Here is a 57,671-nt window from a genome sequence, read left to right as displayed (position 1 = left end):
TTGTTGAGTCTGCTTTTGGGTCACATCCATGAATCATACCTTTTAATTTGTAATAGTATGCCAATGCTGCAGCAGTATTTTGTGTGGTTGTAGATTTACCAATACCTCCTTTTCCGTAGATAGCCACTTTTTTTGCGTTTGGAGCAATTTCATCAAAACTCATAGTATCACCTCACCATACGGAAACCTTATTCCGTGTTGACATCTGATAATATTACGTTCTAATATATAAACTTTTCGGTAGCAAGAATCATACTTCCTTATTAAATCATAAAATTTGACATAAATAGTAATGATATATTTAAATACGATGATGTTTCTATTGATAAGTTTCAATATCAACAAACAAAATTGCAAAAATTTTCGAAAATATACAAAATTGGATTGTAAATATCATTTTAATAAAATTATTTTATAGTCGTTCTACAATCAAATGGCATTATCTAACTTCAAATTTAATTGAATGTTTATGAAACATTGATTATATTGAAAATTTACACTATGAGTACTTATAACAACCATTCGCAGAATGATATGGTTCTTATTGCATCACCATAACCAACATAAATAAAAATTATATAGAAGTTTTATGTCAATAATTAACGGCAAAATAAATGCTAAGGTGAAATGATGGAAAGTTACATACAAAACCTTTTTGCGGAGAGGATTGGTGGGAAAAAGTTCGGGAAGGAAGATGTTATTTATAAGTTCGAGAAAATTAAAAGAGCAAAGCAAGAAGCGATGAAAAGACATCCAGACATGGAATTAATAGATATGGGAGTTGGGGAACCAGATGAGATGGCAGATCCAGAAGTTATAAAAGTTTTATGTGAGGAGGCAAAGAAATGGGAAAATAGAGGTTATGCTGACAACGGAATCCAAGAGCTTAAAGATGCTGTTCCTCCTTACATGGAAAAGGTTTATGGAGTTAAAGATATAGACCCAGTAAATGAGGTTATCCACTCAATGGGTTCAAAGCCAGCATTAGCATATATAACAAGTGCATTCATCAACCCTGGAGATGTTACATTAATGACCGTTCCAGGTTATCCAGTCACAGCAACACACACAAAGTGGTATGGTGGAGAAGTTTACAACCTCCCGTTGTTAGAAGAGAACGACTTTTTACCTGATTTAGAAAGTATTCCAGAAGATATTAAGAAGAGGGCAAAAATATTATATCTCAACTACCCAAACAACCCAACTGGTGCTCAAGCAACAAAGAAATTCTACAAAGAAGTTGTTGATTTCGCATTTGAAAATGAAGTTATTGTTGTTCAAGATGCTGCTTATGGGGCTTTGGTTTATGATGGAAAGCCATTATCTTTCTTATCAGTTAAAGATGCAAAGGAAGTTGGTGTTGAAATTCACAGTTTCTCAAAAGCATACAACATGACTGGTTGGAGATTGGCATTCTTGGTTGGAAACGAGTTAATTATCAAAGCATTTGCAACAGTTAAGGACAACTTTGACAGCGGACAGTTCATCCCAATCCAAAAGGCAGGAATTTACTGTCTCCAACACCCAGAAATAACTGAAAGAGTTAGGCAAAAATATGAAAGAAGATTGAGAAAGATGGTTAAGATATTAAATGAAGTTGGATTCAAAGCAAGAATGCCAGGAGGAACATTCTACTTATATGTTAAATCACCAAGAAGAGCAAACGGCATTGAATTTGAGACAGCTGAGGACTTCTCCCAATACTTAATAAAAGAAAAACTCATCTCAACAGTTCCATGGGATGACGCTGGACATTATTTAAGATTAGCTGCATGCTTTGTTGCTAAAGATGAGAACGGAAACCCAACAACAGAAGAGAAATATGAAGACATGGTATTGGAGGAGTTCAAGAGAAGATTAGAAGGAATGGAATTTGAGTTTGAATAATCAAAAAATAGTATTATAATATAGTATTGTAATTTTGATATTTTCGCATGGTTTTTATTACATATAATTTTTTAAAAAAATTTTTTTGAATTTTAGTAAATCCTAATTCCCATTACGTATTTAAATATTTATGAATGTTAATTAATTTTTCATTTTTTAATGGTATTGTGATTGTTATAATAAAGTTTAAAGATATAAAGAATAACATTAAGTAATAATATTTTAGCCTTTACTTCATATTTAGATATTTGGCATTATAGTCGTGTGTGTTAGAAAGGTTTTTTGGCAAAATCCAAGGGATTTTGCCGTATATCTTTTGGCAAAATCTAAATGATTTTGCCGTATAATTTGAGGTATGGCATTAGTAAATTTTTAATGATTGATATTATTCTAAATTTTAATGAATGATAACGATTATTTGAAATTTTATTGATTTATAAAATAACTTTAAAAATTAATGGCAAAACCTAAAGGTTTTGCCGTATATCATTTCCGCACACGACTACAATTAACTTCATCACCCTCTTAATATTGTAAAACAATTAAAAAACACGAAACCTACAACATTTAAAGAATTTTGATATAATTAAATTTTGAATTATGCGGAATTAAGTTTATTTTTTAAAAATGACACATAACCAACAAATGCTCCACTTGATATTGTATCCCCTAAACCAACTGTGCTTTTAGGATTCTTAACCAATCTTGAAGGCACTAAGAGCATTCTATAATCCTTATTTTCTGGTTTTTTACTAAGTTCTGCTACTATTGAAGCCAATAAATCCCTATATTCGTTATATGGAACTTCAAGACCAACCTTCAAATCATCAACATCTCCTATATTTCCAAGTGCTGCCTTAGTAGATGCAAGTATGGTGGCAAATTCGAGAGTTTTTTTAAGTTCTTCATTAGTCAATGGATTGTCTTCCCTACAAAGATACATTATATAGTACATCGTATGAACTTGCACTATTTCCAAATCATACTCCTCCAACAGAATCTTTGAACCCTCAACGACATCTTCAACCCAACTTTTCTTAAGTATTTCATTACTTAACTTATCGTAACCTATCACGTTAAGAACATTTGCCAATTCTGTTTCATCCATCCCTACGCAATCAACATTTGGAAGTAAATTATCAGCAATTTTTTTCCTAATGGCCCTATTTGGAATTGAAGCAAATTCTAAATGCACCTTTAAGTTTTTGTTATTTTTTTTAAGTAATTTTATATCTTCTTTTGCCTTTTTTAAATAATAATCCCCTGTCTTGCCATCCTTATATTCTTCTTTAATAGCTTGATATCCTGAGAGTATTGCACAATCAACCATATCTCCAATTTTTGGTAGTTTTTCTCTTAGTTCATCCCTTATCTCTATTCTAAGATTTTCCGGTCTTGATGCCACTATAAACCTATTTGCCTGTGGAGTCGTTATCTCTTCATCTCCCAACCTAAATTTAACTCCTTTCTTATACTCAAATATCCTATTAATCTTTAGGGGATCATCTTCTCTATATGATTCAATTGGCTTTTTTAAAATTAAATTTCCATCTACAACCGAAGGATATAGCAAATTGTCTTTATTAACGAACATCTCTGCCTGCTTCTTTGATAATATTGGGGTATATGCAATGACTTTTTTTAACCCTAAGATTGAAAGAAGGTTTGAGATTATGCCTACTTGTCCCCCCATTCTTTCCTCATCATACTTAAATCGATTAAACCATTTATTAATCTCCTCATCATCATAAAGTGGAACCTCAGCAGGTTTTCCAGTTTTCATAGAATGTATAAGCCTCGCAACAAAATCTAAAGGACTCTTTATTATCCTTGGATACTCCTCAATCTTCTTTATTATTTCATTTACATCAAACAAATCGATAAGTTCTTGAACATCCTTATCATTGAGGTATTTTATGGTATCGACATTTGCATTGTATGCTAAAAAAATACTCAAATTTGAAAGATTATTTAGATATTCTTTTATTTCCATAATTTCCTTCCTCCAACAATCTCCACGTTAATTTTTTCTCCTCTTCAACTGCGGGTTGGTCAAAGGAATTAACGCCAAATAGTTCCCCAGAAAACGCCGTTTGCATTTCATACATGTAGAGAAGCATGCCAAGGGTCGTTTCGTTTAGTTCTTCAAGAATTATCTTAACATTGGGCACTTTATGATTGGTTAATGACATCTCCGTAGCCAACTGCTCAGAATTTATTATTTCAGATAAATTATGCATATTCAAATTACCTTCACCATACTCGGTTTTTATGTCTTCACTAAATGTATTCACACGTATGAACGTCACAATCTTATCCTTTGGACCATCCATGTAAAGTTGAAGCAAAGAATGTTGGTCTTTTGCTCCCAATGATACCAGTGGAGTTTGTCCTATTCCATCTTTACCCAAACTCTCAGCCCAAAGTTGCCTATACCACATACCAAATTTGTAAAGTCTTTCAGCATATGGCATGATGACAGAGATGTTTTTTCTCTTTTTATACATTAAGTAGTGGATCGTGGCACTCATTAAAGCAGGATTTTCAAATACATCTTCTTTTTTACACAATTTATCCATGATTTTAGCCCCAGAAATTAATTCTTTGATATTTATTCCAAGGCATGATAGTGGAGCTAAACCAACATCTGAGAATACAGAATATCTCCCTGAAACATTTTCTGGAATATTAAAAAGGATATATCCTCCTTTTTCCGCAAGTTTTTTCAAATATCCTCCATTAGTTATGGCTATAATATTTTTTTCGTAGTTTTTCACTTTCTTCTCTAATATATTTTTAATAATCGAGAAATTAGCCAGTGTTTCTAAGGTATTCCCTGATTTACTCACGACAAAAATTAATGTTTTTTCTAAATCTATTAAATTCAGGACTCTACATGTTTTTTCAGGGTCAGAATTATCCAAAAAATAAACCTTAGGAAATCCATGCTCATTATAGTATAGCCCATTAATCCCTTCGTGGATTGCCTCTGTGCCTAATATAGAACCTCCCATTCCTATTATCAAAATATAATCAAACTCTTCCATGTATTTCTTTATCTCATCATAGTTCCCCAAATCCACATTAAGCAAATTTGTGAACCCGATTTCCCCATTCTTAATTTTCTCCATAAAACCCATACGGGCATTTTCTATTTCATTCCCCATATTTTCTATATCCTTGGTTGAAACTCCCTCTGCACCCAAAACATCGGTCCATTGCATTATCATATTCAAATAAAAAACAATTTTTCATATTAAACCTCTCCAATGTTTGATAATTAAATGTAATGATTGTAGATAGCCCCTCCAAAGAGAGCCTTATATTTATTCACACTTGCGTTATTTTGCCAGCTTAAGTTTTTAACTGTGTGGTGATAACAGTTTTTCATCATCATAGAAAGTGGAGCTTGTTTATCATAAGGACTTTCAGGACAGTTTATCTGTTTATACCTCATAAAAAGACATATATCTCTTAGTTTGTAAAAACTCCAGTTTAAAGCATGCCCAATCCCCCATTTTAGACCATATTTATCATAATGTTTGAAGAGAACACCCGTGGCCACGTCAAAATTTGGATTGTTGTATGGATCGTAGTGTAGTGGAATTATAGTATCCTTTAGGCCCCCCACTTCCCTTGCTATAACTGGTGTGCAGTATGCCATAGATTCCATTTGAACTAAACCACATGGCTCCCAAACTGATGGAACCACTGTCCAATCACTGCCAGCAAATATTAAAGATGCCAAGGGTGGACAATATCCAATCAAGGACATAACTTTTCCAGAATAACTTTCTGCCAAATCTTTCATACCTTCTTCAATATCTTTCTCTCCCGTTGATAACATAACAAATCTTATATCATGCTCTTCAAGAATTTCAGGAAATGCCTCAAACATTATACTAAAACCTTTTTGGTATGTCCCCCTCCCAACGAATCCTATTAATGGGGTCTCAATATTCCCCTTCAAATCTCCATAAATTTCTACGTCAGTTCCAGATATTGAACTTTTGTCCATATTATTCCAACTTTCAACATAATTTTTTAGATTTTTAGAATTGTAAAACCAAGAGAACTTTATTTTTGGTTTTACTGCGTGTGCATCCTCTGCAGAATAGCCACATATAAACCCATAAGCTCTTGGATCTAACTTTCCATCAGTCAATTTCAACATCTTGTCAACGATATGGATTGGATCGTAGAGATCCAAATCTATACCATTAATAATTCCATGAAATGGTTTTATTTTACTTTGTTCTCTTATAAAATCTATTGATTTTATTTCTTCTGCATGGGTAGGGCTAACTGTATTAAATGCATCACTAAAATAAATTCCCAACTCCAAAAATGTCATTACACACCCCTTATATTCAACAACAGGCCCCTTAAATGCTTCATTGTGTATCGTCATTGTAGTTGGTAAGTCAAGTTTCTCATGGCATTTAGCTATTGCCAACCCACAAGGCCAATCATGACCAGAAACGCAGTCAATATTATCAAATTCGCTCAAGTAATCTACAACCAAATCAGCAAAAACCTCATATTTAATAGGATCCCATATATCCAATTGATTAAATTCTTTATTACTAAATACAACTATCTTCACACCAGTAAATGGATGTTTTGTTTCTATTACATCAAATTCTATTTTAGTGCCTTGATATTTAATTCCCAAAGTTTTCTTTTTTTCGTGGGGTAAATAAGATATTTTATTCTTGTGGTTAAATGTTATTGTTATCACTTCATTCCCTACAGATTCTAAAAATTTTGGTAAATCTTGCATCACATCCCCTAAACCACCCACAGACGTTAATGGGGCTACAGTAGGGGCCAAAATAGCAATTTTCATAAAACCACCTTCTATAATACTCTAAAACATAAACAACAAATTTGCATATATTAAAAAAAATATATATAAAAAATCTGCATATATATAATTTTTGATGGATAGTTAACATATGGTATTATATTTTGGGCAATAATATCCATCTAAATACAAAAAATACAAAAACAAAAACTTAGCGAGAGCGTTGAGAGTATGAGAATTGCTATGATTACATGGGAATATCCTCCTGTAATAGTGGGGGGGTTATCGATACATTGTAAAGGCCTTGCAGAAGCTTTAGTTAGGCAAGGACACCATGTTGATGTTATAACTGTAGGTTATGACTTACCCGACTATGAAAATATCAATGGTGTTAATGTGCATAGAGTTAAACCAATTAAGCACAGTTATTTTTTAATATGGGCTACAATTATGGCAAATTTCATGGAAAAAAAATTAGGCATCTTAGGAATTGACAACTATGATGTAATCCATTGTCATGACTGGATGACAGCATTTGTAGGTATAAATGCAAAACATGTAGCAAACAAACCTTACGTGCAATCTATTCATAGCACAGAGAGGGGGAGATGTGGAGGAATTCATTCTGAAGATTCAAGAACTATCAACGACATAGAATGGTGGAGCACTTACGAATCTCACGCTATAATAACAGTTAGCAATTCAATAAAAAATGAAATATGTAGCATCTTTAACACTCCACACGATAAAGTTAATGTGATATACAATGGAATAAATCCTTGGGAATTTGACATTCAAATGGATGAAGACGAGATAAATAACTTCAGAATGCATATTGGGGTTCAGCCACACGAAAACATGATACTTTATGTTGGGAGGTTAGTTTATCAAAAGGGGGTTGAATATCTGATAAGGGCATTCCCAAAAATACTGAGCAAATATCCAAACTCAAAGTTAGTAATTGCTGGATCTGGGGATATGAGAGAGTATTTGGAAAATTTGGCATTTCAATTAGGTTGTAGAGATAGAGTGATTTTTTTAGGGTTTATAAATGGAAATACGCTGAAAAAACTCTATAAGTCATCTGATGTATGTGTTATTCCCTCTGTTTATGAACCGTTTGGAATCGTAGCACTTGAAGCAATGGCTGCAGGAACTCCAGTAGTTGTAAGTAGCGTGGGGGGACTAAGCGAAATAGTCCAGCATGATTACAATGGTGTTTGGACATATCCCCAAAATCCTGATTCAATTGCATGGGGGGTCGATAGAGTTCTCTCAGATTGGGAGTTTAGAGAATACATAACAAAGAATGCAAAACGTGATGTATATGCAAAATACAGTTGGGATGTCATTGCAAAAGAGACTGTTAATGTATACAAAAAGGTAATAGAGATGACAGAATAATATAATAAAAAGAAGATAAAAATTTAAATACAAAAATTTAAAAGTATAGGAAACATTAAATATTTGGAACATTAGATAGATTTATTAGCTTTTAAAATTCTGTATAAAATTGTGGTGATAAGTATGGAAGACATGTGGGCCAAAATAGGAGAAACTGCTGGAAGAGTATATCATCTCTTAGAGGAGGGGGAGAAGAACCTCAGCAGCTTAACGAAGATTCTGAGGAGGGAGGGGCATAATACAAACTTAGTTATTATGGCTATTGGATGGTTGGCTAGAGAGGACAAAATCAATGTAATAAAAGATCATGGAAAATGGATTATACGCTTAAAATAGGGATGATATTATGGCAGGGATTATTGGAAATGGAAACCTACTGGCAAAAATTGATGACTTGGGGTCTATAGAATATATATTTTTCCCACATTTGGGTTACGAAACACATATTCTCGATACATCATTTGCTATATACTACAACAACAAAATAAAATGGCATTGGGATCATAGTTGGGACGTTAGTCAGAACTATCTCAAAGATTCCAACATATTAAAAACAACTTATGAAAATGATGACTTCTTAATATATTCTAAGGATTGTGTATCCATATCTCACAACCTTATTGTTAAACAACTTTCTATAATAAACAAGACCAATTCAGAAAAGGACATAAAATTATTTTTTTATGAAAATTTGAGAATAGGTGAAACGCCGAGTAAAAGCACTGTAAAATTTGTTAAAGAAAAAAACTGCCTAATTAAACATGACAAAAATTATATTTTCTGTATTGGCAGTAATAAAAAAGTATCCTCTTACCAATGTGGGATTAAATACTCTGAGAGTAGTGCTTTAAGGGACATTGAAAATGGAGTACTGAAAGAGCAGAGTTCCGCCACAGGATTAATCACAGACAGTGCCCTTTGCTGGGAATTCAAAATCAAACCTAACCAAAAATACACTCTTTCAATACTCATACTTCCTGAAAAGTATGATGGTGATTATAATAAAACCCTAAACTTAATGGATACTCTACACATGGTAAAAGACAACCTCAAAGACCTATATAACCTCACAAGAAATTTCTGGAAAAGTAGAGTAGATAGCATGGTAAATAAGTGGGGAATCTTAAAGTTGGAAGAATATAAAGAATGCATAGATATATGCAAAAGATCTCTACTAACCCTATTACTTCTCTGCGATTATAAGGGGGGAATAATTGCTTCTCCTTCTTTACATCCAGATTATAGGTATGTCTGGTGTAGGGATGCAGGGTATATGGCAGTTGCGTTGGATTTGTGTGGGCAGCATGAAATGAGTGAGAAATACTTTGAGTGGTGCAAGACAACACAAAACAGTGACGGTTCTTGGGTTCAAAATTACTATGTGGAGGGGTATCCAAGATTCACAGCCATCCAAATAGATCAGGTGGGTACTACCATTTGGGCACTTCTTGTGCACTATAGAATAACTGGAGACAAACATTTTTTAAAAAGAAATTGGGAAATGGTCAAAAAAGCAGGGGACTATTTGAGCAGAGCTGCTGACCAATTAATACCCTGCTATGACTTATGGGAAGAAAAGTTTGGGGTCTTTGCATATACCCTCGGAGCAATATATGGGGGGTTGAAATCAGGTTATTTAATTGGAAAAGAACTTGACAAAGAAGAAGAAATACAGCATTGGAAAAAAAGCATGAACTTCCTTAAAAATGAAGTGGTAAATAGACTCTACTTAAAAAATGAGAAGAGGTTTGCAAAATCATTAAAACCATTAGATAAAACCATAGATACGAGTATTTTAGGGTTAAGTTTCCCCTATGGACTTGTGTCAGTCGATGACCCAAGAATAATATCAACTGCAAATCAGATTGAAAAAGCCTTCAACTACAAAGTTGGTGGTGTTGGTAGATATCCAGAGGACATATACTTTGGAGGAAATCCTTGGATAATAACAACCCTATGGCTCTATATGTATTATAAAAAGTTAGTTGATACATTATCAAAAAAAGGAAAATTCCAAGAGTCCATAATTGATAATTACAATAAAAAATGTTACAACTTGCTTAAATGGATTCTAAAACATCAATTCAATGGTATGTTTCCAGAACAAGTCCATAAAGATTTGGGAATTCCAATATCTGCAATTCCCCTTGGCTGGTCACATGCCATGGTTATAATCGCTATTCATGGTGATTACGACATCCTAATACCCTAAATTAAACAAAAAGTGATACCATGCTAATTTCTTTTAACTTTGAAGTCCATCAACCTCGCAGGTTAAGAAAATATATAAAAAAAGATAGCGAAAATTTGTGGGAGAGATATGTTGATGATGAATTAAACAGAGAGATCTTCAATAGAGTTGCTAATAAATGCTACATACCAGCAAATAGAATAATATTGGATTTGATAGACAATTATGACTTCAAGATATCATACAGCATAACTGGTGTGTTTTTAGAGCAGGCTATGGCATTTAATGATGATGTTTTAGACCTTTTCAAAGATTTGGTAAAAACGGGAAATGTAGAACTGATATGTGAGACGTATTACCACTCTCTCTCAAGTCTTTTTGAAAACCATGAAGAATTTGTAGAAGAGATAAAACTACACCAAAAAATCATTAAAGAAGTTTTTGGATACAAGCCAAAGGTATTTAGGAACACAGAGCTAATCTATCATAACAAAATAGCAGAAACCATCAAAAAATTGGGTTTTGAAGGTATATTCACAGAAGGTACTGAGAAAGTTCTTGAGTGGAGGTCGCCAAATTATGTTTATGAGGCCCTTTGTGGGCTAAAAGTCCTACTAAGAAATTATAGGTTAAGTGACGATATTGGATTTAGATTTTCTTGTCAAAATTGGGAAGAATATCCACTAACAGCAGATAAATATGCGTTATGGCTTTCAAAAACTCCAGGAGATTGTATAAACATTTACATGGACTATGAGACCTTTGGAGAACACCAATGGAGAGAAACAGGTATATTTGAATTTCTAAAACATCTTCCCCAAGAAATTGAGAAGTATGAGCATTTGCAGTTTGCAACGCCATCAGAAATACTAAAAAAATGTAAGACAAGGGGAAAAATTGATGTTTTTGAGTTTTCAACAATTTCTTGGGCAGATACTGAAAGGAATGTAAGTGCATGGCTTGGAAATAGAATGCAGAAGATTTCATTTGAAAAATTAAAAGAAATTGGAAAATACATAAAAGAACATAAAGAATCCATAAAAAACTACGAAGATGTATACAAAATATACAAAATTCTACAAACCAGTGACAATTTCTACTACATGTGCACAAAAGGTCTCAGTGATATGGATGTGCATTCCTACTTTAGCCACTTTGAGACCCCATTTGATGCATATGCATCCTATCTAAATATCCTATATGATTTTGAAAGTTATATCGTTACAAATCAAAAATTGAACGGCTATACTTTTCTTCCTTAATGCGGGAGGGGGCATTATGAACGTTTTAATAGATGCATCCAACAAAAAATACAAGATTATTGAAAAAGAGTTCCTACCATTAAATTGGGGAATATATTGGCATAAAAAGTTTGAGACATGGAAATATGATGTATATGATGAGAGAAATGTATTCTGCTTTGGTAGAGGAGTGTTGCCAATTGTTGGGGGGTATAGGTTAATATTTTCATTTAGATCCCCACTTTGGGATGGGTTCCACTTCTCTGCCATGGGAGGAGCAGGATACGTTTTTAAGAATACCGGCTTAAAGAACGTTGCTATAATAGGAAGATGTGAAAATCCAAGTTTGTTGATATTGGATGGAGAAGAAGATTCCTTAAAAGTAGATTTTTTAGAAGTTAAGGAAAATTTCAATAGAGTATATGAATTAAGTGGGTACGTATTGGAGTTATTCAATGAAAAGAATTTTAGGGCATTTGTTGTAGGCCCTGCAGCCATTAAAACAAATATGGGGGCAATATTCTCCCAAACTGTAAGAAATGGTAAATTCGTAGAGGGTTCAGAGGATTGGGCAGCGAGAGGAGGGGGAGGTTCCGTTCTTTATAGGGCACATAATATATTGGGTGTTGTATTCTATGGAAAAACAAAAAAAGAGAAATGTTTAAAGCACATTGTTGAGGAACACTACAAAAAACCATATTCAAAAGTTATACTTGAAAATACAAAAAAATACAGATATCATGAAGAAACAAAAACAGGGGGAACACTTGGAAACAACTACTATATAATAAGGGACTTAGTGCCGATATTCAATTGGAGAACACCATATATAAGCAGAGAAGATAGGGTTATGTTCCTTAGAAAAATACTGGAATTCATCGTAAATAGATTCAACAAAGAATCGATAGAACCAAGGAAATGGACTAATTGTGGAGAACCATGTCCAGTCCTATGCAAAAAGTATAGAAGGGGTTTAAAGGCGGATTATGAACCTTATGAGTCTAATGGGCCTTTGATTGGAGTATTTGACATCTATGCTGCAGATAAGGTTGTTCATACAGTGGACTCCTTAGGATTTGACGCCATAGAGTTTGGAAATCTTTGCTCATGGGCCTTTGAACTTTTAGATGTTGGTTTGTTAAAACCAGAGGAGGTTGGTATAGAAAAGCCAATTTTTGATATAAATAAGTTTAAAGATGATGAGGAAATATTAAAAAACTCAAATCATAATGCAGAGCAGGCTGTAAAATTAGCTAATATCGTAGCATATAATAAAAACGAGATTGGAAAAATTTTATCTCTTGGAAAAAGAAAGGCATCTAAAATATTTAATGAGAAATTTAAGGATAGGATAAAGGACAAAAAATTCAACGATTATGCTGTTTATGTCCCATTTGGAGAAAATGGGGAAATATCCCCAACCATGTACTGGGCAATTGGAAACTTTATGCCATATCTTATACAGGGCAAGTATCTAACTTATTACGAGTCAGGAATATTCTTAGAACCAGAAGAGCTTGCTGAGCGTAGTGTTGAGAGGATTTTTGAGGAAATTGCCCTGGAAAACCTTGGGATTTGCAGATTCCAAAGAAGATGGGTAGCTCCAATTCTTGAAAAACTTTTAAAAGAGGTCAGTAACATTGATTTGAAATCTGCAATTGATGAATTAATTAAAGATATTTGTGAATATGACAAAAAATTGGGTTATCCTACACTTGTGGAAAATGAGAGAGTCAAAGACCTAATAGTTATTGGAGCCCATGAGTTTGAAAATGAAAAATGGGCAAAAGAATTCGAAAAAGATAGGGAGGGAAAACTTAACGAGTATATAAAAAGAGTATTAGACAAATATAGCGAACTTCTTGGAATAGATTGGAGAATAAAAAGTTAACTGGTTTATTTTGCAAAACTATTAAATTATTTATTCGCCTTTAATTTTCTCATTTCTTTTATTTTCTTTGCCAATAGTTCTTCTGTTCCTATCTGCTCTTCAATTTTTTCTTCTTTTTTAATTGGTTCCTCCTCTTCCCAAGGTTTCCCAGTGTATCTCTTTGCTACAACATAAACTTCTGAGCTCTCCTTTCTTGAGGCTCTTGGCTTAGTTGGATATACCTTTTCAAAATACTTCTCCACAAGGGACACGTAATCCATAAACATGTCTCCTTGGAACACTTTAACAACAAAGTTGCCTCTCTCTTTTAGCAGTTGGGTTGCTATTTTTAATGCTATTGTTGTTAATTCAATAGACCTTGCATGGTCAACATCCCAAACTCCACTTATGTTTGGGGATGCGTCACTTATAACAACAGTTGGCTTTGCTGGATAGAGGATTTCTCTTATTTTTTGTATTGTTTCTTCTTTTGTCATGTCCCCTTTTATTGTTTTTACATTATCATACGGAAGAGGTTTAACACTCTGCAAATCAACACCAACTACAAAACCTCTATCCCCAACAATCTCCCTTGCTGCCTGTAACCAACCTCCAGGGGCGCATCCTAAGTCCACAACAATGTCTCCTTCTTTCATAAATCTAAATTTCTCATTTAATTGAAACAACTTAAATGTTGCTCTTGAACGATATTTTTGCTTTTTTGCTAAATTGTAATAAAAGTCCTTTTTTCTTTGTAAAATCCATCTTTTATCCTTTCTTCCCATAATTATCACAAACAATTTTTTATATATAAATTGAATAAAGAAGTTTAAAAACCTTTGGTTAACATTATAGTCGTTTGCAGAATTTTGTCACTCATCCAACCACAACAAATTTTGGAAGAGGCCACAATTTTAGTTAAAATTCTAAATAAAATTCTAAATATTCTAAATAAGGTGTAATTCTCTTTAATTTATAGTATTTATAATTTTAACGCAAATAGTTGTTTACAATTAAGCATTAACATTAAAAAATTTTATATGCTAAATGTCCATTATTAAAACTTCAAATCGAAAATCTCTTAGATTTATTAACTAATAGCAAATTCGCAAAAAACTATATGCGGCAAAACCTATTGGGTTTTGCTATTATTTTATTATTTGGTGGGACGATGGGGTTAAAAAAGGACAGTTTTTATATGCTGTTGGCCAATATTTATTCAAAAGGTTGTGCTTATGTGTTTTTCTTTTTAATGGCGTATTTGTTGGGAACAGAAGATTTTGGAGTTTTGAGAGGAATATTACCAATAATGGACACATTAACAATATTTTTTTGTTCTGGCATTCCTCCTGCAATGGCAAAATTTATTGCGGAAGATAGTTATTTCTCACTCTCCAAGTACATCCCAACACTAAAAATTATGCTGTTGTTTTCTTTATTTGGGGGAGTTTTTATTTTGTTTTTGAGGTATATTTTGGGGGGAGGTTATGCAAATATTCCCACTCATGTGTATTATGCGTTATCACTGACATTACCTTTTACTGCGTTTATCTCATGGTCGAGAGGAATTTTGCAGGGTACCATGCACATAAAAGAGCTGTCATTAACATGGGTTTTTGAACATACATCAAAGATAATATTTTCAGTAGTTTTTGCTATAATATTTGGTGTTTTTGGGGCTATATTGTCTATATCTACTGCTTATTTCATTGGTGGAATTGCTGGAATGTATTTTATAAACAAGTCAGTTGAAAGATTAGCGTTTAAAGGTACCTTTGATAAAAATTTTCAATTAAAAATCATCTCATACGCAGTGCCAATAGCATTAAGCACAGCATCGTATAGGTTAATGGGGGATATTGATAGTATTGTAATTATGTCATTGTTAGGAGCATATTCCAATGGTATTTATGGCTATGCCGCTTTGCTGTCAAGAGGCGTCTTTTTATTTGCATCTTCTATAGCAATTCCTTTACTTCCTCGAATTGCCAAGACAAGGAATATAAACTACATAAAAAAGGCAATTTTACTCAACTTAATATTTTCTTTACCTTTTGTTGCTTTGTGCTTTGCATTTCCAAATGAACTTTTGCATCTCTTTTTCCATGTTAAGAATCCAGAGGCATCAATATGTTTAAAAATCCTCTCAGTTTCTGCAGTATTTATGAGCATCTACACAATCTCATCCTCAGCATTGCAAGGGTTGGGATATGCTAAGATATCTTTGTATATTATCTTATTTGGGATAGTTTTGAACCTTTTGCTCAATTACATCTTAGTTGGGGAGATTGGTGTTGTTGGGGGGGCAATCTCAACGCTAATAACATCCTTTGTTATTTTAGCAATAACTATAAAAGCAATTCTTTCGGTAAAGAGATGAGCAAATTTAGTCATGAAACCTCTAAAAGAAACCTTTAAAAGAAACTTTTAAAAAGTTTCATCAAAAGGGATGCATTGCTTCGCTTCGCTCAGCAATGCCTCTATTAAAAAATAAAATTTCCATCCCTAAGGGCTGATTCTACCAGATGGATTAAAAAAAACTTATAGAAATTGAAAAAGGATTTCTATTCCCCTAAGGGTCTGATTTTAACCAGAAATATATAAAAGAAGTAATTTAATTGTAACTGAATTTCCATCCCCCTAAGGGTCTGATTTTAACTTGATTAACAAATTGAGGCATGGGGAGTCAATTTGCCCGCGTTTCCATCCCCCTAAGGGTCTGATTTTAACTAGAGTTTTTCATTTTAGCACTTACGTAAAGCTCATACAATCTAGTTTCCATCCCCCTAAGGGTCTGATTTTAACGGAGTGAAATTAAAAAGATATATATTATTTGATAAGATCCTTGTTTCCATCCCCCTAAGGGTCTGATTTTAACACTAAGATGTGAGGTGATGTGATGAGAGCATTAGAGATGTTTCCATCCCCCTAAGGGTCTGATTTTAACTTTTCAAAAGTATATATAATAGCAGGTTTGAGTAGAGAGTTTCCATCCCCCTAAGGGTCTGATTTTAACTAAAAACATATCACATAAACAACATCGATGATTTAGAGTTTCCATCCCCCTAAGGGTCTGATTTTAACTTAATTGGTGTATTGAACATAATGTGGGTAAAATTGTAATGTTTCCATCCCCCTAAGGGTCTGATTTTAACAGGGCAATATTTTGCTCTTTTTCCTATATAAAGTTTTCTATTTGCTTCTTTTTAAAGCATTAGTTTTCGAAGGGGTATTAACAGTGTTCATTTATATACCTCTGCACTTCCCTAAAAATCGTTTAAATTCGAAATAATTTTTTAAAATCGATTTAAATCGTTAAATAAACTCTATCAATCGGGGAAAATTTGAAATATGATCTATTAGGTTTTTAAATCAAAAAATCTCAATAAATCCATAAAATTAAAGATTTAAATTCTTCAAAATAAAGCACCCTCCGAAATTTGATAAAAATCCTTAAAATTAAAAAATAATCCCTAAAAATCAATTAAATTAAAAAATAAAAATTTTCAGCGAGGGAAGGGTATAAAAGACATCTTCACTCTTTACTCATATTGCACATCTTTGCCAACAACGCACATAACTGAATCCTTTCGTTTGCCCCCTCCACGATTCTGTAATCACACTCTCCCAATGCCTCAACTAACTCAACCTTTTTCCTCTCATCTATGTTTAAACTTGGGATTTCCCTAAATATCTGTAATATCACATCCTCCCCACTCATTCCCCAATCAATCATTAACTTATAGAGCAACTCTCTCGCCTCAATAAATTTACCTTCTAACGCCAATTCAATCATTTTCTTAATCTCCTCTGGTCTTGCCCTTGAAGAGACTTTATAAACAACTTCATCATTAATTTCCTTTGAGACACTTGCCGCTGTTTGAAGAACATTTATTGCCTTTCTCATATCTCCTTCAGAGACGTAAATAATCGCCTCAATTCCTTCAGGAGTTAATGTCAAACCTTCTTTTTCGGCAATTTCTTTCAACTTCTTAACGACATCTTCTTTTTTCAATGGAGAAAACCTAAATATTGCACATCTTGATTGAATTGGAGGAATAATTTTGCTTGGGTAGTTACAGGACAATATGAATCTACAAACATCAGAATACTTCTCCATCGTCCTTCTCAATGCGTTTTGTGCATCACTTGTTAGAGCATCACTCTCATCTAAGAATATAATCTTAAATGGTGCATCTCCAATTGGCTTTGTCCTTGCGAAATCCTTAACTTTTGTCCTAATAACATCTATCCCTCGTTCATCAGAGTTGTGTAGTAGTATTGGTGTTTCTCCAGCAAAGAACATTTCATTGTTTGGAACTGAAATGTCATAGACGTAGTCATTGTAGTCCAATAATTTTATTTCTTTTATCCTAACAACATGTAAATCTGATGATGCAATATTTCTTAGGTTTTCATAAATTTTTCTTTCATCTTCTGTTAGTTTATCAACTTCTATGTTATTTAGAATAGTCATAACTTTATTTTTTGATACTCTATTTTTATTTTCATAGAGTTGATGCCTTAATATGTATCTCCAATTTATTTTTATTCTATCACTTATTTTCTCAAAGAATTTAATAAACATCTTGGCTGGTAATAAGTCAGACTTTTTATATTTCATTGAACCATTCCATATTAATCTAACTTCATCTTTAAATATTGAACTTTCTATTCCTGATATTCTTGATAGCCAGACTATATCCACTAATAAATCCTCAGAAACTGATGAGATTCTAACAACTTCCCCCCAACTTCCACAACCATCTCCATCTGCTAAACCTTTTAAGTATGCTAATCTTGAAGTAATTTGTGATTCATAAATAAATTCTGGAATTCTCTTATTTCTTGCTATTTTTCTTCCATTTTTATAGAAATACCTTGAAAACTCTCTTGCAAGTTTTGTTGTTAATAACCTTATTTGTATTGCTGAGTATCTATTTCTATTAAATCCTGAAGATGTGAGATTTATGTAATATGGCATATTAACATTTTTAGCCCAGGATTTTACAGTATTTAATAAGTATTTTTCTTTTGGATATCCAAATGTAAATATTATTTGCCCGGATGTGTTATTTTTAAATCCTAATGCTCCTTCAGCAGTATATAGTCCCAATACATATGAAGTTAGTTCATCCATTTCTAATTTTTCAATCTTTACAGTTCTTTTTGTATTTACTATCTTAGAGTTTAATTCTAATTCATTTCTTTTACCTTCCAATGTACTTACAAATGATATAATATAATCTCCAACCTTAAGGTCTTTTGCATGCTTTGTTGTTAATTCCCCATTCTCGTTAAACACCATCACAGAATGGTTTCCAGTTAGTTTTATTTTTCCTCCTTCAAATCTAACCTCTAAGATTTTATCCACTTTATGCCTTATTAAGTATTTAACTGGTTTCCAAACAACTTTATTATTTTCCACTGTTAAAACTTCTAAGTTCTTGGTTTCTACATATTCTCCATCAAACAGTTTTTCAATATTTCCATTATTGAAGTATAGTTTATCCAGTTCTTCAAATGTTGTTCTTTTTATAACCCCATCAATTTTAACCAATATTGGTGTATCCTTTGCCACTGATGCATTCAACTCTAAGAAATTATCCCTCCAGTTTTCTCCAAATAGGTCTCTTGCCAAACAAAGTGCTGCTGTTGTCTTCCCAACACCAGGAGGTCCACTGAATAACAAATGTGGCATGGATTTTTTTTCTACGTATTTTTTAAGTCTCTTTACAATTTCTTCATGCCCAACGATCTCATCCAAGGTTTTTGGCCTGTATTTTTCAACCCATGGTTTTTCCATAAATCTCACCACTTATTATTTTTTATTATTTATTTTCCAAATGCATATCTCAAAATTTCTCAGAAACATGGGGCTACCGCCCTATTGATATATCCGGGATGTATTGCCTTGCTAACGCTTGGCAATGGCCTCTTAATTTATTTTAGTGCATATTCCAGAATTTCTCCAAATCTTGATTTAACAACCTCTCTCTTTCCTAAAACCTTCGCATGTGCATCTAACTCAATAACAGCATAATCATAATATTCCTTAATTGGATAATACAATCTTGGCCCATCACTAACGCCAATAGTTATACAATCGACTTCTTCTTTTAACTCCTCAATAGGCAATGCATGGGGAACTCCAGAAACTACAACAATATCTGGCTTTATCTCCTTTAATATCTCAACTGCTTTTTCCCCAGTTACTGGATACTCATCCAAACCTCCCGTTATATAATCAACTTTAAATTCCCTTAAAATATTTTTTGCATCTTCTCTAATCTTTTTTAACCCAATGTTTTCGTCTAAATTTCCTATATTTATGCAGTTATTAAATATTTCATTTATCTTAATTAGCGGATGTGCGAATAAATAGGCGGTTTCTTTTTTTGCATTTAATACACATGCAACTTTTGGGTTTTTATTCATGTTGTTTTTAAATAATTCAATGACATCCTTTAAATCATCCTCATAAGTTGGTTTTATATATTTGCTCTTTGCCATACCTCTCTTTTTTTCTATTTCTGTTGCTTTTTTAAGCATATATTTTTGCCTTTCAAACTCCTTTTCATCAATCAAACCTAATTTTAAACAACTTTCCATAGCATTTATTGCCCCAATGGTGTTGTCGTTTAATCCACTATGAACTTCAACTGGAATTAGGGTTGCATCATATTCATCAACAACACTCCATATATCCTCTCCAATAATCATACTTGCACATGTCCCAACTATACCAATCATATAATTACCGTCATTTTTATGTTCCTTTAAATATTCTATGACCTCCTCAATAGTTCTTCTTAATTTATCCATTGCCCCAAAAATAAAGTCATTCTCATCCATTGCACTTGTGAAAACCCTAACACCATCTAATTCCAATAACCTTGCAGTTCTAAAACAGCATCCTGCCGGCCCGTGCAGAATGATAGCATCAACTCCAACATCCCTAAGTTGATACATTGCCGCTGCTATTGGTGAAGGCCTTGGATGAAGTATCATCAGTATCACTCCTAATTTTATATTCTAAGAATATTGTGCGACAAGATATAAATATTTGATGAAATTTGCCCAAAAAACAATAAAGTTTTATAATATTATGGACAATATAATATACACAAAATTGGGGAGGAATGTCGTTGAGCGGTATAAGGAGAATAGTTCTGGATATTTTAAAACCACATGAACCAAAAATAACGGATTTAGCACTTAAGCTGTGTTCTTTAAAAGAAGTGGATGGAGTAAATATTACCGTTTATGAGATAGATAAAGCCACAGAAAATGTTAAAATTACTATAGAAGGAACAAATTTGCAATATGATGTCATAAAAGAAGTCATAGAATCAATGAGTGGTGTAATACACAGTATTGATGAAGTTGCTGCAGGAAGAAGAATTATTGAGGATGTAAAAACACCTCAAGATAGATACTAAACTTATAAAACAAAAATAACAATAACATAATTTTTTTGTATTTTTATTTTTTAGAGCATTACTTTTTTACTATTAACCTCAATTTAAAAATTTAGTGGTGATATCATGACGGATTTTTTCGAGAGGTATAAAAAAATTAAAAGTGTCAAAATTAAAAGCAAAAAACTGGAAAAACCAAAAGTTGTTGTTGCAGGAAGATCAAATGTTGGAAAATCTACATTCGTTAGACACATTACGGGAAAAAATGTCAGAGTTGGAAAAAGACCTGGAGTAACCTTGAAAATAAATGAATATGATATGGGAAATTATATCTTGGTGGATATGCCAGGTTTTGGATTCATGCATGGTATTGATAAAAAAGTGCAGGAAAAGATTAAGGATGAGATAGTCCATTACATAGAAGGAAAAAGGGATGAGATTGCAACAGCAATCCAAATAATAGATGCAAAATCATTTTTGGAAATCGTTGAGAGGTGGGATCAGAGGGGAGAAATACCAATAGACATAGAGATGTTTGATTTTTTAAATGAATTAGAGCTGAATCCAATCTTAGTTGTGAATAAGATGGATAAGATAAAGAAAACTCAGTGGGATGAACATTTAAACAAAATCGTTGAAACTCTTGGCTATAAACCACCATGGAGCCAGTGGGAATTTGTAGTTCCCGCTATTTTAAAGGAAAAGAAAGGATTGGATGAAATAAAACACAAAATTATAGAGAGAGTTAACAAATTCAAGTCCCAAAAAACTGTGGACATTGACATTTAATTTTTCAATGCTCTAAGGATCTATATTTAATATTTTTATACATTGAAAGATTTAAATTAAATAATATTTGTTTTCACCCTACCAATTTCTTGCATGGATTTTATACGGCAAAACTTTGTTTTGCCATTTATTTTTAAAGGCAAACAACTATAGTTCAACACTCAAATATAATTTCTCCACAATTTTCTGGTTTTTTAAATGGTAATTTGACTTTTTTAAGCGTTTCTATGAATTTTTTAACATCTTCATCGTCTAATTTTTCCTTTCTAATGAGGAAGTCATAATGCTCTTCTGCAATTGGAATAAACCTAAGTCCATATTGCTCTGCGACAGTCCTTATCCCCATGCCGATATCTGCCTTTCCCATTACAATAGAAACTGCCACTGCTGAGTGTGTTTTTGCCTCAATACCATAACCATCTATCTCATCCTTATTAATACCATGTTCTTTCAAAAACTTATCAAACAAAATCCTTGTTCCAGAACCTTTGTTTCTATTTATAAACTTATATTTTTTGATGTTTTTAATAATATCTTCTATGCCATCAATATTATCCCTCTTAAACATAAATCCTTGCTCTCTAATATATCCCCTCACTAAAACCGCATCTCTAACCTTATATTTTTTTATGAACGGGATGTTGTATTCTCCACTATTATCTAAGAGATGAATTCCTGCTATATCTGCCTCCCCTCTTTTTATTGCCATAATTCCTCCAAGAGAACCAACATTGATAGTTTTTGCGAATATATTCCCTTCCTTCAAAATAACATCAACACCAATGCAATGACTTCCTATGATGTTTAAACCAACCTTTATATCCCCAAGTAAATGAACTTCAACGTCCTCATTTTCTAAAATTTCTCTGTTCTCTTCAATTACAACATACCCATCCGCATTTGATAGGGATGTTATAGCCCCACTACCTTTTGTTATTGAATATGCTGAATAACCATTTTTTGATTTTACCAATGAAACGGGCAGATATTCAGTTCTACCTTTTGCAGAGATGTGTCTCATTGGGAAAAATGCCTTTAAAGTTTTTTTCTCATCATTAAACAAGACATCAAACACAATTAAACATGATGTTGGATATCCTGGAAGACCAACAACCAACTTATCATTAACAACCCCAACTATTGTCGGCTTTCCTGGCTTTATCTTTATGCCATGTATTAAAACTTCTCCCCCAAGTTCTTTTATTGCACTTTCCGTTAAGTCTCCAACACCAGCGGATGTTCCCCCACTCAAAAGAACAATATCGTTCTCCTTTAATGCATTCTCAATTGCTTTTTTTAATTCTTCTTTATCATCTCTAACTATTCCATAAAATTTGAAATTCCATCCTTTTTCCAAAATAGAGGATGCTAATGTGTAAGCATTTATATCGTAAATTTTATATGGCTCTAACTTTTCCCCAGGGCTTATAATCTCATTTCCTGTTGATATAATGCCAATGTTTAATTTTTTATATACTTTCACTTTATTTTTTCCAATTGCGGCAATAGCTCCAATGTCCCTCGGTGTTAATTTTGTTCCTTTCCTTAAAATTAGCTCTCCACTCATTATGTCAGTTCCACAATATTGAATGTTCTCGTGTGGGGCAACAGCCTTGTAAATTTTAACATAATCCCCTAATTTTTCAGTATATTCCACCATAACAACAGCATTTGCTCCTTTTGGGATTCCTGCTCCGGTGGCAATTTCTATGCATTCCCCATGATTAATCTCAATATCTTTAACATCCCCTGCCTTTACACTCCCAACAACTTTTAGGGTTATTGGGTTGTCCTCATCTGCTGTATATGTATCTTCTGCTTTAACTGCGTATCCATCCATTTGAGACCTATCAAAAGGGGGGACATCAATATCGCTTATTATATCTTCAGCTAAAACCCTACCAACTGCATTAAATAAATCCACTTCTTCAACATCTTTGTATTTGCTTAAATATTTGCTTATTGCCTCTTTTGCTTCCTCAATACTACAAAGCTCTAAGTATCTCAAAAAATCACCTTTTTAATTTTTTATTTATTTTTCTTTGCTTTTTTTATTTTTATTAAGTCCTCGCAGATGTCAACGATTTCTTTTATGTTGTATATTCTTATCTTTGCTGTTTCTAATGCTTTTTTTGAGACAGTTCCATTTTGAAGTGTAACAACTGATAAATCACTCTCCAACATTGCTGGAACATCATTTGCTGCATCTCCAACCATTATAACGTAATACCCCTCTTTCTTTAAGTTCAATACTAAATCCCTCTTTTGCTCCTGATGTGCTTCAGGCATTATATATTTCTCATCCACACCTGTAAGTTCAGCCAATCTTTTTATAAACTCCTTCCTATCTCCAGAAGCAATGAATACCTTAACTCCCAACTCCTTTAACTTTCTAATAGTTTCTGGCACTTCTGGAAATACACAACCTCCAGTTGTTATAGTATATTCAATAACCCCACTTAATGTATCAACTATTATTGCAGAACCGTATCCAGTTTGGATTTTAAATCTCTTCATAATATTTAATGTATCCTGCAACTCCTTAACTTTGGTTTTTTTGTCTTTAAAAATTCCCTCCTTATCTATTGGTTTGTTGCAATAAGATATTCCCCAATTAACTTCTTTTAAGAGTTCTGTTATAAGTTTTTCAGGGTCTTCTTTATCTATAACCTCCAAAGGGTCATCCTTAATAATTACCAGTGCCCTTCCGACTTTTTCATCAACAATATCAACAGTTAATCTATCGCACAAAAATTTTTGTGTTTTTATTTCTTTTACTATTCTCTTAACCTTCACTAATGTTCCAGCACTATCAAACACAACAGCCAATTTCATAAAAAATCCCCTAATTGTGTATAGTTGTTCGCGTTAATAATTGGTTATATCCATTTAAGTAAATTTAAGTATGAATAAATTAAATTTAAAAATAAATGGCAAAACAAAGTTTTGCCATATAATTTATAGTTTGCCACATATTTATTTCTATGTATAGTATTTGCGTTATAAATGACTATTATGCATAATCAAATTAAAGGTTAAAGGATGTCTTTTTAATGGTAAAACAAGGTTTTGCCGTATAGGATTTATAACAACATGATAAAAAACGTGATACTATGGAAAATAAAATCTTTAAAATTGCAATATTGGGTCCAGAAAATGCAGGAAAATCATCCATAATGAATGCTCTATTTGGTAAGTATGTTTCCCTTGTTTCTGAAGTTGGGGGAACAACAAAGATGCCAGTAAAGAGATACTGGGGAAAATTAAAAGTAGGTAGGGAAAAGAAACAGCCAAAGTTCGTAGATGTTGTATTTGTAGATTTAGGGGGACTCTATGTTCGTGAAAAGCAATCTCCAATCATGGTAGGAAGTGTTTTAGAACAAACATATAAAGAGATTGATGATGCAGATATGATTATTCATGTGATTGATGGGAAGGAAGGGTTGTCAAAAAGTTTTGAACGTTTACATCATTTACTAAAATTTCGATATCGAAAACCTATTATAGTAGTTATTAATAAATGTGACTTAATAAATGGTGATGAAAGAAGGCAGTTGAAGAATTATGTTGAATATAGGTTGAATAATAGGGCATTATTGGTTTCAGCACTTACTCGTGAGGGTATAGATGATTTAATGGAAGCCATATTAAAATATATAAAAGAAGGTGGTTAAATGGTTCTTGAAAAATTGAAGGAAATATTAGGTGTAGGAAAACCAAATATAAAACAACCTGCACCACTTTCTATTGAGGAGTATGTTGAACTTCCAATAGCTTCAGTAGAAGAAGAAAAGCCAATAAGAATAAAAGTTTGCGATTTAAATGATGAGAAGGATGCTGTAAATATTATAGTCATGATTGAGGCAGGATATTTAGTTATTGCAAATACTCCTCACTTAGAAAGGGACATAGATGAGGACTACGCTGCAATTTTATCAAAATTAAAGAATGAAGTTGCAAAAATTGGAGGCAAAATGGTAAGGTTGTGTGAAACAAAACTTCTCATTGTTCCAAAAAATATTGTTATTGAGAAAATAATCAAAGAAGAAAAAGAAAAGAAAGATGAAAAAAAGGAAAATAATGATAACAAAGACAAATAGGAGAAAAAACAGCAAAGTAACGATAATAAAATGAATTTATTTTGTTTTTGTAGGTTTAAAATATTATTCTGGATGATAGCATGGAGGATATACACATAATGGAGGCTTTGGGAAAGGCAAAGGTCGTTGTGAAAAATGGAAAGGTCGTTGATGTTGGGGAGCCAAAGATAAAATACTGCCCTCTTTTTGATAAGCATAGGGGCATTAAAGAGATCGATAAAGAAAGTATAAGAAAAAATATAGAGTTTAGGATAAAAGATTTTGGACTTTTTACGGAAAATAGGATTGTGGAAGTTGAGGATTGTATTGTTGGTTTTGGGACCTCAGAGATTTTTATGACTGCTTTAAGAAGGGGTTTGTTGGACGCTGTTGTTATTGTTGCAGATTGTGCGGGAACGGTCATAACGAATAATCCAAAACTTGTTCAGGGACTCTGTGGGAGGATATCGGGAATTGTAAAGACATCTCCAATTCCAAAAGTTATAGAGAGGATAGAAAAAGCAGGAGGGTATGTTTTAGATCCAAAGACTGCAGAAATTAATCAAATAAAAGGTGTTGAAAAAGCCATAGAGTTGGGGTATAAGAGGATAGGGGTTTCATTAACGAATTTAGAGGATGCTATAAAATGCAAAAGTTTGGAGAATGAAGAAATAAAAATTATTACTTTCGGAGTTCATACCACAGGAATTGATGAAAATCCAGAAGAATTAACAAAATATTTTGATTTGATAACTGCATGTGCATCAAAAATGGTAAGAGAAGGGTTAAAGGGGAAAATAAAAGCACAAATTGGTGTCTCAGTTCCAATATTTGCTTTGAGCCAAATTGGGAAAGAACTCTTGCTTGAGAGGGCAAAAGACGTTGAAAAGCCTATTTTAATAAATGTTGAAGATTTGCCGTGCTTAAAAGGAAGGCAGCCAGATCCTTTGATTTAAGATCACAATTAATAAAATTTTGATTTTAATATTCAGCATGAAAATTTTTCTTTGATTTTATCTACCTTCTCATACAACTTGTCTAAAAATTTCTCATCAATACATTTAAATCTTTTATTTTCCATTAAAACTTCTCCATTTGCTATAACGGTGTCAACATCATTTCCATTTGCGGAATAGACAATATTTGATTTTATGTTGTGGATAGGTCTTAAATGAGGGGCAGTTAAATCAATCAAAACAATATCATTATTCTCAATTCCCAAAGCATCACTATTAAATGCCATCTTCAAAACTGTATCTATATCTCCAACTGTTGCATCCCATCTATGGGCTTTATGCAGTATGGAGCAAACCTTAATCTCTTCCAACATATCTAAGTTGTTATTGCTTGCAACTCCATCAGTTCCAATAGTTATCTCAACACCATCATTTAGCATCTCAATTAAAGGCATAACGCCCCCACTTGCTAACTTCATATTACTTATTGGGCAGTGGGAAACCTTCACTTTGTGTTTTGCCAACTTTCTAACTTCTTCCTTTGTAACCCACACGCAGTGTGCGGCAATTACGTTGTTGTCTAAAACACCTATTTTTTCTAAGTATTCTATTGGCCTTAAACCGATTTTATTTTCCATTTCAACAACTTCATACCTTGTTTCTGATAGGTGTGTATGTAATAAAGTTCCATAATTGTCTGCTATCTCTTTACATTCTTTATATGTCTCCTCTGAACACGTATATGGAGCATGTGGGGCAATTGCAGGCTTTATTAGTTTATCTTCTTTATATTTTTTGATGAAGTTCTCTGCCATCCTTATTAATTTATCCCTATTTTCACATTCTGGAGTTCCAACGTCAATTATTGGGAAGGAGATAACTCCCCTCAATCCAATTTCCTTTGTAGCTTCTGCTACTTTCTCGGCAAAAAAATACATGTCATTGAAAATTGTAACTCCAAACCTCAGCATCTCTAAGCATCCTAATAAAGAGCCATAATAAACATCTTCTTTTGTTAGTTTTGCTTCATTTGGCCAAATTTTCTCTCTCAGCCATTCCTCTAACCTCATATCGTCTGCTATTCCCCTCAAAAGCGTCATCGGAATGTGAGTGTGAGTATTTACCAACCCCGGCATACCTGCTTTGTTTTTTCCATCGATAATTTTTAAATCGCTTTTGTTTAAATTTTCTTTTTCTATTAAATTTTTTCCTACAATTTTCTTTATTCCATCTTCTTCCTTCTTAATCAATACATCGCAGTTTTCATAAACCTTCAAATCTTTATCAATTAAATAGGAGAGATTCTTTATTAAAATCATCTTCACTCCTCCTTCACCCTTAAATAAACATATACATCATATTCATCCCCATGCAACGCCGCGTCGTTGCATCCCGCGGAGATACCTCCTCGCTTTGCTCGGAGGTATATGAACCATTTTACTTTTCCTTTACTCTTAAATAAACATATACATCATATTCATTCCCTTCCTCATCGTATGCCTTTGTTTTCTCTCTGAAATAGTAAATTCCTTCATCCTCATAATCGTCAAATATCCTTAATTCTTCTTCAGTTATGTCCATTAAAATAACTCCTTCAACAACTGAACCTTCCTTCTTTTTAATCCCATAATATCCAATACCCTCATCAAAAAACTTTTCAAATCCAAAAATTTTTCCTTTTTTCATTTTTGGCACTCTATTTATTAACTCCTTTAATCTTTCTTCTTTCATCAACTCCCCGTATGCAAATACATTAAATTTTTTGTTTTTATGCATGGTGTCCCCTTCATTTTTTATTCAAGTTTAATCCTCAGCATTATTTAAAGAATGCATCTAACGTTAATTGTTTTGCTTTCTCTTCTTTCTTTTCTGATTTTTTGGTCTTTTTGCTTTTCTTTTCTTCTTTAACTTCTTCTTTTTGTTCTTTAGTTTCCTCAACTTTAATTTCTTTTGTTTCTTCCTTTTCCTTTTGTATTATTTTTTCCTCTACTTTTTCTTCTATTTTCTCTTTTTTCTCTTTTTCTTCCACTATTTTTTCTTTAATCTTTTTTTCTTTTTTCTCTTTCTGCTCTTCTTTTTTCTTCTTCTCTATAATTTTGAAAATTTCTGATACTAATTTTTTATCTACAATATTTTCAAGTTCTTCTTTCGTTATTCCGAAATATCTAACTAAATCAGCCCCCATCTCTATGTTATTTTCAATTATTGCCTTTAATAACTCCAAATCTTCTCTTGCTCTTTTTGATGATGCATGAGTTTTCTCTCCAATTTTTTTGAGGATTTTTTTCAGAACTTCCCTTTTTGCCTTTGTTTTTGTTAATAGGTTTAAAACTGATGGGTAACTATACTTTGTAAAGCCTCTATACTTCTCATCCTTTGCCAATGCAACACCAGCAGTCATCAATGCTGAAGCAAATTTCCAAAGTCCAAAATACTGCCTTTTATAAACCCTTCCCAAAAATATATCTGCCTTTGATAGATAATCGTAAGCTCTCTCTATGTCCTCAAGTTTTTTGTATTCGTTTGGAATATTCTCTGCCAACCATTCCTCAACTGTCTGCAAATCCTCATTACAATTCATCAGTGCCAGTGTTGCAATATCATAGTGTGTAGTTTTAAAGATAATCCTCATTGCATCAAAAATTGTCCTTTCAGTGTCTCTATCTGGTAATTTTGAAGCGATTTCTGGGCTAATCTCCCCTCCTAATGCCAATGCCTCTAAATCATTTATTGCCGCCCTTAAATCACCACCACTGTGCTTTGCTATGATTTTTAGAGTTTTTTCATCAACATCAAGACCTTCTTTTTCCGCTATTCTTTTCAAAACTGCTAATATTGTGTTTGTATGGACATTTGGGACATTTATAACTTCACAAACATCTCTTAAAGGTTTTAGTGTAGGTTTGTATATGTCATTTGCAGTTAAGATTATTGGGTTCTTTGCTTCTTTTATTACTTTAAGTATCTCACTAACTCCCCCAGAGTCCTCAGTTCCAGAGATTCCATCAACCTCATCTAATATTATTAAGATATTTTTCCCTGTTAATGATTTTGAAGAAGCAGCAGTTCCAACTATATGTCTAATCGCAGCCCTATTCCTTTTATCACTTGCATTCAACTCAATAACATCAAAACCATAATCGTTTGCCAAAGCATGGGCTAATGTTGTCTTTCCACATCCTGGATTTCCAACTAATATAATTGGTTTTGGGTTTTTTCCTTTTATATGATCCTCAATCCACTTTTTTAGTTTTTCTTTGATTTCGTTATGTCCTGCAACTTCTTTTAGTGTTTTTGGCCTGTATTTTTCAACCCATTCTAACATATAAGACACCTTTTAGAATATTTTTGTAGTTATTAATGTAGAGCTATTAATGCTGCATAATAATACCTATTTTTCAAGGATTTTAAAATCAATTGCCAAAACGTACTCTTTTGGTGCGTAGGATTTAACAATCTTTTTTTCCAAAACTTCACATTCACATTTTGATTCAAATAACTTTATGGCATCATCAAAATCCTCTCCAATTGTGTAATAATGCACAACCCCTCCTTTCTCAACAATTTCCAACGCTTTATCAACAAATTCGTGAGCGTATTTTGGAAGGTTCATTATGACCCGATTTCCTTTAACATCCACTTCCCTAACATCACTCAATATAGGAATAATTTTATGCTCCAACTTATTTAACTTGATGTTCTTTTTTAAAAGTTCTATGGCATGGGGATTTATGTCAATTGAATAAATCTTCCTTGCATTTCTGCACGCAATTGAGAACGGCCCAACTCCAGCAAACATATCAACAACCACATCATCAATACCAACCTTTTTACCTATTCTTAATCTCTCTCCTCCCAATCTTGGGGAAAAGTAGACCTTTGCAATATCAACCCACAAACGATAACCATTTTCTTTATGCATTGTTAAAGTTCTATTCTCCCCTGCCAAATGCTCCAATTCTCTAACTCTAAACTCTCCTTTAACTTCACTCTTTCTCCTAAAAACCCCTTTGCATGGGATTAATTTATATGCTATTTCTCCAATCTCCTTCCTTGTTTTTTCATCAATTTCATCAGAAATCTGCAAAATTACCAAATCCCCAACAACATCATAGGATAGAGCAATTAAACCTTCATCAATCTCTTTTCTAAATCTTTTTGATATAACTTCCCTAAAACTTGGTTTTCTTTTAATTTCCTTTGATTTCAGGTCTTTTTCAACGATTTCAATGTTTGGATTTAAATCTTTCAAATTTACATTCTTTAAATTCTCTTCATTTAATGGAATATATAAAAAATTCCCTTCCTTCACTATTTTGTAATTTTTGTTTAGTAATTTGTTTTCTAATAATAACCTTCTTGTTTTTTCTCCTTCTTTGATATGAACTTTTGCACATAAAATCAATTTCTCACCGTTTTAATGCCTTTAAATAATCTTTTAGATTGATTGGTTTTTAATCTTTTATGTATAAAATATATACGGCAAAATCATGGGTTTTACCATTAATCCATACGGCAAAACCTATGGGTTTTGCCATTAAATTTCTGAATAATCCTCATTCTTCATTAAAATTTGAAATAAATATTAACCTTAAAAATTTACCAAATTATACTAATTTCAGGATATAACAACAACCTCAAACTCATCGAAAAGTATATATAGGAGTACCTCATTTATTAAGTGAATGTGCGGAGGTGGCCCAGCCTGGTACGGCGCGGGACTGCTAATCCCGTTGGGCTCTGCCCAGCCCGGGTTCAAATCCCGGCCTCCGCGTTATACTTTTTTTATTTGAATTTAATTTTGTTCATTATGCTCGGGGAATTTTTAGATGATTATTTTATTGAATGAAGTTATCTTTGTAGATTATAAATTTATATATTCAAATATGCATATAAATTCCCATATCAAATCATTATCCTTACAAAATGAATAAAAATAAATATTGTGATAACATGAGATTAGAAATTACAAATATAAAAATAGATCATCCATTTTTTATTGTATTTATCGGACATTTGATTCTGTTTTTGTTTGCTTTTCTTTATATGATAATGTTCAAACCACCTTACGATATCCAAAACTTTATAAAAGTTATATTGGTTGTTTTAGGTTATTTAATTGCGTTTTATTTGGGGACAAGATATAATTTAAAAATAAAAAAGATCCTGATGTTAGCATTGTTTATTCTGTCCATTTTAATAACTTACGGCTCTTATGCAATAACTGATAACATATTCCTTTCTTTTCTATATGCAATTTTTGTTCTTGGTATTTTAGAGGGGTATCTAAGATACAGAGATAAAATTAATTTTAATAATTTATTCTTGTTTATTGGAATAGCATCATTTTTACTATTGGTTTCCATTAAAAAAGGGATTCCTTTGTTTAATTATAATATAAGAATGAGCATCGTTTCGGACCCATTGAGGTTAATATCCTCTGGAGCTTTAACTTATGCAGGGATTGGTAAATATTTTTTAATAGCGTTTGTAATTTTGGTTCTTTTGGGTTATAAGGTGCATGTCCTTATTTTGTGTGTATCCTACTTAATATACAAGTATAGGAAAAAATCTTTAAACGTAAGGCAAATGGTAATTTTTGGAATTCTGCTAATTTTATTTATTGGTTTTATGGGAAAGGTTATTTTAGCATCATCAAATCAAGCATGGAAATTGAATTTTATGGAGTTGATTCTTTATAGGGCGTATTTTGATATTATGGTTTTGGAGAAAATTGTGAACTATCCAGAAATACTGCTTGGAAAAATAACCTTTGTTCCAAATGGGGAGAGACTAATTGGGAAGTTACTGTTTAACTACTCCCACAATATAACCTCAACGATGTTCGGCCCACTATATTTTGATTTTGGTGTCTTTGGAGTGGTGTTTGCTTTTATATTAGGAATGATGAGCAAATTAATATATGAGAAAGGGGATGATAAAATCTATAGTATCTATGCAGGTGTGTTGTTGGCAATGTGTGAGATAGGCATTAATTATGGATTTTTAATTGTTCTTTTAGCATTGTTTTATGTTTCAAGTCGGTTAAGGAAATAAAAATAAAGAATAAAAAATAAAAATATGCTTAAATCAGTAAAAATCTACGAGGCATCACCGAGAGAAGCGAAGTTATACATCCCTTTGATGAAATCGAACCGAAGGTTCGAGCAGCGTCCACTGCAACCTTCGGTTGCAGGGAAGTTGAATATAGTCGTGTGCGGAATTGATATACGGCAAAACCTTTGGTTTTGCCATTAATTATGCATTAATGAATTTTTAAATAGTCCTTATTCCTCCTTAAAATTTGAAATAAGATATAAATCTTTAAAAATTTACCAATAGTATATTCCAAACTCTAACGCACACGACTATAACGTAGTTATTCAACTAAATCTTTGATTTCGCCTAACCAAACTGTAAGGTTTGGCTATGAAAACTGAAAGGTTTTCATTCACTTTTTAAAAGTTTCGTTTAATGTTTCAGGACAGTTAAAGAAGTGAGAAATATTATTTCTTAAACCCGTAGAATCTAAGTAAAGCAAACAAAACATAATTTAGAATTTTAGATATCGTTGAAATTAAATGATTAAACATTTAATGATTAAATATTACACTTGAGGAGGACGTCAAAATGGAAATTAGGAAATTGCCTGAAGTAAAGAAGTATCTTGTTCTTGTTGTTGATATGGATGATGACGTTGGGAGAAAGGCAAATATCACTACTCCAATTTTAGGTAGGGAAGATAACATAAAAGCAGCTATAAAGTTAGGACTTAGTGACCCTGGAGATAGTGACGTAAATGCAATTTTGGGGGGAGTTAAGTTATATGATGAATTGAAAAATAAGGGAAAGGATGTTGAAATTGCAACAATTTCAGGAGATAAGGATGTTGAATCTGAAAAATGTGCTTTGAAAATAAAAGAGCAGTTAGATTTCTTGATGTATTTGTATGAGCCTAATTTTATATATCTGGTGTCTGATGGCGCAGAGGACGAAATGGTATTAAAATATTTGGATTCAAAGGACATTTTTGTTTGGAAAAAGAGGATTGTTATTAAGCAAAATGAATCTCTTGAATCTATATATTATCTAATACAGGAATTCATAAAAAAGACGATGTCTGATTACATCCCTTTAATATTCACTTCGGCAGGATTTGCAATGATTTTGTATGCAATATTTTCTGAATTAGGTTGGAGGATAATAGTTGGTTTAATTGGACTATATGTACTATCTGAGGGTGTTGGGGTAAGGAAATTATTTATAGAAAAAATAAAAAAAGGCCAAGAAGGTATAGAATTAGGAAAAATCTCTCCAATGGGAACAGTTGTTGCTTTGCTCATATTGACTGTTGGTGCATTATATGCCTATGGAGTATCAAAAAGTGACAATCCAGTAATATTTGCAGCAAACTTTTTATATAATATTTCAAATCCTTTAACACTATCCTTATTTGTATTTATCTTAGGACATTTCATTGACAAAATCATTCATTCAAAAGAATCCATATTAAATATATTAAAAAGGTACTTTTTCTACACAATATGCCTATTCATGGCAAGAGAATTCTTAATAATATCCTCCGAATTTTTAAAAGGAAGTGAAAGCTTTACAATGTTAATGGTTCATGCGGTAGTTTATACGTCAATTATAATAATCCTATCAACAATACTATTTGCAAAGTCAAACATGCAAACAGATACAATGTAAATGGATTACAATAAAAAAATATAAAAATTAAGAGGCATAATTAAAATTAAGGAAAAATTGTTCTTTATTTGAAAATTTAATAATAATTTTAGTCATTTTAAAAAAAATATTGTGCTAAAATATAGTCTCGGACGTTAATAAATGGATAATTATCATTTTGGAAAATTATAGTCGTGTGCGTTAAATTTTAGGTGAAAACCCCTGCGGAGTTTTCACTGCTCGAACCTTCGGTTCGATGGGTATGGCTACGGTAAATTTTGTAAGATTATTAACATTGTTTCAAAAAATTAATGGCAAAACCCAAAGGTTTTGCCGTATATATTCCACACACGGCTGTAAAAAAACTCTTAGAAAATTTAATAATGTTAATATCCCAAATATTTTTATCTGGGACTATAAATGCAAAAAATTCCGCAAACAACTATAACTTAGCTTGAAAAATAAAATAGTGATATTATGTTAAGAGTTATTGGCTATGATGGAGTTGTTAAAGAAATTACATTAGATGATATAAATGAAAACTACACTTTAATATGGATTGACTGTTATGACCCATCTAATGAAGAATTGGCAAAACTTTCTAAAAAAATAGAGATAGATGTGAATGAATTAAGCATAGGGCTTGACGAGCAAGAAGTTCCAAGGGTTGAGGAAGAGGACGACTACTATCTAATAATTTACAAAGCCCCACTTTTTGAAGAAGATATTACAACAACGTCTTTTGGTATTTTTATAAAAGACAACATATTATTAACGATACACTCAGATAAAATAAAGGCAATTGGGAGATTATATAACCTATTAAAAACAAAAAGTCCAAAAATACTATTTGAGAGGGGAATAGGATTTTTTTTGTATAATTTACTTAACCAAATTACGAGGAGTTATTCAAGGATTCTTTTAAACTTAGAAGATGAGTTGGATGTATTGGAAGATAGGTTATTAGTAGAATATAACAAGCAAATAACTGAAGAAATTTTGCAATTGAGGAAAATGCTCGTTTACTTCCACAAAGCACTGATATCAAATAAGGAAGTGCTATCAGTCTTAAAAAGGAAGTATTTGCCAATTACCACACAAGAAGATAGAGCAAACTTCGAGGATTTATACTACGATACCTTACAGTTGATTGATATGGAGACAACATATAGAGAATTACTCGTTTCTATGATGGATATGTGTTTATCGTTAGAAAATATAAGAATGAACCAAGTTATGAAAATTTTAACAATGGTTACAACACTCTTTGCAGTTCCAATGTGGATTACTGGAATTTTTGGGATGAACTTTAAGTATATGCCGTTGGTTGATAGCCCCAATGGATTTTGGGTTGTGATGGGGATATCATTGCTTGTTCTGTTTGCCCTTGCGTATGTATTTGGCAGAGAAAAATGGTTCAAGTTGTGGTAAACTTGTTAATTTATTATTTTTTACTACTGCAAATCTTCTTTAAGGTGGTGAAATATGATTATTTGGCCAAATTACATAGACAAAAATAAAAGCAGAAAGGAAGGTAGAAAGGTTCCAAAAGATATAGCCATAGAAAATCCAAAATTAAAAGAGATAGAGGCTGCTTTGAAAAAAATGGGATATAATGTGAAAGTTTATAGAGATAAGTGTTATCCAAGGGAGCATTGGAGAATTTGTGGTTGTATAGAAGTAGATGCAAAAGCTCCAAAACTTCAATTTTTGAAAAAATTATGTGAGGTTATGAAAAGTCAATAAAACTTAATTTAATTTTAAATCTTTCAAATTTGCAACGTCTGTTGCCCAAACTTCATTCCCAACTCTCCTAAAATTTTCTTTGCTATCTTTTCTCCCAACAATGATGCAACTTTTTTTGGATTGTTTATTATATCCTCAACACTCCTAATTCCTGCATCATACAACTTCCTTGCTCTAGCCCTACCAACATATTTGATTTTTAGCAGTTCAATAATATCCTCTTTTGCTCCATACTCCAATCTGATTTCTAATTTTGATAATGTATCTATATTTCTATTCAATAATTTTGCAATTTCTTTTGTTGAATAAATCATCCACTTTGCCTGTTCAACCTTATACCTCAAAATTCCCGGCTCAATTTTATATTTTTTCAATATCTCATCTTCTGGAACTTCATTAATCCAATCATAAAGCATCTTTGCATTTTTAAATGCTGCTAAGTCATCATAGGTTCTATCATAAATTCCTGCCTCCTCCATCTCTAAGATTAAATCCAATTCCTCGAAACTATTAACCCTCAACAATGGCATCATTTCAAGGGTTTTTGAAATTAAATATAAATAATATAGTTCCTCATTATCCACATTTCCCATCTCTTTTAACCCATCAATTATTATCTTTGCACTTAGTGGATCTATATACAGTTCAGAAACTCTCTTCCCCAATTTTGTTGGGAAATAATCAGCTATAAAATCGTTCTCCTCTAAAAAATTAATAACTTCTTTTATATTTCTTAGAACTCCCCCTAAATTTCCATACTGGTGGGCGTAGAAGGTGTTTTTTATAAAGGATATTAAATCAAACTCATTTTCAATTTCCCTTGTGGCAATCATTCCCAGTAATTGAGTTCTTAAAACTGCTTGATTGGATAGTTTTGAGTATATATACTCTGGTTTTCCTTCCAAATACTGCTCTGCTCTTTCCAAATCTCTTTCATTTTTAACAAATATAATACCCTCCCCATAAGGGTCTAAACCCGGTCTTCCAGCCCTTCCAATGCATTGATGGATTTCCATAATTGGGATGGGTTTCATCCTTCCATTGGAGAACCTCATTAAATCCCTTACTATTGCCCTCCTACATGGGATATTTATACCTGCACTTAGCGTAGGTGTGCAACAAATAACTTTTATTAATTTATTCCTGAACCCTTCTTCAACAATTTTTCTATGCTCATAAGTTAGACCAGCATGGTGGAAGGCAACACCCTTCTCTAAACATTCTGCCAATGTTTTGCATGTTTCTGTTGGTGGATCTAAGATTGATAAAATCTCCTCTTTTAATTTTTGCAGTTCATATTTTTCACTATTTGACAAATATTTCTTTAAATTTAATTTTTTTGCTTCACTAACAGCCCCATTCTTAGAATTGCAGAATACTAAACAACAACCCCCCTCTTTAACACAATCTAAAACTAAATTCAACATTGGGTTATTTGAGAAGTTTGGCAGTTCTTTGCATGCCCCATTTAAATACATAATCTTATTTTGGAAAAAGATACCTTTCCTTAACTTCACAGGTCTCCAATTATCTATAATGAGTTCAGCATTAAGCCACTCCGCTAATTCCTCAGGATTTCCAATTGTTGCTGATAAGCCAATTATCTGCACATCTAAATTTTTTAATTTTGTTAATAAAACCTCTAACGTCCCTCCTCTCTTTTCATCATTTATCATGTGGATTTCATCAACAATAGCAACAGAAACATAGTTAAGCCAGTCAATCTCATGTCTCATAAGAGAATCCAATTTTTCTGCAGTGGTTATGATGATATTGTAGGATGATAAATCCTCCTTCTCATCATAATCCCCAATAGATAACGCCACTTTTAAGCCATATTTTTCATATTTCCTCTTAAATTCCTCATATTTTTCGCTTGCTAATGCCTTTAAAGGAACTATAAATAAACCTTTTTTGTTTGTGGGGGTTTTGTTTTCATCTAAAAGATGATTTATTAATGCCATTTCTCCGATTAGGGTTTTTCCACTCGCCGTTGGAATGCAGATTAAAAAATTTTTTTCTTTATTTAATAACCCTTTTTCAATAACCTTCTTTTGTGGAGGACGGAGCTCTTTTATGCCATTTTCCTTTAATACTTCAAAAACATGGCTATATTTTTGCATCCTTTCACCATATTAACATTAATAAAATTTAATGAGAAAATTTCCGAATTTTGCAGATATTTGCTTATTTTATAGCCTTAATGTATTAAAATCTTCTTACTTTAAATCTCAAATTAATTTTATATGGTTTAAGATATTTTTTGGATTTTAAATACTTTTTTACATTTTTTGAGAAATTTGGTGTTATTGTAGTAATACTCTTAGTCAAGTAATATTCCAAATTATTACAAGAAATTTTATAGAGGTTGTCGAAAAATACGAATACTATAAATAATAGTAATAATAATTATGAGCGGCAGAAAAACCAAAAGAAAAGGATACTGGAAAGCCTACGATAAGAGGTTTAAGATATTCAATATTAAGTACACTTATGATTTTGTTTCATTTATTATAAATATTTTACTTCCATATAAAGAAAAACGCAAAGTAGGAAGGCCTTTAGCTATAAGTTACAATGAATATATAGCTACTCTAATAATAAAACACATTTTTAGAATTAGTTTAAGAGATTTAGAAACTCTTTCCGATTATTTACATAAAAAGCATATAGATAGCTCCACATACGGAAAAGCTTTTCAGAGGATTAAAATAAGCGATTTAACTAAAATAATCGTTGGATTACACTTAATTATTGCTAATTCGTTAAAATCATCGGTTATAATTTACATAGCTGATTCCACTGGAGTCCATTTATTAAGAGTGTATTGTGAAAGAATCAGAGTTGTGAATAATGAAATAAAAAAGGTAAAGTATCGGGTTTTTGACAAAATGCACGTATTAGCTTGCTATTATAAAGATTATGGATTAATTTCGATTGTTATGGTAAAATGGGATAATGGATATAGTTCAGACAGTAAAAACTTACTAAAAATGATAAAATCTTTAGATTTTGTGAAAGGTGCGATAATATTGTTGGATGGTGGTTACGATGATGAAGATTTACTTAGAGAGTTGTTATCCATAGACCTCATTCCAATAGTTAAAACAAAAGAGTTTAAATGGGATTACGGTATTTCTAAAATCAGAAAGAAAGTTAAAAAATTGTTTGATAAGAAACTGTATAAAATTAGAGGGGTAATAGAAGCGATATTTGGAGGGCTAAAAACTAAATTTAGATTAACTCTAAATGAAAAACTACCTGAAAGTAGATGTAGAGCTACTTTAGCAGTAGCAATCGTTCATAATATTTTAACACTAATGAGAGTTATTAGTATTAGAGAGTAATATTTAAATTCATTGATGAAATAATTTTTCGACAACCTCAATTTTATAGAAAACTATATATATGAAATATCGTCATTATGTAATACTGTATTACTAAATCTTTTACAAGTGTGAAATAGTAAAAAAAGGTGAAACTATGCACATACCAGATGGATTTATGCCACTATGGGAATGCGGTGTTTTTTGGTTGATATCTTTGGCATTTATTGCGATGTCCTTAAAGTGGGCATCAAAAGAGCTTGATGAGAAAAAAGTTCCATTGTTCGCTGCTTTAGCAGCAGGTATCTTTGCTATTCAAGCAATGAACATGCCAATTCCATGGGGTACAAGTGGACATATGGTTGGTGGGGCTTTAACTGCAATAATATTTGACAGTCCATGGGCTGGAGTTTTAATGTTGACATTGGTTTTAATTGTTCAAGGTGTTTTCTTCGCAGATGGTGGATTGTTGGTTATGGGTGCAAACATCTTTAACATGGGAATTATTGGTAGTTTTGTAGGTTACTACGTATTTAAAGCATTGAAAAACATTGGAACTCCAATCGCTGCATTTGTTGCAGGATGGGCAAGCTTGTTCTTATCTGCAATAGTATGTGCAATAGAGATGGCAATCGCTGGAACATTCCCATTGGACAAAGGTCTCTACTACATGGGTCTCTACCACGCATGTATTGGAATAATTGAAGGGGCAATAACAGCAATAGTCATAGCATACCTCTCAAATGTAAAACCTGATTTAATTGGGGCAAAATCAACTGTCAATGAATAAAAAATCATCATATTAAATAAAGGTGATATTAAATGGACAACAAAAAAATTTTGTTGTATGGATTGGTAATATCTTTAATAATTGGTGTTTTGGCACCGTTCTTAGCATGTCCAAACCCAGATGGGTTAGAGAGTACGGCTGAGAAGATTATAAATGAAAAGACATTGCATCACAACCTTCAACAAATTGGTTTAGAGGAAGAGGGAACCGTTGTCCCATCTCCAATGCCAGATTACTCAATTGAAGGTATGGGTAAAGTTGGAGAGGTTATAGCAATGATTGTCGGGATTATAATAATATTGGCTGTTGCTTATGGGATAACTGTTGCTATTGCAAAGAAAAACTAAGCTTTTTATATTCTTCATTTATTTTTAATCTAAAGTGTCTATTTTAAATAAAATAAAACTATAATTTCAATAACAATTTACAATTTGGTGGTTTTATGCATATTTCATTATCATCACTTGAAAGGGAAAATTTTAAAGATAGTATAATCCACAAATTGGATGCGAGAGTTAAATTAGTTTTGACGCTCCTCATTATTTTTTATATAACCGTTTACAACAACGTATTTGCAATGTTGTTGGTTGAGGGTTATTTAATATTTCTAATAATATTGTCAAGATTATCTTTACTCTATATGTTTAAAAGAATAGCTCTTATATTGCCGTTTGGGGGAACCATTGCACTATTTCAACCATTTATTAAGGGGGATACTGTAATCTATTGCTTATTTGGCATGCCAATATATCAAGAAGGATTAACGTTTGGAATAATATTATTTCTAAAGGTCTTAGTTAGTGTCACAGGTATTGTTTTGCTATCTTCAACAACACCTATGTATGAGGTTATAAATGCAGCGAGAAAGTTGGGGCTTCCAAAGATTATGGCTATGCTCTTGGGGTTGATGGTGAGATATTTGTTTGTGATGTATGATGTCCTTGAAAACACAATAAAAGCACAAAAATCAAGGGGATTTAATAGAAAAAACTTATCCTACAAAAAAATACTCCATATATTCGGTTATACTGTAGGAAATTTGTTTTTAAGAGCTTATGAGCAGGGAGAAAAAACATACCTTGCAATGTTATCAAGATGCTATTCAAATGAATCAGATTTATTTTTACATAAAAAGAAAATTGGGGTTGAGGATCTTGCAATGATACTAATAACTATCATAGTTTTAGCTTTGGGTGTCTTTTTATTTTAATTAATAGAATTTCAAAAATTTTTAAAATATTATTTTTAACTCTTGGACGTTTTAAACTTTAAAAAGAAATTGGAATTATTTGCTAATATTTTTTAATTCTTTTTCAATCTCCCTAATTTTCTCAATGAAACTTTTAAAAAGTTTCATCAAAAAAAAAAAGAATAAGGTATTTTCGCTCAATGTCCTCTTATTTTTAATTCTTTTTCAATTTCCTTAATCTTTTCAATATTTGCTTTTGTTACAGGATATTTTGGAACTGCAAAACATTTAATCTCTTTACTTGTTGAAATCTCAAAAGTTCCTATTTCTTTTGCAATCTCTATTATTTCATTTTTGTCCATTCCAATCAAAGGTCTCAATATGGGCAATTCAATTCCTTCACTTATAGCCCTTAAATTCTTTAAGGTTTGAGATGCCACTTGTCCCAAATTATCTCCTGTAACGATAGCATCACAGCCCAAATCTTTTGCATATTTCTCCGCTATTTTTAACATAGTTCTCTTGCAGAATATACAGGTGTACTCTTCCTTGTCGAGCTTTTTAAGATTCTCTTTTATACTTTTCAACTCATCTCTAAAGTCTTTCACTACAAACCTCAAATCACAATCATAATCACTTAAAATACCTGCAAGTTTTCTTGTCTTTTTAAGCCCTTCTTCTGATAACTTTAAATGTAACAACGTAGCGTTGCACCCTCTTCTTATCATTAGATATGCAGCAACAGGGCTGTCAATACCATCAGACATTAAAACCAATACATTCCCTTGAGTTCCTACTGGTAATCCACCAATACCTCTAATTCTTTCTGTGAAAATAAATGCTCTATCCTTTAAAACTTCTATTTCAACGAGTATGTCAGGATTTTTTAAATCAACTTTTAATCCAAACTCCTCTATGATTTTCTCTCCAACAATACTATTTATTTCAGGGGATGTTAATGGGAAGTATTTCTGAACTCTCTGTGTTTTTACTGCAAAAGTTATCTCATCTTTATCAATGGATTTTAGTTTATCCTTAACAACTCTCTTTGCAGTTTTTACAATGTTGTCAATATCCAACTTACACTCGACACATGGGCTAAATGAACTTATTCCAGGAACTTTTCTTAGTAATTCAAGAGTTTTTTCAAAATCTTCCTTATTAACCTCTACTAATAACCTTGTGTGCAATATACTAACATCTGGGTGTATATCATATTTTTGAAGGAGTTTTCTTATACTCTTTGCAAGGAGTTCCTCAAATCTCTTCCTTGTTTGTTTTGACTTTGTCCCAATTTCACCGTATCTAACAATAATCTTTTCCAAAATACCACCTGTTAAACTCTTTCATTTTTATTTATCCTATGCAACTTTTAATTAAAAAATTAATTAAAAAATTAAAAAATTTTGATGGTTTGTAGTAAAATTATAGTCGTATGCGTTAGAAGGGTTTTTTGGCAAAATCCAAGGGATTTTGCCGAATATCTTTTGGCAAAACTGAAAGTTTTGCCGTATATAAAGTCATAAAGATTTATGCCTTATTTCAAATTTTAAGGAAGGATTATTGCCATTTAATGCCTTAATTCCCATCATGTATTTAAATATTTATAGATGTTAATTAATTTTTTCCATCTTTTTAACAGTATTGCTTTTTTAATAATAAAACTACTATAAATAATATTAATTAGTAATACTTTTGTATTCATGTCATACCCAAAAATCTTGGCATTATAACGTTGTGGTGTCTTTAATATTTAAAGTATATTGATTTAGTTATATATTTATATGTTTGATGGGGACTATGATTAAGGGAAAATAAAAAGTTAAAAAATTTATATCTAAATTGATATAAAATTTATTAAAAAGTTTTGGTGATAAAAATGGCTACATTGTTAGAAGAAGGTATTTGCATTATTAAGGATAAAGAAGTGGCTGAAAAACTATTAAATGATTTAAAATCAAAACACACTGATTGGAGAGAAATTAAAAAGAGAGCAGAAAGATTTAGGAAAAAACTGGAAGAGGGCGAAAGATGGTTAGAGAAGATGGAATTATAGTTCCACTAAAAAGATTATTAGAAAAATATGATGAAGAAAAAGTAAAAAATTTACTAAATAATTTTAGTTGTTCTAAAAATCCTGATGTTGAATTATTTTTAAAAAATACTGCAATATTGTTTGAAAAATTAAATAAAAGTAGAACCTATCTAATTTTCAAAAAAGATACTAAGGATATTTTAGCATACTTTACCTTAGCACTATCTATTTTAAAAATTGTTGATGAAGAAATATCAAAAAAGACGTTAAAAAAGTTAGATGGCATCTCTAAAGAAAAGAAAGAATTTTCTATCTATCTTATTGGACAACTGGGAAAAAACGATAAATTTTGGGATGAAATTAAGGGGGATATAATACTACAAGAAGCAATAGATACACTATGTAATGCAAATGAGCTTGTTGGGGGAAGGATAATCTTGGTAGAAACTCTAAATAATGAAAAGTTAATTAAATTTTATGAAAACAATGGCTTTAAAATTTTACAAAAAAGAAAAGACAAAAAAATTGATAAAGAAACAAATAATGAAATTATAATAGAGTATGTCCAGATGTATAAGATAATTTAATCAATTAACAAAAATAGGGGTTAAAATGGGGTTCATTCAAACAATCCCAATCTACAATAATAAGCCCAATATTCTACCTTATGAGAAAACAGTATTAGAGTTATTCAAAGAAAAGATAAACAAAGCCCTAAAAGAAAATAAAAAACTATCTATTTACTGTGCTGTTGGATATTTCTTTTTTGAAGGTTTAACTGAATTAATTATAGAACTTTCGCAAGTATATTTGAATATTTAATTATAATCACTACATTAAGTATATCTATTGTAATCTCATACTGTTATTTTGAATAACAAAAAATTTGTTTATGCTAAAAAAGAAACGTTATGTATTTTCAGAATGAATATATTTCACCCCTACCTTTCCAAAAACGGAAAGGTGATATTCTATATAATGAATATCTATTTATGGGTTTCAAAGAATTTTAGGATTAAAATTGCCTCTTTGATAATAGGGGTTTCATAGGAGCCCATAAAAAATTAAACCATAGAGTTGTGGAAAATTTCATAGTCCTTTTATATTTAAGGTCTTTTTCATAATTAATCCAAATATTTAAATATATTTACAAAACTCCTAAATTAAAAAATTTTGATGGTTTGTAGTAAAATTACATTAGTTGCATCCAAACAGAATAGATGCTTTCTTAAATTTTTTAATAAATTTGATTCCTAAACTCTCTCATCCCTACTCATTGCTATAATTCCATTGATTATTGAAACTGCCACTGGTGTTCCTCCCTTTGGTCCTATGGTTGTTATTGAAGGAACATCAGTTTTCCTCAGCAGTTCTTTCGATTCACTCGCCTGAACAAAACCTACGGGAACTCCAATAACAACTCTTGGCTTTATATTCTCTTCATTGATCATCCTTATAACTTCCAACAATGCAGTTGGGGCATTTCCAATAACAACAATCCCGTCATCTATCAAATCTTTTGCAATCCTTATTGAGGCCACTGCCCTTGTGATTTGTTCTTTCTGTGCAAGTTCATAAGTTTTTCTATCATTTATAAAACAATATGTATTATTGTATCTTATTCCCGCTTTTATCATGTTTATATCTACTACTATGGGCTTGTTTTCTTTTATTGCTTTGACTCCTTCCTCTACTGCATTATCTTTAAAATATATCAACTTTGCGTATTCCTCATCAGCAGTTGCGTGGACTACCCTCTCAATAATGCTTAATTCTTCTTTTGAGTAACTATTTATTTTATCCCCTAAAACATTCCTTATTTTATTCTTTACGATTTCTCTGGATTTTTCGGCAATGCTTATTCCCTCTTTTGTTATTGCTCCCATAAACTCATGAAATTTCAACATAACGACCTCCAACCCATAGTCGTGTGCGTTAGAAGGGTTTTGCAGCTCGAAGCTTCGCTTCGATTTCATCAAAATCGGATGCACTGCCTCGCTACGCTCGGCAGTGCCTCTTAGATATATTATAGCCATGCGTTAGAATTTGAAATATGGCTACAATAAATTTTTTTAAGATTATTTAGCATTATTTCAAATTTTAAGGGAAGATAACCACTATTTGAAATTCATAGGCATATAAATAAATTATGGCTATATTTACCCTTTTACTCTTAAAATAATTTTCTCCTCTGCGTTATCCTCTTTTATATGCACTAATTCTATTAAATCATCAATAATTGATGAAACATCAAACTCCAAAGTCCCCAAGAGGTCGTTGTCTGTATCAACTCTAAAGAATCCATCACTTGCAACCACTACAGTCCCTTCAACATGGACCCTACCAAAATACACTTCAATGTAATCCCCTTCTTCAATATTCTTGTGCATATACTCTAGAATTTCTTCGGGATCAACTTCCTTTTCAATACACATTTTTGGTGCAAAATGCCCTTTCATTTTAAACCCTCCAAAATTTTTTAAGATTTTAATAGTCCTTTTCACTCAACCTAATTAGCCTCTCGACTCCTCTTATTTCTTTTATAACTTCAGCAACCTCCTTTGGAACTAAAGGTTCCCATTCTTCTCCATTTAACATCCTTCTCCTAATCTCAGTTCCAGAGTATTCTTTTCTGTTAAACATCTCTGGTTTTTTAACCATATATCCTCTCTCCTCAAATAACTCCCTAACAAGTGAATTTCCTGAGTAAACCACGTCAAAAGGAGGTGTTAACGCCTCAACATAAGAGACCCAGATTGCATTGAACTCAATATCATTTATTGGGATTACATAATATTGAAAATCAAAATTTTTCAATGTTTTTGTTATCATCATTATTCTCTCTCCTGCAGTAAATGGGTTATCAAGGGTGTGGCTTTTTTGAGCACTTCCGATACCTATTATCAGCTCATCCACTTCCTTAGATATCTTCTTTATAACATTTAAATGTCCATTGTGGAATGGTTGGAACCTCCCAATAATAAAACCTCTCATAACCTCACCACTAAACCTAATGATTTATAGTTGATACGTAATTTTACAATAAAGAATATCTAAGATAGTATGCTCCACTTTGATCGGTACACTCTCTCTTTGATAAATCTTTTTAAGAAGTTTCATTATAAAATTTAGTAATGCCTATAATTTTTGTGTTTATGATTATGTAATCCTAAAATCCGTATCACAATTTTTAAATAATTAAATAATTATAAAACTGTTAAGTTATAAGTTATTAATTTATAAATAATGAGAATGGGAATTTTTATTTAACACCCTTTATTTATAAATTCCTTGTGGTGATAGTTCATGTTTTTTAAAAAACTATCAACAATTGAAAGGATATATAACATTGGATTGGAACTGAACCATTTGAGTGAAATCTTTGAAAAAATAACCAAGTTTCTAATAGAGTTTGAAGAAGATATAATAAAAACATATGCATCGAGTGTCCTAAATGAGATAACAGTAGAGGACATAATGACAAAAAATGTTTTGACCGTTCCAGAAGATATGGACTTGGAAAAATTTGAAAAACATATTAGAGAACATAAGCATTTGGGTTATCCTGTTGTTGATAAAGATGACAACATTCTTGGTATTGTCACCTTCAATGATTTAAAAAAGATTGGAAGGGAATTATTTAAAAAATTTAAAGTTAAAGATGTAATGACTCCTGAGGACAAGTTAATAACCGTATCTCCAAAAACAAGTGCAGCAGATGTCCAAAAAATCATGTGGAAGAATGATATTGGGAGGGTATTGGTTGTTGATGAGGATAACAATTTACTGGGAATTGTAACTAAAAGTGACTTGTTGAGGGCATCAGTGATTCTACTAAATGAAATGCCAAAAATAACAGAATGCAAACACATAACAAACTTCTATTTTTACGATAGTGATATGTCAAAGGTAAATAAACTTGCTGATGATATGGTTGTATTGCTTGGTGCGAGGGGATATGCTGTATCAGAAAAAGAAGGGTATATTGAAATACAAACAAGAGATTGGGAACCACTTGCAAAAATAATGAAGAGCAAGAATAGAGTAGATCATATCTCAATAACAACAAAAACATTAAACATACTTGACGAAAAAATTGTTAAAGAAATCATAGACCTCATTGAAAAATATTCATTTGAAGAGATTATAATAACCGACCACATAACATTAATTAATGAGAGGTCTTGCATTATGAGGATAATAACTGATATAACATCATTTAGAGAAAGCAAAAAGACCTTTGGAACTGTAACCATTAGAATAGACTTCTAAGAAATAACAACATGATGAGGTGATAAGATAAAGGTGCTTGGGATAGATATATCTGGAAGACATGAAGTATATGGGAAATTCTTAAGGCTCTACGCAGGGATTTTGGCTGAGATATCAGCAGATAGAGTAATACATGTCGAAAAGATTGAGGTGCATTACTCAGAGAGTACAACACAGACACCAAAGGATATAATAAAAGAGGTTAAAGAATTAATGAGTAAAATAAAAGGAAATTATGACTATATTGTTTGTGAAAAGGGGGAATTTTTTAGAATCCCAAAAGAACATGTTTCCAGTTTGTTGGGGAAAGAGGTAATTCATCCAAAAACATTGGGGGAGTTAGAGCTAATAAATATTGCTCACCATGTATCATACTCATGTAGAAAATTATTGTTGAAGGAATTAGATTTGAACAATGGAGAATCAGAATGAAATTGTGGAACAATCTGAATAATTTATTGTAAAATTCATTAATAATTATTTTATAGTAATTTTCAACTTATTGTTCATGAATTGTTTGTGAAAATCCCCATCTTTATCAAGTTATTTTGGTGAAAAAATGTATGAAATTGTTAGATATGAAGGAGGAGTATACAAGAATAATATTTTAAAGGAATGGATTGAAGATATCGGTGGCTTTGTTATTCAAGAGCATGTCATGCAGTTAGATGTTTATATGACCGTTGCTTTGCCCCAAAGTGAGATTGAGGCATTTAAAGAAGAAGCAAAGAAATATAAAGGGAAAGTAGTTGAGACACCATTGGCAGGGATTGAGATAGCAGTTGTTGCCCCAAGTTTGTCAAGGCATCACTTGCCACACACTGCATGTGATATATCTGAATATGTTAGGAGATTTGGAGCAAAGCCAAATATGATAGGTCTTGCACATGGGGCAGGGAAAAGTATAAGTAGAATTAGCGAGAGGGAGAAGAAACTCATCGAAGAGCATGATATTGCAATATATGTAATGGGTAATTTTGCAAATTGTATAAAAGACAAAACACACTTATTTGATGTGGATATTCCAGTAGTTGTAACTGGAGGGCCGGAGGAGTTAGATATCCCTTATCCATATGTTGGAAACTTAGGTAGGAGAGCACATAGGTTGAGACATGGGGAGGAAATTAGGGCATTGAGAAAAATGATAGACGTTGTTACAGAGTTGATAAATGAGAGGAGAAAAGAACTCTCTTACGATCCCCCAATTGTGCCACCAGTTGTCGTTAAGGACGAGATTGAGAAAAGAGTGGAGGAAGTATTTAACATACTCTCCCCAATGCCCATTGTTACACAACTTGATGGTTTAAGGATTAAAATGGATTATGACAAATACAAAGATAAAATTGCAAATGTTAAAGTAGGAAATTATGTTTTAAAAGATATTGCATATATAACAAGGTCTATGATGAAAAACTACATTCTTGTAAAGATAAAACCAAAATCGGAAGTTGAATTTGAGTTAGGCAAATAGTTGGAGGGAGATTATGGAAAATAGCAACGACAACCAAATAATAGAGATGCCAATACCCCCTGGGTTACCACAATCCATTATTGCCAGATTGTTGGAAATGTGTAATGTTAAGTTTGACCTTAGAAAAGATGAAATTCATGATGTAAAGTATCCTGTTTTATGTGGAACATTGGAGGATTTAAAAATAGCAAAGGAATACTTGGAGTTGGTTACAGAAACAAAATTAGCATTGAGGGAAATAGCAAGATTGGCAAGAAAATTCAAAACAAAAGTGAAACTATATACCAATGATGATGAATATAGATATATTTTAGAGATTATTGCAAATGATATAGCAAACAAAGATAAGATTGAAATTGTTGAAGAAGAGCCAGAAGGAGAATGTGAAGTTATAAAGGTTCTTGATAAAGAGGTTAAGGTTTACATTTAGCTCTTTTTCTTAATTTTATCTTGTATCATTTTAATACCTTTTATTAATCATTTATTTGAAATTCATTAGTGTGCCTTAATTCTCATCATATATTTAAATATTTATATATGTTAATTAATTTCTCCCATCTTTCTAACAGTATTCTTTTTTAATAAGCTATTGGAAATATATTCAAAGTATATTGATGTAGTTATATATTTATATATTTGATGGGAACTATGGTTTACAATATCATCAAAATTAATTCCCTAACAATCTTTGCCGCTGCAATAGCAGTAATCCCTCCAATATCATAATGCGGAGATACCTCAACAACATCAAAACCAATAATCCTATCGTTAACTTCTTTTAAATTATATAGGGAATTCAATAACTCTCTTGTTGAAAATCCACAAGGTTCTGGTGTTCCTGTTCCAGGGGCAAATGCAGGGTCTAAAACGTCAATATCAACAGTTAAATATATTGGTTTATCTAAATCCTTAATTTCTTTTACATCTTCCTTACTCATTAACTCCATGGATAATTTTGTATTTTTTGCAAATTCCCACTCCTCTCTATCCCCACTCCTAATCCCAAATTGGTAGATGTCTTTTGTTAATTCATAGCATCTCCTAATAACACATGCATGGGACAACTTGTTCCCCAAATACTCATCCCTCAAATCACAATGGGCATCAAAGTGCAAGACCACCAAATCTCCATAGATATCCTTCGCTGCCTTAACAACAGGGTAGGTTACTGAGTGTTCTCCTCCAAGCATTATTGGAATTTTTTCGCTCTTCATTATGTCTTTTGAGGCTTGATATATCCTCTCAAATGTTTCTTCCTGACTTCCATAAATAAAAATGTCCTGCATATCGCAAAAATTGCAATCAACCAAATCCTTCCTTAAAATTGGGCTGTATGTTTCCAATCCCCATGACGCCTCTCTTATTGCCTTAGGACCGAATCTTGTCCCTGCTTTAAAACTTGTAGTTCCATCGTACGGGATTCCAAAAATAACTGCATCTGCATTTTCAAAGTCATCACTTGCACATATAAACTTTGTATAATCCTCAAAATATTCCATTCTATCCCTCACTAATATGGTAAAATATTATATCAAAAATATTTGCAAATCCGCCTATTAGGATTAAAATTTGCACATAACCATAAGTAAAAGAATGGTTAATATAAAAATGTTTTTAGAAAATTTAGCACAATTCTCCAAATAAGCCAAATGTCTTAGCGTCGGTTATCTTTATCTCTTTAAATGTTCCAATTTCTGCATTCTTATTAAATCTAACAACTTTGAAATTGTGCGTAATTCCTTTACCTTCCTCAGTTACTAAAACTCTCATCTTCTTTCCAATGTATTTTTTATTATTCATATAACTTAACTCTCTTCTCAACTTATCAAGAATCTCAGACCTTCTTTTTCTTATTTTTGTATCAATTTGTTTCATCCTTGCCGCTTCTGTGTATTTTCTCGATGTATATTTGGCCCCATGAATGTAATCTGGTTTTAACTTTCTTAAAACTTCGAGTGTGTTCTCAAAGGCTTCTTCTGTTTCTGTTGGAAAACCAACAATAATGTCCGTTACAAAAGTTAAGTCCTTTATCTTTTTTCTAAATTCATTTACAATTGAGATGAACTCATCAACTGTATATTCCCTCTTCATTGCCTTTAAAACATCATCATCCCCACTCTGCAATGGTAAATGTAAGAGTTTAGCAACCTTCTCATCCTTATATGCTTCAATTAAATCATCTAAAATATTCTCTACATTCTTAGCGTGCATCATACCTATTCTCATTATGAATTCTCCTTCAATACTACATAAGTCATTTATTAAGTTTGGGAGGTTATCGTTCCTATCAAATCCATAGCATGCAGTATCTTGCGCAGTTATCAATAAACATTTTGTTCCAGAGTTTATTAGTTCTTTTGCCTTCTCTACGAGTTTCTCTCTACTGTATGAAACCAATCTTCCTCTTGCTATTTTTACAATACAGTATGAGCAGTTTCCTATGCATCCCTCACTTATTGGAAGTGGAGTTATCAATGAAGGGGATAAATATTTAAGTTTCTCCTCTAAGTTTATATCTTTTTCAATGGAGCTTTTTTCAATAAAGTGTTTATAAAGAATCTTTCCGGATAAATGTGCTTCTCTTGGCATAATTAAAAGATCTGCCAAATTTTCAACCTTCTTTTTAAGTGCCTTTGCTAAACAGCCAGCCACAACAACCTTTTTATTTAATGATTTGAAGTAATTTATTCGTGCAAACATTCTGTTCTCAGTTTCCAACCTAACAACGCAAGTGTTTATAATTACTAAATCCGCATCCTCAATATTACTTGTTATCTCAAAACCATAATCCCTCAATGAATTCTCTATGATGTTTGTGTCTGCCGTGTTTAATGTGCATCCGTATCCTTCAACATAAACTTTCATATCCACCACCAAGTTTATTTATAATGACAAAAATATTTAGAACATTAACCATCATTAAATTTCTAAGAAGTTTTATTTATCACAATAAAAATTTGACTTTAAATAAATGATTATTTGAAATTATTGATTATATAAATGAGTTTAAAAATTAATGGCAAAACCTAAAGGTTTTGCCGTATTTTTTTAATCTCCGAGAGAAATACCAAGTGAAGCAAGGTATATATCATTTGGATGAAACCAACCATAAGGCCCGAATTGCAAAATCCCGAAGGAATTTGTTTAATCGGAGCTCCGAAGGAGCGAAGAGCTGCAAAATCCGTAAGGATTTCGCTCAATTTTAAAAGTTTCGGTGAGAATATGAAAGCGAGTGAGAGTGTTTATAAAGCAATTAAAAAATCAGGAATTGATTTTATAGCAAGTGTCCCATGTGCAAATTTAAAAAATTTGCTAAATTATATTTATAACGATAAAGAAATTCTCCATGTTCCAGTCACAAGAGAAGAAGAAGGTTTTGGTGTTTGTGCAGGGGCACATTTGGCTGGAAGAAAAACAGCATTGTTAATGCAAAACTCTGGGTTAGGGAATTCTATCAACGCTATTGGTTCTTTGTGTAAAGTTTATGGTATCCCTCTACTTTTAATAATCAGCCATAGAGGAGATTTAAAAGAGAAAATTCCTGCACAAATTCCCATGGGGCAGTGGACAAAGAAACTTTTAGACGTTGTTGGAATTCCTTACTACTGTCCAAAGACTCCAGAAGAGGCATATAAAATTATACCATATGCATCAGAATTTTCCATTAAAATGGGGTATCCTGTGGCGGTTTTGTTGGATGCTTTGTATTGGGAATATGATAGCATATAAAGTTTTTGTAACTATCCAATTATATAAATAATTGACTATATAAATGTATTGGTATCACCAAAAATTTATACTATTTCCTGCCTTAGTTGATGAAAACTTTATTAAAAAGTTAGATATTGCTGGTGTTGTAAATGGTTAAGGTAAAAATTTGTGGGATAACAAATAAGGAGGACATGGCTTACATTTCCCAAAAAGTGCATGCTGTTGGAATGATTATCGATGTGCCTGTAGAAACGCCAAGAAAAATATCATTGAGCAAAGCGGTAGAATTAAAGAAGTATGTATGCCCATTCACGTCAATTGTTGCTGTTATGATGCCAGAGAGTATTGAAGAAGTTTTGAGGGTTGAGAATGCCCTAAAACCAAATGCTATACAACTACATGGTCATGAGAGTGTTAAATTTTTGAAGAAATTAAAAAATTTGAGAGAAAATGGAGAAATAAATTCAAAAATAATAAAAGTTCTACACGTCCCAAAAGAAAACCCTAACTTAGATAACTTAATAAAAACTGCAAAGGAATATGAAAAGTATTGTGATGCTTTATTGGTTGATACAAAAATAGAAAGGATAAAAATTGAAGGAAAGACCCACGATTGGGAAATCTCTAAAACTATAAGAGAAAGTATAGAAAAACCATTAATCTTAGCAGGCGGTTTAAATAAAGACAATGTCAAAAAAGCCATTGAAATTGTTAAGCCGTTTGCCATTGATGTTTCTTCCTCTCTTGAAAGTGAGAAAGGTAAAAAAGATTTTAAAAAAGTTGATGAGTTTTTAGATGTTGTGAAAGCATTATAATAATAAAAATTCTTTTAATTTTTTTGTTTAAAGTTTTCATGTTCGTTTTGCATGTTTATTCTTATCCTAATAACTTTTAATGCTATAGCACCCATTAACGTTGCTAACCAATATGATATAAACCTATCCAACAAAGTCCCAACCGCAGCAATTGAGGATGGGACATTTAAAACTGAATATGTTGCAATCATAACTGTATCTGATGTCCCCAATCCCCCCGGGAGTGTTGGCAATATCCCCACAAGAAGAGAAATCAAGTATGTTGCTGCTATAACAAAAAATGGAGCAAAATATGAAATGGACACAAATATTATATAAACTCTAAAAATATCGAGTATCCACCACAATAGCGATAATATCCCACACACAATAAGTTCTTTTTTCCTACCCTTAAAGAACAACAAACTATTTTGGAATTCTTCTATGGATTTATTTATCTTCTCCTCATCAAATGTCTTTGATGAAAATTTGCTAATCAACTTTGTAATTTTTAAAACAATTCTAAATGCCAATCTTTTATGCATTAGGATATAGATGCTTAAGATTGTCAAACATAGAATAAGAAACCATACCAAGATGAATATTTTAGCATACATTATGCCATTAATTAAGAAATATAAAATGACTATTGAAGTTAACAGCAAAAAAACGGCACTATCTAAAAGTCTCTCAACGACTACTGTGGAGAACGTTATGTGATATGGGATGTTTTCCAACTTTGATAAATAATATGCCCTAAATGGCTCACTACCCCCTTTCATTGATGGGGTTATGTTATTTATAAATTGTCCCATGAGAATTAGGAGGAAGAGGTTTTTAAACTTTGCATTAAATCCAATTATCCTTATTAGATACTTCCATCTTATAACAAGAGCAACCAACGTGAATAGGTATATAAAGAACGCTAATGTAAAACATACAGGATTCGTTTTCATCAATACTTCTATGATTTCATAAATCCCTATGTAAAAAATTATGGCAAATATTATTAAAATTCCTAATATAAAAAATAGAAGGTTCCTCAAAATTTTTGTTTTAGATTTATTTGCCATGTTAACCCCAATATAACTTTTATCTTAAAAATTTTAAATTTAATTAAAAATTAAAGAAGAAATAAAAATAAGAGTTTCAAAATTTTAGATATAGTCGTGTGCGAAATATATACGGCAAAACCTTCGGTTTTGCCATTAATCCATACGGCAAAGCCCTTTGGGTTTTGCTATTAATTTTTAGACTTATTTATGCGTTAATGAATTTTTAAATAATTGTTATCCTTCATTAAAATATACGGCAAAACCTTTTTAGGTTTTGCCAAAAAATTGAAATAACACATTAATCTTAAAAATTTACTAATGCCATATCCCAAATTATACGGCAAAATCATTTAGATTTTGCCAAATATCTCTAACGCACACGACTATAATTTAGACAATGTATTTAATAATTCTTGCGAATGCTGGCCTTGTGATAAATACACCAATTAAAACCCCTGCTATTGTTGTTATTGCAAACCCTTTAAGCATTCCAACCCCCATGACAAATAAAGGTGTCATTGCTGCAATTGTTGTTCCTGCTGCTGCAAATATAATGAAGAACGCTCTTTTTATACTTTTTTTGAGTTTCTTTGTCCCTTTCAGTACTTCATCAGTTATGACTATTTGGTCATCTACACCCGTCCCTACAGCCGCAATAATACCTGCAATTGATGCTAAATCAATCTTCCAATCAATTAAGGAAGCAAAGCCTAATATCAACAAAATCTCTGATGCACATGTGAATAAGATTGGTAGTACAATTTTTGGTTGCTTATATCTTACTCCAACCACAAGTCCAACAGCAATAAATGCCAACAAACCAGCAATCAATGCTCCTTTAACAAATTCCTTTCCAAGTGTTGGGGATATGGAGCTTACATATTCAATCTCAACTTTAACCGGTAAAGAACCTGATTTCAATGCTGTATAAATTGCCATCGCTTCGTCTTCTTCTTCTTTTGTTGGTGGATAAGGCCCAACAGTAATAACCTGTCTTGGATGTGGTTTACCATCGGTAAGTTCTTCTGCTAGCACTGGAGCACTTATCAACTTTCCATCCATGTAGAGCTCAACTCTGTGATACGCTTTTCCTTTTGCCACTTCTGCAAATTTCTTAGCCCCTTCTAATGTTAATTCAAACGGCACACCATAAGCCCAAGAATTTCCTTGTGGTATTTTTTGAGGAATTTCTACACTTTTGACGTCTTTTCCTGTATAAGCAGTTATGTTATCAATTTTTGCAACAAAAACTCCCTGTTTACTCAAAATTTTCTCTATTCTTTCCAAATCAGCACTTTTTGGAATTTCAACAATGATTTCGTCATTTCCCCTTGGATAAATTCTAACGTCACTTAACCCATTTGCATTCAACCTTTTTCCAAGAATATCAACAGTCAATGTTATTTCCTCATCAGTCATTGGTCTTTCAGATTTTAATACAATTATAGAACCCCCACTTAAATCAATACCAAGAGAAACGCCTTTAAATGCTATTAGCAATATAGAAGCCACGAGAGAAATTAAGAGTATTAATATTTTGCTATCTTTTAAAAGTTTCATACTATCTCCTCAAGGATTTTATTGAAAGTTTTATGCCATTTTGCAAAAATATGAATGTAATTAAATGTTCATGAAACATAGCATTAATTGAGTTTTAAGATAATAATATTGTGACACTCATTCGTAAAACTACCATAAATGCACAAACACAATAAGGTATTAGAAATTTATAAAACATAGTTATTAGGACATTTTTAACTTATATTTAAATTTTTTCTTGAGGTTGTCGAAAAATACGAATACTATAAATAATAGTAATAATAATTATGAGCGGCAGAAAAACCAAAAGAAAAGGATACTGGAAAGCCTACGATAAGAGGTTTAAGATATTCAATATTAAGTACACTTATGATTTTGTTTCATTTATTATAAATATTTTACTTCCATATAAAGAAAAACGCAAAGTAGGAAGGCCTTTAGCTATAAGTTACAATGAATATATAGCTACTCTAATAATAAAACACATTTTTAGAATTAGTTTAAGAGATTTAGAAACTCTTTCCGATTATTTACATAAAAAGCATATAGATAGCTCCACATACGGAAAAGCTTTTCAGAGGATTAAAATAAGCGATTTAACTAAAATAATCGTTGGATTACACTTAATTATTGCTAATTCGTTAAAATCATCGGTTATAATTTACATAGCTGATTCCACTGGAGTCCATTTATTAAGAGTGTATTGTGAAAGAATCAGAGTTGTGAATAATGAAATAAAAAAGGTAAAGTATCGGGTTTTTGACAAAATGCACGTATTAGCTTGCTATTATAAAGATTATGGATTAATTTCGATTGTTATGGTAAAATGGGATAATGGATATAGTTCAGACAGTAAAAACTTACTAAAAATGATAAAATCTTTAGATTTTGTGAAAGGTGCGATAATATTGTTGGATGGTGGTTACGATGATGAAGATTTACTTAGAGAGTTGTTATCCATAGACCTCATTCCAATAGTTAAAACAAAAGAGTTTAAATGGGATTACGGTATTTCTAAAATCAGAAAGAAAGTTAAAAAATTGTTTGATAAGAAACTGTATAAAATTAGAGGGGTAATAGAAGCGATATTTGGAGGGCTAAAAACTAAATTTAGATTAACTCTAAATGAAAAACTACCTGAAAGTAGATGTAGAGCTACTTTAGCAGTAGCAATCGTTCATAATATTTTAACACTAATGAGAGTTATTAGTATTAGAGAGTAATATTTAAATTCATTGATGAAATAATTTTTCGACAACCTCTTATAATCAATAAATTTCAAATATAGTTGTGTGCGTTAGAAATTTAGGCGAAAACTCCTGCGGAGTTTTCGCTGCTCGAAGCTTCGCTTCGATGAACATAACTTTAATAAAATTTATGGAGTATTAAACACTCAATTTCAAAATTTA

52 protein-coding genes, 1 tRNA gene and 1 CRISPR repeat array (1 of these 54 running past the window's edge) are annotated in these 57,671 nt (G+C 31.9%); of the genes, 31 read left to right on the top strand and 22 right to left on the bottom strand.

Annotation, left to right across the window (positions count from 1 at the left end):
- Positions 1-163, bottom strand: the 5' portion of a protein-coding gene (gene nifH / locus METIG_RS08735; protein WP_013799857.1) for a nitrogenase iron protein. It extends 692 nt beyond the left edge of the window; only the first 163 of its 855 coding nucleotides appear in the window; the start codon lies at positions 161-163; the stop codon falls past the left edge of the window.
- A gap of 467 nt (positions 164-630) precedes the next feature.
- On the opposite strand from nifH, the gene METIG_RS08730 reads away from it, so the two are divergent.
- On the top strand, positions 631-1,887 hold the full coding sequence (locus tag METIG_RS08730) for an LL-diaminopimelate aminotransferase (RefSeq protein ID WP_013799856.1): 1,257 nt from the start codon (positions 631-633) through the stop codon (positions 1,885-1,887).
- Between the two features lie 598 nt (positions 1,888-2,485).
- Here the strand turns inward: METIG_RS08730 and pfkC are convergent.
- The 3 genes from pfkC to METIG_RS08715 are packed head-to-tail and all read right to left on the bottom strand — an operon-like array spanning position 2,486 to position 6,736.
- Positions 2,486-3,880: an ADP-specific phosphofructokinase gene (gene pfkC, locus METIG_RS08725; RefSeq protein WP_013799855.1), complete on the bottom strand. Its 1,395-nt coding sequence runs from the start codon at positions 3,878-3,880 to the stop codon at positions 2,486-2,488.
- Positions 3,855-5,117, bottom strand: a complete 1,263-nt coding sequence (gene pgi / locus METIG_RS08720) for a glucose-6-phosphate isomerase (RefSeq protein ID WP_013799854.1) — start codon at positions 5,115-5,117, stop codon at positions 3,855-3,857. Before pgi ends, pfkC begins: the two co-directional genes overlap by 26 nt.
- A 50-nt stretch (positions 5,118-5,167) precedes the next feature.
- The gene (locus METIG_RS08715) at positions 5,168-6,736 is read right to left on the bottom strand and encodes a glycogen synthase (protein WP_013799853.1); all 1,569 of its coding nucleotides are present in this window, start codon (positions 6,734-6,736) and stop codon (positions 5,168-5,170) included.
- A 189-nt stretch (positions 6,737-6,925) separates the two neighbouring features.
- On the opposite strand from METIG_RS08715, the gene METIG_RS08710 reads away from it, so the two are divergent.
- The 5 genes from METIG_RS08710 (at position 6,926) to METIG_RS08690 (ending at position 13,421) form a co-directional block, all read left to right on the top strand.
- On the top strand, positions 6,926-8,098 hold the full coding sequence (locus METIG_RS08710; RefSeq protein ID WP_013799852.1) for a glycosyltransferase family 4 protein: 1,173 nt from the start codon (positions 6,926-6,928) through the stop codon (positions 8,096-8,098).
- A gap of 123 nt (positions 8,099-8,221) precedes the next feature.
- Positions 8,222-8,434, top strand: coding sequence for a winged helix-turn-helix domain-containing protein (locus METIG_RS08705; RefSeq protein WP_048055606.1), 213 nt, complete (start codon positions 8,222-8,224; stop codon positions 8,432-8,434).
- Positions 8,435-8,444: 10 nt separating this feature from the next.
- Positions 8,445-10,310 (top strand): glycoside hydrolase family 15 protein, encoded by a 1,866-nt coding sequence (locus METIG_RS08700; protein WP_013799850.1) that lies wholly within the window; start codon positions 8,445-8,447, stop codon positions 10,308-10,310.
- 20 nt (positions 10,311-10,330) lie between these two features.
- Positions 10,331-11,551 carry a glycoside hydrolase family 57 protein gene (locus METIG_RS08695; RefSeq protein WP_013799849.1) on the top strand — a complete coding sequence of 407 codons (1,221 nt, stop codon included), beginning with the start codon at positions 10,331-10,333 and terminating at the stop codon, positions 11,549-11,551.
- A gap of 16 nt (positions 11,552-11,567) precedes the next feature.
- Entirely contained in the window at positions 11,568-13,421 is a 1,854-nt protein-coding gene (locus METIG_RS08690) for an aldehyde ferredoxin oxidoreductase C-terminal domain-containing protein (protein ID WP_013799848.1), read from the top strand.
- A 26-nt stretch (positions 13,422-13,447) separates the two neighbouring features.
- On the opposite strand, the gene METIG_RS08685 is transcribed toward METIG_RS08690, so the two are convergent.
- Positions 13,448-14,185 carry an RlmE family RNA methyltransferase gene (locus METIG_RS08685; RefSeq protein WP_013799847.1) on the bottom strand — a complete coding sequence of 246 codons (738 nt, stop codon included), beginning with the start codon at positions 14,183-14,185 and terminating at the stop codon, positions 13,448-13,450.
- Positions 14,186-14,571: 386 nt separating this feature from the next.
- Between METIG_RS08685 and METIG_RS08680 the strand changes: the two genes are divergently transcribed.
- Positions 14,572-15,780: a flippase gene (locus tag METIG_RS08680; protein ID WP_013799846.1), complete on the top strand. Its 1,209-nt coding sequence runs from the start codon at positions 14,572-14,574 to the stop codon at positions 15,778-15,780.
- A gap of 180 nt (positions 15,781-15,960) precedes the next feature.
- A CRISPR array of direct repeats spans positions 15,961-16,555; the repeat unit is 31 nt; unit sequence GTTTCCATCCCCCTAAGGGTCTGATTTTAAC.
- A 380-nt stretch (positions 16,556-16,935) separates the two neighbouring features.
- On the opposite strand, the gene METIG_RS08675 is transcribed toward METIG_RS08680, so the two are convergent.
- The gene (locus METIG_RS08675) at positions 16,936-19,206 is read right to left on the bottom strand and encodes a replication factor C small subunit (RefSeq protein WP_013799845.1); all 2,271 of its coding nucleotides are present in this window, start codon (positions 19,204-19,206) and stop codon (positions 16,936-16,938) included.
- A gap of 137 nt (positions 19,207-19,343) precedes the next feature.
- A complete protein-coding gene (gene cfbD / locus METIG_RS08670) occupies positions 19,344-20,411 on the bottom strand; it encodes a Ni-sirohydrochlorin a,c-diamide reductive cyclase catalytic subunit (protein ID WP_013799844.1) in 1,068 nt (355 codons plus the stop codon).
- Positions 20,412-20,542: 131 nt separating this feature from the next.
- Here cfbD and METIG_RS08665 point away from each other — a divergent pair, with 131 nt between their 5' ends.
- Both METIG_RS08665 and engB read left to right on the top strand, forming a co-directional pair.
- Positions 20,543-20,842 (top strand): DUF211 domain-containing protein, encoded by a 300-nt coding sequence (locus METIG_RS08665; RefSeq protein WP_394295224.1) that lies wholly within the window; start codon positions 20,543-20,545, stop codon positions 20,840-20,842.
- A gap of 105 nt (positions 20,843-20,947) precedes the next feature.
- Positions 20,948-21,610 carry a GTP-binding protein EngB gene (gene engB, locus METIG_RS08660; RefSeq protein ID WP_013799842.1) on the top strand — a complete coding sequence of 221 codons (663 nt, stop codon included), beginning with the start codon at positions 20,948-20,950 and terminating at the stop codon, positions 21,608-21,610.
- Between the two features lie 154 nt (positions 21,611-21,764).
- On the opposite strand, the gene METIG_RS08655 is transcribed toward engB, so the two are convergent.
- Complete coding sequence (locus tag METIG_RS08655) at positions 21,765-23,618, bottom strand: molybdopterin biosynthesis protein (protein ID WP_013799841.1); 1,854 nt, start codon at positions 23,616-23,618, stop codon at positions 21,765-21,767.
- Positions 23,619-23,638: 20 nt separating this feature from the next.
- The gene (locus tag METIG_RS08650) at positions 23,639-24,445 is read right to left on the bottom strand and encodes an HAD family hydrolase (RefSeq protein ID WP_013799840.1); all 807 of its coding nucleotides are present in this window, start codon (positions 24,443-24,445) and stop codon (positions 23,639-23,641) included.
- 278 nt (positions 24,446-24,723) lie between these two features.
- Between METIG_RS08650 and METIG_RS08645 the strand changes: the two genes are divergently transcribed.
- The 3 genes from METIG_RS08645 (at position 24,724) to METIG_RS08635 (ending at position 26,645) form a co-directional block, all read left to right on the top strand.
- Entirely contained in the window at positions 24,724-25,284 is a 561-nt protein-coding gene (locus METIG_RS08645) for an Era-like GTP-binding protein (RefSeq protein ID WP_013799839.1), read from the top strand.
- A complete protein-coding gene (locus tag METIG_RS08640; protein WP_013799838.1) occupies positions 25,285-25,710 on the top strand; it encodes a cell division protein SepF in 426 nt (141 codons plus the stop codon).
- Between the two features lie 80 nt (positions 25,711-25,790).
- Entirely contained in the window at positions 25,791-26,645 is an 855-nt protein-coding gene (locus METIG_RS08635; RefSeq protein ID WP_013799837.1) for a methanogenesis marker 8 protein, read from the top strand.
- A gap of 32 nt (positions 26,646-26,677) precedes the next feature.
- Here the strand turns inward: METIG_RS08635 and METIG_RS08630 are convergent, their stop codons facing one another.
- From METIG_RS08630 to trm5b, 4 genes are all read right to left on the bottom strand, one after another.
- Positions 26,678-27,964 (bottom strand): amidohydrolase, encoded by a 1,287-nt coding sequence (locus tag METIG_RS08630; protein ID WP_013799836.1) that lies wholly within the window; start codon positions 27,962-27,964, stop codon positions 26,678-26,680.
- Positions 27,965-28,082: 118 nt separating this feature from the next.
- The gene (locus METIG_RS08625; RefSeq protein WP_013799835.1) at positions 28,083-28,421 is read right to left on the bottom strand and encodes a gamma-glutamylcyclotransferase family protein; all 339 of its coding nucleotides are present in this window, start codon (positions 28,419-28,421) and stop codon (positions 28,083-28,085) included.
- Positions 28,422-28,461: 40 nt separating this feature from the next.
- Positions 28,462-29,970, bottom strand: coding sequence for a replication factor C large subunit (locus METIG_RS08620; protein WP_013799834.1), 1,509 nt, complete (start codon positions 29,968-29,970; stop codon positions 28,462-28,464).
- Between the two features lie 66 nt (positions 29,971-30,036).
- The gene (gene trm5b, locus METIG_RS08615) at positions 30,037-31,050 is read right to left on the bottom strand and encodes a tRNA (guanine(37)-N1)-methyltransferase Trm5b (protein ID WP_013799833.1); all 1,014 of its coding nucleotides are present in this window, start codon (positions 31,048-31,050) and stop codon (positions 30,037-30,039) included.
- 284 nt (positions 31,051-31,334) lie between these two features.
- Between trm5b and METIG_RS08610 the strand changes: the two genes are divergently transcribed.
- The 5 genes from METIG_RS08610 to METIG_RS08590 all read left to right on the top strand — a co-directional run bounded on the left by METIG_RS08610 (position 31,335) and on the right by METIG_RS08590 (position 36,080).
- Positions 31,335-31,419 (top strand) — tRNA-Ser (locus METIG_RS08610).
- A gap of 179 nt (positions 31,420-31,598) precedes the next feature.
- On the top strand, positions 31,599-32,702 hold the full coding sequence (locus METIG_RS08605; RefSeq protein WP_157209565.1) for an oligosaccharide repeat unit polymerase family protein: 1,104 nt from the start codon (positions 31,599-31,601) through the stop codon (positions 32,700-32,702).
- Positions 32,703-33,275: 573 nt separating this feature from the next.
- Positions 33,276-34,355 (top strand): DUF373 family protein, encoded by a 1,080-nt coding sequence (locus METIG_RS08600; protein ID WP_013799831.1) that lies wholly within the window; start codon positions 33,276-33,278, stop codon positions 34,353-34,355.
- A 456-nt stretch (positions 34,356-34,811) separates the two neighbouring features.
- Entirely contained in the window at positions 34,812-35,765 is a 954-nt protein-coding gene (corA, locus tag METIG_RS08595) for a magnesium/cobalt transporter CorA (protein ID WP_013799830.1), read from the top strand.
- 54 nt (positions 35,766-35,819) lie between these two features.
- Complete coding sequence (locus METIG_RS08590; protein ID WP_013799829.1) at positions 35,820-36,080, top strand: signal recognition particle subunit SRP19/SEC65 family protein; 261 nt, start codon at positions 35,820-35,822, stop codon at positions 36,078-36,080.
- A 23-nt stretch (positions 36,081-36,103) separates the two neighbouring features.
- On the opposite strand, the gene METIG_RS08585 is transcribed toward METIG_RS08590, so the two are convergent.
- Complete coding sequence (locus METIG_RS08585) at positions 36,104-38,203, bottom strand: DEAD/DEAH box helicase (RefSeq protein ID WP_013799828.1); 2,100 nt, start codon at positions 38,201-38,203, stop codon at positions 36,104-36,106.
- Positions 38,204-38,491: 288 nt separating this feature from the next.
- Between METIG_RS08585 and METIG_RS08580 the strand changes: the two genes are divergently transcribed.
- From METIG_RS08580 to cbiQ, 4 genes are all read left to right on the top strand, one after another.
- Positions 38,492-39,427, top strand: a complete 936-nt coding sequence (locus METIG_RS08580) for a transposase (protein WP_013798476.1) — start codon at positions 38,492-38,494, stop codon at positions 39,425-39,427.
- A gap of 136 nt (positions 39,428-39,563) precedes the next feature.
- Positions 39,564-40,196, top strand: a complete 633-nt coding sequence (cbiM, locus tag METIG_RS08575; protein WP_013799827.1) for a cobalt transporter CbiM — start codon at positions 39,564-39,566, stop codon at positions 40,194-40,196.
- A 32-nt stretch (positions 40,197-40,228) separates the two neighbouring features.
- Complete coding sequence (locus METIG_RS08570; protein ID WP_013799826.1) at positions 40,229-40,543, top strand: PDGLE domain-containing protein; 315 nt, start codon at positions 40,229-40,231, stop codon at positions 40,541-40,543.
- Positions 40,544-40,638: 95 nt separating this feature from the next.
- Positions 40,639-41,406 carry a cobalt ECF transporter T component CbiQ gene (gene cbiQ / locus METIG_RS08565; protein ID WP_013799825.1) on the top strand — a complete coding sequence of 256 codons (768 nt, stop codon included), beginning with the start codon at positions 40,639-40,641 and terminating at the stop codon, positions 41,404-41,406.
- A 176-nt stretch (positions 41,407-41,582) separates the two neighbouring features.
- On the opposite strand, the gene thiI is transcribed toward cbiQ, so the two are convergent.
- Positions 41,583-42,710 carry a tRNA uracil 4-sulfurtransferase ThiI gene (thiI, locus tag METIG_RS08560; RefSeq protein WP_013799824.1) on the bottom strand — a complete coding sequence of 376 codons (1,128 nt, stop codon included), beginning with the start codon at positions 42,708-42,710 and terminating at the stop codon, positions 41,583-41,585.
- A gap of 554 nt (positions 42,711-43,264) precedes the next feature.
- Between thiI and METIG_RS09480 the strand changes: the two genes are divergently transcribed.
- The 3 genes from METIG_RS09480 to METIG_RS08550 are packed head-to-tail and all read left to right on the top strand — an operon-like array spanning position 43,265 to position 44,242.
- Positions 43,265-43,441, top strand: a complete 177-nt coding sequence (locus METIG_RS09480; protein ID WP_013799823.1) for a hypothetical protein — start codon at positions 43,265-43,267, stop codon at positions 43,439-43,441.
- Positions 43,417-44,007, top strand: a complete 591-nt coding sequence (locus METIG_RS08555; RefSeq protein WP_013799822.1) for a hypothetical protein — start codon at positions 43,417-43,419, stop codon at positions 44,005-44,007. Before METIG_RS09480 ends, METIG_RS08555 begins: the two co-directional genes overlap by 25 nt.
- A 25-nt stretch (positions 44,008-44,032) precedes the next feature.
- Positions 44,033-44,242 (top strand): hypothetical protein, encoded by a 210-nt coding sequence (locus METIG_RS08550; protein ID WP_013799821.1) that lies wholly within the window; start codon positions 44,033-44,035, stop codon positions 44,240-44,242.
- A 431-nt stretch (positions 44,243-44,673) separates the two neighbouring features.
- Here the strand turns inward: METIG_RS08550 and METIG_RS08545 are convergent, their stop codons facing one another.
- The 3 genes from METIG_RS08545 to METIG_RS08535 form a co-directional block, all read right to left on the bottom strand.
- Positions 44,674-45,306, bottom strand: coding sequence for a cobalt-precorrin-8 methylmutase (locus tag METIG_RS08545; protein ID WP_048055718.1), 633 nt, complete (start codon positions 45,304-45,306; stop codon positions 44,674-44,676).
- Between the two features lie 273 nt (positions 45,307-45,579).
- The gene (locus tag METIG_RS08540) at positions 45,580-45,879 is read right to left on the bottom strand and encodes a DUF2097 domain-containing protein (RefSeq protein ID WP_013799819.1); all 300 of its coding nucleotides are present in this window, start codon (positions 45,877-45,879) and stop codon (positions 45,580-45,582) included.
- A gap of 28 nt (positions 45,880-45,907) precedes the next feature.
- A complete protein-coding gene (locus tag METIG_RS08535) occupies positions 45,908-46,414 on the bottom strand; it encodes a nicotinamide-nucleotide adenylyltransferase (RefSeq protein ID WP_013799818.1) in 507 nt (168 codons plus the stop codon).
- Positions 46,415-46,726: 312 nt separating this feature from the next.
- Here METIG_RS08535 and METIG_RS08530 point away from each other — a divergent pair, with 312 nt between their 5' ends.
- The 4 genes from METIG_RS08530 (at position 46,727) to METIG_RS08515 (ending at position 49,593) form a co-directional block, all read left to right on the top strand.
- Positions 46,727-47,692 carry a CBS domain-containing protein gene (locus tag METIG_RS08530; protein WP_013799817.1) on the top strand — a complete coding sequence of 322 codons (966 nt, stop codon included), beginning with the start codon at positions 46,727-46,729 and terminating at the stop codon, positions 47,690-47,692.
- A gap of 33 nt (positions 47,693-47,725) precedes the next feature.
- The gene (locus METIG_RS08525; protein ID WP_013799816.1) at positions 47,726-48,124 is read left to right on the top strand and encodes a DUF2209 domain-containing protein; all 399 of its coding nucleotides are present in this window, start codon (positions 47,726-47,728) and stop codon (positions 48,122-48,124) included.
- 127 nt (positions 48,125-48,251) lie between these two features.
- Positions 48,252-49,163, top strand: coding sequence for a methanogenesis marker 7 protein (locus METIG_RS08520; protein ID WP_013799815.1), 912 nt, complete (start codon positions 48,252-48,254; stop codon positions 49,161-49,163).
- A 13-nt stretch (positions 49,164-49,176) separates the two neighbouring features.
- Positions 49,177-49,593 (top strand): hypothetical protein, encoded by a 417-nt coding sequence (locus METIG_RS08515; protein WP_013799814.1) that lies wholly within the window; start codon positions 49,177-49,179, stop codon positions 49,591-49,593.
- A 223-nt stretch (positions 49,594-49,816) separates the two neighbouring features.
- Here METIG_RS08515 and speB read toward each other — a convergent pair whose 3' ends face one another.
- A complete protein-coding gene (speB, locus tag METIG_RS08510) occupies positions 49,817-50,662 on the bottom strand; it encodes an agmatinase (RefSeq protein ID WP_013799813.1) in 846 nt (281 codons plus the stop codon).
- Between the two features lie 124 nt (positions 50,663-50,786).
- Complete coding sequence (locus METIG_RS08505; protein ID WP_013799812.1) at positions 50,787-52,028, bottom strand: tRNA (N(6)-L-threonylcarbamoyladenosine(37)-C(2))-methylthiotransferase; 1,242 nt, start codon at positions 52,026-52,028, stop codon at positions 50,787-50,789.
- Positions 52,029-52,385: 357 nt separating this feature from the next.
- On the opposite strand from METIG_RS08505, the gene comD reads away from it, so the two are divergent.
- Entirely contained in the window at positions 52,386-52,892 is a 507-nt protein-coding gene (gene comD, locus METIG_RS08500) for a sulfopyruvate decarboxylase subunit alpha (protein WP_048055604.1), read from the top strand.
- Between the two features lie 131 nt (positions 52,893-53,023).
- Entirely contained in the window at positions 53,024-53,689 is a 666-nt protein-coding gene (locus tag METIG_RS08495; RefSeq protein ID WP_013799810.1) for a phosphoribosylanthranilate isomerase, read from the top strand.
- Between the two features lie 14 nt (positions 53,690-53,703).
- Here the strand turns inward: METIG_RS08495 and METIG_RS08490 are convergent, their stop codons facing one another.
- Both METIG_RS08490 and METIG_RS08485 read right to left on the bottom strand, forming a co-directional pair.
- Positions 53,704-54,741 (bottom strand): UPF0104 family protein, encoded by a 1,038-nt coding sequence (locus METIG_RS08490; protein ID WP_013799809.1) that lies wholly within the window; start codon positions 54,739-54,741, stop codon positions 53,704-53,706.
- A 372-nt stretch (positions 54,742-55,113) separates the two neighbouring features.
- Positions 55,114-56,283, bottom strand: a complete 1,170-nt coding sequence (locus METIG_RS08485) for a preprotein translocase subunit SecD (protein WP_013799808.1) — start codon at positions 56,281-56,283, stop codon at positions 55,114-55,116.
- 266 nt (positions 56,284-56,549) lie between these two features.
- Here METIG_RS08485 and METIG_RS08480 point away from each other — a divergent pair, with 266 nt between their 5' ends.
- Positions 56,550-57,485: a transposase gene (locus tag METIG_RS08480; RefSeq protein WP_013798476.1), complete on the top strand. Its 936-nt coding sequence runs from the start codon at positions 56,550-56,552 to the stop codon at positions 57,483-57,485.
- Positions 57,486-57,671 lie beyond the last annotated feature (186 nt).

The organism is Methanotorris igneus Kol 5 (assembly GCF_000214415.1).
In the GTDB taxonomy this organism is placed as follows: domain Archaea; phylum AGJL01; class Methanococci; order Methanococcales; family Methanococcaceae; genus Methanotorris; species Methanotorris igneus.
Note: the sequence above shows the minus strand (reverse complement) of the source record. Positions and strands in the feature narration are given on the sequence as shown.

Bases quoted from the DNA above. Each gene is read 5' to 3' on its own strand.
- METIG_RS08730 (WP_013799856.1), top strand. From the start codon at position 631: ATGGAAAGTTACATACAAAACCTTTTTGCGGAGAGGATTGGTGGGAAA.
- pfkC (WP_013799855.1), bottom strand. From the start codon at position 3,880: ATGGAAATAAAAGAATATCTAAATAATCTTTCAAATTTGAGTATTTTT.
- pgi (WP_013799854.1), bottom strand. From the start codon at position 5,117: ATGATAATGCAATGGACCGATGTTTTGGGTGCAGAGGGAGTTTCAACC.
- METIG_RS08715 (WP_013799853.1), bottom strand. From the start codon at position 6,736: ATGAAAATTGCTATTTTGGCCCCTACTGTAGCCCCATTAACGTCTGTG.
- METIG_RS08710 (WP_013799852.1), top strand. From the start codon at position 6,926: ATGAGAATTGCTATGATTACATGGGAATATCCTCCTGTAATAGTGGGG.
- METIG_RS08705 (WP_048055606.1), top strand. From the start codon at position 8,222: ATGGAAGACATGTGGGCCAAAATAGGAGAAACTGCTGGAAGAGTATAT.
- METIG_RS08700 (WP_013799850.1), top strand. From the start codon at position 8,445: ATGGCAGGGATTATTGGAAATGGAAACCTACTGGCAAAAATTGATGAC.
- METIG_RS08695 (WP_013799849.1), top strand. From the start codon at position 10,331: ATGCTAATTTCTTTTAACTTTGAAGTCCATCAACCTCGCAGGTTAAGA.
- METIG_RS08690 (WP_013799848.1), top strand. From the start codon at position 11,568: ATGAACGTTTTAATAGATGCATCCAACAAAAAATACAAGATTATTGAA.
- METIG_RS08685 (WP_013799847.1), bottom strand. From the start codon at position 14,185: ATGGGAAGAAAGGATAAAAGATGGATTTTACAAAGAAAAAAGGACTTT.
- METIG_RS08680 (WP_013799846.1), top strand. From the start codon at position 14,572: ATGGGGTTAAAAAAGGACAGTTTTTATATGCTGTTGGCCAATATTTAT.
- METIG_RS08675 (WP_013799845.1), bottom strand. From the start codon at position 19,206: ATGGAAAAACCATGGGTTGAAAAATACAGGCCAAAAACCTTGGATGAG.
- cfbD (WP_013799844.1), bottom strand. From the start codon at position 20,411: ATGATACTTCATCCAAGGCCTTCACCAATAGCAGCGGCAATGTATCAA.
- METIG_RS08665 (WP_394295224.1), top strand. From the start codon at position 20,543: ATGTCGTTGAGCGGTATAAGGAGAATAGTTCTGGATATTTTAAAACCA.
- engB (WP_013799842.1), top strand. From the start codon at position 20,948: ATGACGGATTTTTTCGAGAGGTATAAAAAAATTAAAAGTGTCAAAATT.
- METIG_RS08650 (WP_013799840.1), bottom strand. From the start codon at position 24,445: ATGAAATTGGCTGTTGTGTTTGATAGTGCTGGAACATTAGTGAAGGTT.
- METIG_RS08645 (WP_013799839.1), top strand. From the start codon at position 24,724: ATGGAAAATAAAATCTTTAAAATTGCAATATTGGGTCCAGAAAATGCA.
- METIG_RS08640 (WP_013799838.1), top strand. From the start codon at position 25,285: ATGGTTCTTGAAAAATTGAAGGAAATATTAGGTGTAGGAAAACCAAAT.
- METIG_RS08635 (WP_013799837.1), top strand. From the start codon at position 25,791: ATGGAGGATATACACATAATGGAGGCTTTGGGAAAGGCAAAGGTCGTT.
- METIG_RS08630 (WP_013799836.1), bottom strand. From the start codon at position 27,964: ATGATTTTAATAAAGAATCTCTCCTATTTAATTGATAAAGATTTGAAG.
- METIG_RS08625 (WP_013799835.1), bottom strand. From the start codon at position 28,421: ATGCATAAAAACAAAAAATTTAATGTATTTGCATACGGGGAGTTGATG.
- METIG_RS08620 (WP_013799834.1), bottom strand. From the start codon at position 29,970: ATGTTAGAATGGGTTGAAAAATACAGGCCAAAAACACTAAAAGAAGTT.
- METIG_RS08605 (WP_157209565.1), top strand. From the start codon at position 31,599: ATGAGATTAGAAATTACAAATATAAAAATAGATCATCCATTTTTTATT.
- METIG_RS08600 (WP_013799831.1), top strand. From the start codon at position 33,276: ATGGAAATTAGGAAATTGCCTGAAGTAAAGAAGTATCTTGTTCTTGTT.
- corA (WP_013799830.1), top strand. From the start codon at position 34,812: ATGTTAAGAGTTATTGGCTATGATGGAGTTGTTAAAGAAATTACATTA.
- METIG_RS08590 (WP_013799829.1), top strand. From the start codon at position 35,820: ATGATTATTTGGCCAAATTACATAGACAAAAATAAAAGCAGAAAGGAA.
- METIG_RS08585 (WP_013799828.1), bottom strand. From the start codon at position 38,203: ATGCAAAAATATAGCCATGTTTTTGAAGTATTAAAGGAAAATGGCATA.
- METIG_RS08580 (WP_013798476.1), top strand. From the start codon at position 38,492: ATGAGCGGCAGAAAAACCAAAAGAAAAGGATACTGGAAAGCCTACGAT.
- cbiM (WP_013799827.1), top strand. From the start codon at position 39,564: ATGCACATACCAGATGGATTTATGCCACTATGGGAATGCGGTGTTTTT.
- METIG_RS08570 (WP_013799826.1), top strand. From the start codon at position 40,229: ATGGACAACAAAAAAATTTTGTTGTATGGATTGGTAATATCTTTAATA.
- cbiQ (WP_013799825.1), top strand. From the start codon at position 40,639: ATGCATATTTCATTATCATCACTTGAAAGGGAAAATTTTAAAGATAGT.
- METIG_RS09480 (WP_013799823.1), top strand. From the start codon at position 43,265: ATGGCTACATTGTTAGAAGAAGGTATTTGCATTATTAAGGATAAAGAA.
- METIG_RS08555 (WP_013799822.1), top strand. From the start codon at position 43,417: ATGGTTAGAGAAGATGGAATTATAGTTCCACTAAAAAGATTATTAGAA.
- METIG_RS08550 (WP_013799821.1), top strand. From the start codon at position 44,033: ATGGGGTTCATTCAAACAATCCCAATCTACAATAATAAGCCCAATATT.
- METIG_RS08545 (WP_048055718.1), bottom strand. From the start codon at position 45,306: ATGGGAGCAATAACAAAAGAGGGAATAAGCATTGCCGAAAAATCCAGA.
- METIG_RS08540 (WP_013799819.1), bottom strand. From the start codon at position 45,879: ATGAAAGGGCATTTTGCACCAAAAATGTGTATTGAAAAGGAAGTTGAT.
- METIG_RS08535 (WP_013799818.1), bottom strand. From the start codon at position 46,414: ATGAGAGGTTTTATTATTGGGAGGTTCCAACCATTCCACAATGGACAT.
- METIG_RS08530 (WP_013799817.1), top strand. From the start codon at position 46,727: ATGTTTTTTAAAAAACTATCAACAATTGAAAGGATATATAACATTGGA.
- METIG_RS08520 (WP_013799815.1), top strand. From the start codon at position 48,252: ATGTATGAAATTGTTAGATATGAAGGAGGAGTATACAAGAATAATATT.
- METIG_RS08515 (WP_013799814.1), top strand. From the start codon at position 49,177: ATGGAAAATAGCAACGACAACCAAATAATAGAGATGCCAATACCCCCT.
- speB (WP_013799813.1), bottom strand. From the start codon at position 50,662: ATGGAATATTTTGAGGATTATACAAAGTTTATATGTGCAAGTGATGAC.
- METIG_RS08505 (WP_013799812.1), bottom strand. From the start codon at position 52,028: ATGAAAGTTTATGTTGAAGGATACGGATGCACATTAAACACGGCAGAC.
- comD (WP_048055604.1), top strand. From the start codon at position 52,386: ATGAAAGCGAGTGAGAGTGTTTATAAAGCAATTAAAAAATCAGGAATT.
- METIG_RS08495 (WP_013799810.1), top strand. From the start codon at position 53,024: ATGGTTAAGGTAAAAATTTGTGGGATAACAAATAAGGAGGACATGGCT.
- METIG_RS08490 (WP_013799809.1), bottom strand. From the start codon at position 54,741: ATGGCAAATAAATCTAAAACAAAAATTTTGAGGAACCTTCTATTTTTT.
- METIG_RS08485 (WP_013799808.1), bottom strand. From the start codon at position 56,283: ATGAAACTTTTAAAAGATAGCAAAATATTAATACTCTTAATTTCTCTC.
- METIG_RS08480 (WP_013798476.1), top strand. From the start codon at position 56,550: ATGAGCGGCAGAAAAACCAAAAGAAAAGGATACTGGAAAGCCTACGAT.